The sequence below is a fragment of the Mycobacterium florentinum genome (genome assembly GCF_010730355.1).
GTDB classification, from domain to species: Bacteria; Actinomycetota; Actinomycetes; order Mycobacteriales; family Mycobacteriaceae; genus Mycobacterium; species Mycobacterium florentinum.
In genome coordinates, this window is the sequence record NZ_AP022576.1 from 1546125 (window position 1) to 1603795 (window position 57671).

The 57671-nt window shown below is 66.6% G+C and carries 54 protein-coding genes and 1 pseudogene (2 of these 55 cut by a window edge); 25 read left to right on the forward strand and 30 right to left on the reverse strand.

Annotated features, from left to right (window positions below):
* Both G6N55_RS07285 and G6N55_RS07290 read right to left on the reverse strand, forming a co-directional pair.
* On the reverse strand, positions 1–2201 hold the 5' portion of the coding sequence (locus tag G6N55_RS07285; RefSeq protein WP_085226614.1) for an acetyl-CoA carboxylase family protein. It extends 1027 nt beyond the left edge of the window; the window shows 2201 of its 3228 coding nt (coding positions 1–2201); the start codon lies at positions 2199–2201; the stop codon falls past the left edge of the window.
* Positions 2198–3730, reverse strand: a complete 1533-nt coding sequence (locus G6N55_RS07290; RefSeq protein ID WP_179968127.1) for a class I adenylate-forming enzyme family protein — start codon at positions 3728–3730, stop codon at positions 2198–2200. The genes G6N55_RS07285 and G6N55_RS07290 overlap by 4 nt, the downstream gene beginning before the upstream one ends.
* A 39-nt stretch (positions 3731–3769) precedes the next feature.
* On the opposite strand from G6N55_RS07290, the gene G6N55_RS07295 reads away from it, so the two are divergent.
* The gene (locus G6N55_RS07295) at positions 3770–4603 is read left to right on the forward strand and encodes a thioesterase family protein (RefSeq protein WP_179968128.1); all 834 of its coding nucleotides are present in this window, start codon (positions 3770–3772) and stop codon (positions 4601–4603) included.
* 6 nt (positions 4604–4609) lie between these two features.
* On the opposite strand, the gene G6N55_RS07300 is transcribed toward G6N55_RS07295, so the two are convergent.
* Positions 4610–5512 carry a LysR family transcriptional regulator gene (locus tag G6N55_RS07300; RefSeq protein ID WP_085226610.1) on the reverse strand — a complete coding sequence of 301 codons (903 nt, stop codon included), beginning with the start codon at positions 5510–5512 and terminating at the stop codon, positions 4610–4612.
* A gap of 155 nt (positions 5513–5667) precedes the next feature.
* Between G6N55_RS07300 and G6N55_RS07305 the strand changes: the two genes are divergently transcribed.
* From G6N55_RS07305 to G6N55_RS07325, 5 genes are all read left to right on the forward strand, one after another.
* Positions 5668–6582: a TIGR03619 family F420-dependent LLM class oxidoreductase gene (locus G6N55_RS07305; protein ID WP_085226608.1), complete on the forward strand. Its 915-nt coding sequence runs from the start codon at positions 5668–5670 to the stop codon at positions 6580–6582.
* Positions 6579–7499, forward strand: coding sequence for an alpha/beta hydrolase (locus G6N55_RS07310; RefSeq protein WP_085226606.1), 921 nt, complete (start codon positions 6579–6581; stop codon positions 7497–7499). The genes G6N55_RS07305 and G6N55_RS07310 overlap by 4 nt, the downstream gene beginning before the upstream one ends.
* A 68-nt stretch (positions 7500–7567) precedes the next feature.
* A complete protein-coding gene (locus tag G6N55_RS07315; protein ID WP_085226604.1) occupies positions 7568–8086 on the forward strand; it encodes a nitroreductase/quinone reductase family protein in 519 nt (172 codons plus the stop codon).
* A 1-nt stretch (position 8087) separates the two neighbouring features.
* On the forward strand, positions 8088–8516 hold the full coding sequence (locus tag G6N55_RS07320; protein WP_163667216.1) for a hypothetical protein: 429 nt from the start codon (positions 8088–8090) through the stop codon (positions 8514–8516).
* A 34-nt stretch (positions 8517–8550) separates the two neighbouring features.
* Positions 8551–9492 (forward strand): sigma-70 family RNA polymerase sigma factor, encoded by a 942-nt coding sequence (locus G6N55_RS07325; protein ID WP_163667219.1) that lies wholly within the window; start codon positions 8551–8553, stop codon positions 9490–9492.
* 4 nt (positions 9493–9496) lie between these two features.
* On the opposite strand, the gene G6N55_RS07330 is transcribed toward G6N55_RS07325, so the two are convergent.
* Both G6N55_RS07330 and G6N55_RS07335 read right to left on the reverse strand, forming a co-directional pair.
* A complete protein-coding gene (locus G6N55_RS07330; protein ID WP_085226599.1) occupies positions 9497–10321 on the reverse strand; it encodes an acyl-CoA thioesterase in 825 nt (274 codons plus the stop codon).
* A complete protein-coding gene (locus tag G6N55_RS07335) occupies positions 10318–11352 on the reverse strand; it encodes an alcohol dehydrogenase catalytic domain-containing protein (protein ID WP_085226597.1) in 1035 nt (344 codons plus the stop codon). Before G6N55_RS07335 ends, G6N55_RS07330 begins: the two co-directional genes overlap by 4 nt.
* 193 nt (positions 11353–11545) lie before the next feature.
* Here G6N55_RS07335 and G6N55_RS07340 point away from each other — a divergent pair.
* From G6N55_RS07340 to G6N55_RS07380, 9 genes and pseudogenes are all read left to right on the forward strand, one after another.
* A pseudogene (locus tag G6N55_RS07340) lies at positions 11546–11701 on the forward strand (thioesterase family protein); the annotation flags it as partial.
* 320 nt (positions 11702–12021) lie between these two features.
* Positions 12022–16326 (forward strand): AAA family ATPase, encoded by a 4305-nt coding sequence (locus G6N55_RS07345; RefSeq protein WP_085227116.1) that lies wholly within the window; start codon positions 12022–12024, stop codon positions 16324–16326.
* Positions 16327–16451: 125 nt separating this feature from the next.
* On the forward strand, positions 16452–17198 hold the full coding sequence (locus G6N55_RS07350; RefSeq protein ID WP_232078939.1) for a hypothetical protein: 747 nt from the start codon (positions 16452–16454) through the stop codon (positions 17196–17198).
* Positions 17164–18372: a polyprenyl synthetase family protein gene (locus tag G6N55_RS07355; RefSeq protein WP_085226593.1), complete on the forward strand. Its 1209-nt coding sequence runs from the start codon at positions 17164–17166 to the stop codon at positions 18370–18372. Before G6N55_RS07350 ends, G6N55_RS07355 begins: the two co-directional genes overlap by 35 nt.
* The gene (locus G6N55_RS07360; protein WP_085226591.1) at positions 18369–18827 is read left to right on the forward strand and encodes a hypothetical protein; all 459 of its coding nucleotides are present in this window, start codon (positions 18369–18371) and stop codon (positions 18825–18827) included. The genes G6N55_RS07355 and G6N55_RS07360 overlap by 4 nt, the downstream gene beginning before the upstream one ends.
* The gene (locus G6N55_RS07365; RefSeq protein WP_085226590.1) at positions 18824–19099 is read left to right on the forward strand and encodes a hypothetical protein; all 276 of its coding nucleotides are present in this window, start codon (positions 18824–18826) and stop codon (positions 19097–19099) included. Before G6N55_RS07360 ends, G6N55_RS07365 begins: the two co-directional genes overlap by 4 nt.
* Complete coding sequence (locus G6N55_RS07370; protein ID WP_085226588.1) at positions 19096–20118, forward strand: hypothetical protein; 1023 nt, start codon at positions 19096–19098, stop codon at positions 20116–20118. The genes G6N55_RS07365 and G6N55_RS07370 overlap by 4 nt, the downstream gene beginning before the upstream one ends.
* Positions 20111–20515: an SCP-2 sterol transfer family protein gene (locus tag G6N55_RS07375; protein WP_085226586.1), complete on the forward strand. Its 405-nt coding sequence runs from the start codon at positions 20111–20113 to the stop codon at positions 20513–20515. The genes G6N55_RS07370 and G6N55_RS07375 overlap by 8 nt, the downstream gene beginning before the upstream one ends.
* The gene (locus G6N55_RS07380) at positions 20512–23475 is read left to right on the forward strand and encodes an FAD-dependent oxidoreductase (RefSeq protein WP_085226584.1); all 2964 of its coding nucleotides are present in this window, start codon (positions 20512–20514) and stop codon (positions 23473–23475) included. Before G6N55_RS07375 ends, G6N55_RS07380 begins: the two co-directional genes overlap by 4 nt.
* Positions 23476–23482: 7 nt before the next feature.
* Here the strand turns inward: G6N55_RS07380 and G6N55_RS07385 are convergent, their stop codons facing one another.
* The 5 genes from G6N55_RS07385 to G6N55_RS07405 form a co-directional block, all read right to left on the reverse strand.
* Complete coding sequence (locus tag G6N55_RS07385; RefSeq protein WP_169718523.1) at positions 23483–23884, reverse strand: flavodoxin family protein; 402 nt, start codon at positions 23882–23884, stop codon at positions 23483–23485.
* Between the two features lie 50 nt (positions 23885–23934).
* The gene (locus G6N55_RS07390) at positions 23935–24390 is read right to left on the reverse strand and encodes a tetratricopeptide repeat protein (protein ID WP_085226581.1); all 456 of its coding nucleotides are present in this window, start codon (positions 24388–24390) and stop codon (positions 23935–23937) included.
* A complete protein-coding gene (gene dapB, locus G6N55_RS07395; RefSeq protein WP_085226579.1) occupies positions 24387–25124 on the reverse strand; it encodes a 4-hydroxy-tetrahydrodipicolinate reductase in 738 nt (245 codons plus the stop codon). The genes G6N55_RS07390 and dapB overlap by 4 nt, the downstream gene beginning before the upstream one ends.
* A gap of 218 nt (positions 25125–25342) precedes the next feature.
* Positions 25343–26431, reverse strand: a complete 1089-nt coding sequence (locus tag G6N55_RS07400; RefSeq protein ID WP_085226577.1) for an NAD(P)H-dependent amine dehydrogenase family protein — start codon at positions 26429–26431, stop codon at positions 25343–25345.
* Positions 26432–26436: 5 nt separating this feature from the next.
* Positions 26437–27462, reverse strand: a complete 1026-nt coding sequence (locus tag G6N55_RS07405) for a Rieske 2Fe-2S domain-containing protein (RefSeq protein ID WP_085226575.1) — start codon at positions 27460–27462, stop codon at positions 26437–26439.
* Between the two features lie 176 nt (positions 27463–27638).
* Between G6N55_RS07405 and G6N55_RS07410 the strand changes: the two genes are divergently transcribed.
* Positions 27639–28217 carry a TetR/AcrR family transcriptional regulator gene (locus tag G6N55_RS07410; protein WP_085227114.1) on the forward strand — a complete coding sequence of 193 codons (579 nt, stop codon included), beginning with the start codon at positions 27639–27641 and terminating at the stop codon, positions 28215–28217.
* A gap of 15 nt (positions 28218–28232) precedes the next feature.
* The gene (locus tag G6N55_RS07415; protein WP_232078941.1) at positions 28233–28757 is read left to right on the forward strand and encodes a GNAT family N-acetyltransferase; all 525 of its coding nucleotides are present in this window, start codon (positions 28233–28235) and stop codon (positions 28755–28757) included.
* 6 nt (positions 28758–28763) lie between these two features.
* On the opposite strand, the gene G6N55_RS07420 is transcribed toward G6N55_RS07415, so the two are convergent.
* From G6N55_RS07420 to G6N55_RS07435, 4 genes are all read right to left on the reverse strand, one after another.
* Positions 28764–29846: a PDR/VanB family oxidoreductase gene (locus tag G6N55_RS07420; RefSeq protein ID WP_085226573.1), complete on the reverse strand. Its 1083-nt coding sequence runs from the start codon at positions 29844–29846 to the stop codon at positions 28764–28766.
* 5 nt (positions 29847–29851) lie between these two features.
* On the reverse strand, positions 29852–31618 hold the full coding sequence (locus G6N55_RS07425) for an SDR family oxidoreductase (protein ID WP_085226571.1): 1767 nt from the start codon (positions 31616–31618) through the stop codon (positions 29852–29854).
* A 3-nt stretch (positions 31619–31621) separates the two neighbouring features.
* On the reverse strand, positions 31622–32530 hold the full coding sequence (locus G6N55_RS07430; protein ID WP_085226569.1) for a metal-dependent hydrolase: 909 nt from the start codon (positions 32528–32530) through the stop codon (positions 31622–31624).
* 122 nt (positions 32531–32652) lie between these two features.
* On the reverse strand, positions 32653–33168 hold the full coding sequence (locus G6N55_RS07435; RefSeq protein WP_085226567.1) for an HTH-type transcriptional regulator AldR: 516 nt from the start codon (positions 33166–33168) through the stop codon (positions 32653–32655).
* A 67-nt stretch (positions 33169–33235) separates the two neighbouring features.
* Between G6N55_RS07435 and ald the strand changes: the two genes are divergently transcribed.
* The gene (gene ald, locus G6N55_RS07440; protein ID WP_085226565.1) at positions 33236–34351 is read left to right on the forward strand and encodes an alanine dehydrogenase; all 1116 of its coding nucleotides are present in this window, start codon (positions 33236–33238) and stop codon (positions 34349–34351) included.
* A gap of 3 nt (positions 34352–34354) precedes the next feature.
* On the opposite strand, the gene bla is transcribed toward ald, so the two are convergent.
* The 6 genes from bla to G6N55_RS07470 all read right to left on the reverse strand — a co-directional run bounded on the left by bla (position 34355) and on the right by G6N55_RS07470 (position 41719).
* Positions 34355–35239: a class A beta-lactamase gene (bla, locus tag G6N55_RS07445; protein ID WP_139827075.1), complete on the reverse strand. Its 885-nt coding sequence runs from the start codon at positions 35237–35239 to the stop codon at positions 34355–34357.
* Positions 35240–35245: 6 nt separating this feature from the next.
* On the reverse strand, positions 35246–36274 hold the full coding sequence (locus G6N55_RS07450) for a nitronate monooxygenase (RefSeq protein ID WP_085226563.1): 1029 nt from the start codon (positions 36272–36274) through the stop codon (positions 35246–35248).
* 4 nt (positions 36275–36278) lie between these two features.
* A complete protein-coding gene (locus G6N55_RS07455) occupies positions 36279–37661 on the reverse strand; it encodes a M16 family metallopeptidase (RefSeq protein ID WP_163667222.1) in 1383 nt (460 codons plus the stop codon).
* A complete protein-coding gene (locus G6N55_RS07460; protein ID WP_085226559.1) occupies positions 37639–39897 on the reverse strand; it encodes a polyribonucleotide nucleotidyltransferase in 2259 nt (752 codons plus the stop codon). Before G6N55_RS07460 ends, G6N55_RS07455 begins: the two co-directional genes overlap by 23 nt.
* Positions 39898–40228: 331 nt before the next feature.
* Positions 40229–40498 carry a 30S ribosomal protein S15 gene (rpsO, locus tag G6N55_RS07465; RefSeq protein ID WP_036468159.1) on the reverse strand — a complete coding sequence of 90 codons (270 nt, stop codon included), beginning with the start codon at positions 40496–40498 and terminating at the stop codon, positions 40229–40231.
* A 249-nt stretch (positions 40499–40747) separates the two neighbouring features.
* Positions 40748–41719, reverse strand: a complete 972-nt coding sequence (locus tag G6N55_RS07470) for a bifunctional riboflavin kinase/FAD synthetase (protein WP_085226557.1) — start codon at positions 41717–41719, stop codon at positions 40748–40750.
* Positions 41720–41862: 143 nt separating this feature from the next.
* On the opposite strand from G6N55_RS07470, the gene mntR reads away from it, so the two are divergent.
* Entirely contained in the window at positions 41863–42552 is a 690-nt protein-coding gene (gene mntR / locus G6N55_RS07475) for a manganese-binding transcriptional regulator MntR (RefSeq protein ID WP_085226555.1), read from the forward strand.
* 4 nt (positions 42553–42556) lie between these two features.
* Here the strand turns inward: mntR and G6N55_RS07480 are convergent, their stop codons facing one another.
* The gene (locus tag G6N55_RS07480; RefSeq protein ID WP_139827073.1) at positions 42557–43297 is read right to left on the reverse strand and encodes a TetR/AcrR family transcriptional regulator; all 741 of its coding nucleotides are present in this window, start codon (positions 43295–43297) and stop codon (positions 42557–42559) included.
* A 142-nt stretch (positions 43298–43439) separates the two neighbouring features.
* On the opposite strand from G6N55_RS07480, the gene G6N55_RS07485 reads away from it, so the two are divergent.
* Positions 43440–44603, forward strand: a complete 1164-nt coding sequence (locus G6N55_RS07485; protein ID WP_085226551.1) for a cytochrome P450 — start codon at positions 43440–43442, stop codon at positions 44601–44603.
* On the opposite strand, the gene G6N55_RS07490 is transcribed toward G6N55_RS07485, so the two are convergent.
* The 5 genes from G6N55_RS07490 to G6N55_RS07510 all read right to left on the reverse strand — a co-directional run bounded on the left by G6N55_RS07490 (position 44604) and on the right by G6N55_RS07510 (position 49688).
* The gene (locus tag G6N55_RS07490) at positions 44604–45854 is read right to left on the reverse strand and encodes an acyl-CoA dehydrogenase family protein (RefSeq protein WP_085226549.1); all 1251 of its coding nucleotides are present in this window, start codon (positions 45852–45854) and stop codon (positions 44604–44606) included.
* 25 nt (positions 45855–45879) lie between these two features.
* Entirely contained in the window at positions 45880–47070 is a 1191-nt protein-coding gene (locus G6N55_RS07495) for a lipid-transfer protein (RefSeq protein WP_085227108.1), read from the reverse strand.
* Positions 47071–47161: 91 nt separating this feature from the next.
* Positions 47162–48055 (reverse strand): tRNA pseudouridine(55) synthase TruB, encoded by an 894-nt coding sequence (gene truB / locus G6N55_RS07500; protein WP_085226548.1) that lies wholly within the window; start codon positions 48053–48055, stop codon positions 47162–47164.
* Positions 48052–48726, reverse strand: a complete 675-nt coding sequence (gene pptT / locus G6N55_RS07505; RefSeq protein ID WP_085226546.1) for a 4'-phosphopantetheinyl transferase PptT — start codon at positions 48724–48726, stop codon at positions 48052–48054. The genes truB and pptT overlap by 4 nt, the downstream gene beginning before the upstream one ends.
* Entirely contained in the window at positions 48723–49688 is a 966-nt protein-coding gene (locus tag G6N55_RS07510; RefSeq protein ID WP_139827072.1) for a metallophosphoesterase family protein, read from the reverse strand. The genes pptT and G6N55_RS07510 overlap by 4 nt, the downstream gene beginning before the upstream one ends.
* A 156-nt stretch (positions 49689–49844) precedes the next feature.
* Here G6N55_RS07510 and G6N55_RS07515 point away from each other — a divergent pair, with 156 nt between their 5' ends.
* Together G6N55_RS07515 and G6N55_RS07520 are read left to right on the forward strand one after the other, a co-directional pair.
* Entirely contained in the window at positions 49845–50426 is a 582-nt protein-coding gene (locus tag G6N55_RS07515) for a DUF3558 domain-containing protein (protein ID WP_085226544.1), read from the forward strand.
* Positions 50427–50521: 95 nt separating this feature from the next.
* Positions 50522–52222 (forward strand): CocE/NonD family hydrolase, encoded by a 1701-nt coding sequence (locus tag G6N55_RS07520; RefSeq protein ID WP_085226542.1) that lies wholly within the window; start codon positions 50522–50524, stop codon positions 52220–52222.
* On the opposite strand, the gene G6N55_RS07525 is transcribed toward G6N55_RS07520, so the two are convergent.
* Together G6N55_RS07525 and G6N55_RS07530 are read right to left on the reverse strand one after the other, a co-directional pair.
* Positions 52181–52741: a DUF1802 family protein gene (locus tag G6N55_RS07525; protein ID WP_085226540.1), complete on the reverse strand. Its 561-nt coding sequence runs from the start codon at positions 52739–52741 to the stop codon at positions 52181–52183. The two genes, G6N55_RS07520 and G6N55_RS07525, sit on opposite strands and share 42 nt — an antisense overlap.
* Complete coding sequence (locus tag G6N55_RS07530) at positions 52738–53007, reverse strand: DUF2277 domain-containing protein (protein WP_085226539.1); 270 nt, start codon at positions 53005–53007, stop codon at positions 52738–52740. The genes G6N55_RS07525 and G6N55_RS07530 overlap by 4 nt, the downstream gene beginning before the upstream one ends.
* Before the next feature lie 226 nt (positions 53008–53233).
* Here G6N55_RS07530 and G6N55_RS07535 point away from each other — a divergent pair, with 226 nt between their 5' ends.
* Both G6N55_RS07535 and G6N55_RS07540 read left to right on the forward strand, forming a co-directional pair.
* Positions 53234–54508, forward strand: coding sequence for a PPE family protein (locus G6N55_RS07535; RefSeq protein WP_085226537.1), 1275 nt, complete (start codon positions 53234–53236; stop codon positions 54506–54508).
* Positions 54509–54630: 122 nt separating this feature from the next.
* Entirely contained in the window at positions 54631–55035 is a 405-nt protein-coding gene (locus tag G6N55_RS07540) for a hypothetical protein (protein ID WP_139827071.1), read from the forward strand.
* On the opposite strand, the gene G6N55_RS07545 is transcribed toward G6N55_RS07540, so the two are convergent.
* Positions 55032–55961, reverse strand: coding sequence for a histone deacetylase family protein (locus G6N55_RS07545; protein ID WP_085226533.1), 930 nt, complete (start codon positions 55959–55961; stop codon positions 55032–55034). The genes G6N55_RS07540 and G6N55_RS07545 overlap by 4 nt on opposite strands.
* A gap of 93 nt (positions 55962–56054) precedes the next feature.
* A complete protein-coding gene (locus G6N55_RS07550) occupies positions 56055–57191 on the reverse strand; it encodes a glycerate kinase (protein WP_085226531.1) in 1137 nt (378 codons plus the stop codon).
* Positions 57192–57466: 275 nt separating this feature from the next.
* On the opposite strand from G6N55_RS07550, the gene G6N55_RS07555 reads away from it, so the two are divergent.
* Positions 57467–57671, forward strand: partial view of a hydroxypyruvate isomerase family protein gene (locus G6N55_RS07555; protein WP_085227104.1) — the beginning only. Its footprint extends 656 nt past the window's final position; only the first 205 of its 861 coding nucleotides appear in the window; its start codon is at positions 57467–57469; its stop codon lies beyond the right edge, outside the window.

Genomic DNA, 57671 nt, shown 5'->3' on the forward strand with positions numbered 1-57671 from the left:
AACGTGGGCACGTCCAGGCCGGCCGCACCGCCGACGTCGGTGTCGCCCGGTCGCCCGCCGCCACCCTCGGCAAACAGCACCACCGGCAAGCCTTTTCGGGCGGCCACGTCGAAAACCCGGTCCGTCTTGGCATGGTTGCGCATGCCCTGCGTCCCGGCCAGCACGGTGTAGTCGTAGGACACCACCACCGCTTCGGCGGCCGGCCGCCCGAATCGGTCGGCGCCGATGGTCGCCAGGCCCGCGACCAGGCCGTCGGCCGGGGTATTGGCGATCAGATCCTCGTCGGAGCGCCGGCTGCGTTGCGCCGCAATGGCCAGCGCGCCGTACTCGACGAAGCTGCCGTCATCGATCAGATCGGCGATGTTCTCCCGGGCGGTGCGGCGACCCTGCTGGTGCCGCTTGGTGACTGCCGCCTCACGGCCTTCGTCGAGAGTGAGTAGATGCCGCCGCCGAACTTCGTCGAGGTCGGCGCGGGGCCGATCGAGATCGACTGCGGCGATGGCGGACTCGCCGGCGGCGCCGGCCCCGGTGTTGGCGAAGACCACCAGCGGATCCCCGGTTCCGACAACCTGGCCCGGTGTCACGAGATTGCGCACCGTACGCAGCGCAACCGGCGCGGCAAGCACATGCTGCATTTTCATCGCTTCGAGCACCACCAGTTGATGGCCGGGGTTGACCTCGACTCCCTCGGGTGCGATCTCCACCACGGTGCCGGCCAGCTGGGCGCGCAGCGCTTCCTCACCGGGATACAGCTCGACGGACGCGACCCGGGTGTCGTGCTCGTGGGTCAGCGCCGCGGCGGCCAGCTCGGGCAGCTTCGCGTCGAGGAAGCCCGTGGTCACGATGCCGGACTGAATCTGGCTGTCGGACAACAGTTCTTGCAGAAATTTGATGTTCGTTTGGACACCCTCGACCCCGAATTCAGCCAGCGCGGTGCGCGACTTGCGCAGCGCGGCCGGCAGCGACGATCCGCGCACGTGGGTGATGACCTTGGCCAGCAGCGAGTCGTATCGCGTGCCCAACGCCAGCCCGGTCCGGCCAAAGGTGTCGACGCGCACTCCCGGACCGCTCGGCGGCGCGAACACCGTCAGCGTGCCCGCGGCGGGCGCCACGGTCCCGTCCGCCGTGATGGTTTCCATGTTGACCCGGGCCTGTATCGCGATGCCGCGCCGGGCGGCGGGCTCGCCGATGACTTCGTCACCGTCGGAGGCGATTCCGGATGGCAATCCCAGCTGGTAGTAGGAGGCGCCGCCGGCGATCGCGAGCGCGGCGGCCACCAGGTCCACGCCGGTGGTCTCCTCGGTGATCGTGTGCTCGACCTGAATGCGGGGATTTACCTCGAGAAAGACGAACCTCTCACCGGCGACCAGGAATTCGACGGTGGCCAGACCGCGCAGGCCGGCTCTGCCGCACAGCCGGGCCGCGGCCAGGTGCAACTCGCGCCGCAACGAATCCGAAAGCCCTTGCGCAGGAGCAATTTCGACGATCTTCTGGTAGCGCCGCTGGATGCTGCAGTCACGGTCGCCGAGGGCAAGCGCATGCGTTCGGGGCCCGGCCGGCGCGGCGACGATCTGCACCTCGATATGCCTGGCGTCGTCGAGTAGCGCCTCGGCGAACACCGCCGGATTGCCGAATCCCAGCTGCGCCTCCGCGGCACAGTGGCGGTAGGCGGCCTCGATCTGGTCGGCACCGTCCACCCTGCGCATGCCGCGGCCGCCCCCGCCGGCCAGCGCCTTGATCATGACGGCGCCGTCGTGGGCGGCGAAGAATGCCCGGACATCCTCGACACTGCTCGGCCCCTGGGTGGCCGGCAGCACCGGCAGGCCGGCGGCGATCGCGGCGGCGCGCGCCGCGGATTTGTTGCCGACCGTCTCGAGCACGTCGGCGTCCGGCCCGACAAACGTGTACCCGGCGGCCGCGCAGGCACGAGCGAAATCGGCGTTCTCGGAGAGGAAGCCATACCCGGGATGAATCAGCGTGGCGCCGGCATTTTTCGCCGCCGCCAGTATGGAGGACTGGTCCAGATAGGCGTCGGGGCCGCTACCCGGCAGACCGATCGCTTCGTCGGCCGCGTGCACGTGCGGGCTCTCGGCGTCATCCTCGGAGTAGACCGCGACCGTCTGCATACCCAATTCGGTGGCGGTGCGAATGATCCGAAGCGCGATCTCGCCGCGATTGGCGATCAGCAGCGTCGCGGTCATCGGAGCGGGTCACCCCACTTCACTTCGCCGCGAAGTCTGGCTTTCAGCAGTTTGCCACCGGCGTTGCGCGGCAGCGGTTCTGAGGCTACCGTCACGTATTGCGGAATCTTGTGGTCGGCGAGCTGCCCGCGGCAGTGCTCGAGCACGGCCGACACATCGATCGCCGTCTCACCGGCGAACAGCACGGCTCCGACCTTCTCCCCCATCACCTCGTCGGGCACCGCCAGCACGCAGGCATCCACGACGTTGGGCGCGGCCAACAGCACCGCCTCGACCTCGACGCTGGAGATTTTCTCGCCGCCGCGGTTGATGATGTCCTTGAGCCGGTCGACGATGTGCACCCGGCCCGCGGCGTCGACCCGCACCACGTCGCCGGTGTGCAGCCAGCCGTCCGCGATGGTGGCCTCGGTGGCTTCCGGCCGATTCCAGTATCCGGCAGTCAGATTGGCGCCACGCGCCACCAACTCACCGACGGACGGGTCGTCTCCGCTGGGGATCACGCCGAGGTCCACCGAGGGGACCGCATACCCCACCGAGTCGGCGTGGTCGAACGCCTCGGAGTCGGGCAGCAGGGTCATCAGCGACGCGGACTCGGTCATCCCGTAGCCGTTGAACACCGTGGCTTGTGGAAACGCCTCCTTCACCGAACTCACCAACGAGGGGGCGATCGGCGCACCGCCATAGCCCAACCAACGAACCGCGGAAACGTCGGCGTCGGCGAAATCCGGGTGCCGCAGCATTAACGAGTAGATCGCCGGCACCGTCACCATCGACGAGATCCGTTCGCCGGCCAGTGTGGCGATCAGCTGGTCCAGGTTCAGCGTGGGCATGATCACCGCCGCTCCCCCGAGGCGAGCTGCGGCCAAGAGCTGGGTGTTGCAACCGGTTACGTGGAACAGCGGCACCGATATCAGCGTGCGCAGGCCCGCACCGATGTCCCCGGGCAATCCCGAACACCGGGCCATGTTTTCGGTGTTGGTGATGAAGGCCTCGTGGGTGGTCGGCACGCCCTTGGGATGGCCGGTGGTGCCCGAGGTGTAGAACAGCGCGGCCGTGTCGGCAGGCGCGAGTCCCTCTGCCACATACGGTTGCCCGTCGGGTAGCGGCGCATCCGCGGCCAGATCCACCCGTGCGCCCGCGTCTGACAGCACGAATTCGACTTCGGGCTGCGCGGAGCGCGTATTGACCGCCACCGCAATGCCGCCGGCCATCACCGTGCCCCAGAATGCCAGCACCCAGTTGATTCCCGCGGGATAGCGCACCGCGACCCGGTCACCGGGTCGCACACCGGCCGCCCGCAGTCCGCCCGCCACGCGCGCGGCGCGGTCCCACAGCTGCCGGTAGGTCAATCGCCCCGCACCGAGTTCGACGACGGCCTCGTTGTCGGGGCGCTGCTCGACGTGCCCGGCCAGCATGTCGAGCAGCGTGGCCGGCAGATCGTCGTAACGCGGGATACCGTCGCGGTCGCGGGACACGCCCGTCATCGAAAACGGGTTGTGGTCGCGTGGCAGGTCGATCACTGGAGGCATGCCCGGTCCTTACTAATCCGGTGTCCTATCGTGATAGCGGTGACGATCGAGGATTCCGCCATCATGCCCGAGGCATTCTTCACTGTCGACGGCGACTCCTACGTTCCGGGCCCGCTGACGCACGGGCCGTGGGGCGCGGCGATGGGCGGCCAGATCGTCGGTGGCCTGTTGGGTTGGGGCATAGAACAATCGGGCATCGATCCCGACTTTCAGCCCGCCCGCCTGACCGTTGACCTGTTGCGCCCCGTGCTGATGCGGCCGGTACAGATTCAGACGTCGATACAACGGGAAGGCCGCCGGATCAGGCTGGTCGACGCAGCCCTGATTCAGCGCGACACGATCGTCGCGCGGGCCAGTGCGCTGTTCCTGCGCCGCGGCGAGCATCCCGACGGCCAGGTGTGGTCCTTTCCGGTGCAGATGCCGGCGCTGCCGACCTCCTACGAGGGCTTCCCGGCCGACATGCCGTTTCTCATCTGGGGATACGGCGCCACCTTCGAAGGCAGTCCCGGTATCGCCGCCGGCGAATGGGAGCAGTCCCACGCCCAGAAGTTCGCCTGGGCGCGACTGTTTCGGCCGATGGTGCACGGTCACCCGCTGACACCGTTTACCCGCCTGGCCTTCGCCGGAGATATCACGAGCTCGCTCACGCATTGGGGCACAGGCGGATTGCGCTACATCAACGCCGACTACACCGTGACCGCGAGCCGATTGCCCGACGGCGAATTCATCGGGCTGGCCGCCCAAAGCCACTACGGCACGGCCGGGGTGGCCACCGGCGCGGCCACCCTGTTCGACTGCCACGGCCCCATCGGCACCAGCTCCGCCCTCGCAGTGGCCCAGCCCGCCGACGCATTCAAACCGACCTACACGTAGGAGACGCTAGGCCCGGCCCGGGGCGGTGAGGTGTGCCGTAGCGAGTTCGCGAAAGGCCGCCACCAGACGACTGCGGTCCCCCGCGCGGCTCGCCACAACAACATGGCTGACTTCGACGCCTTCCAACGGAATGGTCGTGATATCGGGACGCAATCGCTCGTAAAAGCCGGTCGTGACGGCGACCGCCTGCCCGGAGGCGATGAGTTCCAACCCGTCCTCGAGGGTGTCCAAGAGTGGGCCGTCGGGCGCCCCGCGCCCGTCGGGCCGAGGATCGATGCGCCAAAAGTCATTCCAGGCAGGGGCGCAGTGTCGAAATTTCGGTATTGGTTCGTCGGCGATGTCATCGACGGTGACCGCCCGCCTGCCCGCGAGGCGATGGTCGACGGCCACGACCAACACCCGGGGCTCGTCGTAGAGGATCGTGACATGCAGCTGGTCGGTGGAAAAGGGCAGCGGGGTCACCACCGCATCCACCCGGTGGTCGAGCAGTGCATCGCGCGGCTCGTTCCAGTCCAGGTGCAGGGTTTCCACAGCGGCATCGGGGTGCTCGCGACGCAGCGCACGCACCACCGGGGTGATGATCAGACTTGTTGTGTAGCCGATGACGATTCGGCCGGGCTGCGCGGCGTCCCGGGCCTGCGCGGTGGCCTGGACTGCCGAGCGTAGTAGGGCCTTCGCCCGGGGCAGGAACACCTCGCCGGCATCGGTGAGCCGGGTGCTTTGCGGAGTGCGGTCAAACAGGCGGACGCCCATCTGCTGCTCCAGGCGGCGGATCTGCCGGCTCAGCGACGGCTGCGCGACGCGCAGCTCGGCCGCGGCGCGGCCAAAGTGCCGGTGTTCGGCCACCGCGACGAAGTATCCGACTAGTCGCAGGTCGAGATCCACCACCCGCGATGCCGAATCAGGCATGAGATCACTGTAGCCCTCCGGGTGCCTCGGCGGGTGGGACAGGAACGATGCCTGATTTGCATCGCGCAATGTGGAACAGGTCTTGGACACGCAACGCAATGCGGCATTGACTCGATGACAACAGCAGGTAGCGATCAGAAGGGCGGGGACAACAGATGAAAATTGGGGTCGCCACCGTCATCACCGATGAGGGTATACGTCCGGACGTACTCGCAAAAGCACTGGAAGATCGAGGATTTGACTCGCTCGTCGTGGCCGAACACTCACACGTCCCGTCAAGTCGAGCCACTCCGTTCCCAGCGGGCGGCGAGTTACCGCGCGAGTACTACCGCTCCTATGACCCTTTCGTCGCGCTGACAGCGGCCGCTGTCGCCACATCCGAACTTCTGATTGGGCCCGGAGTACTTCTTCTGCCGCAACGGGACTCGATTCAAACGGCGAAGGCGATTTCCAGCCTCGATCAGATATCCGCGGGTCGAGTGATGCTGGGCCTGGGCCTGGGCTGGAATCTCGAAGAGGCCGCCGATCACGGCGTTGCAGCCACGATGCGGGGCCAACTGCTCGACGAAAAACTAGCTGCCATGAAAGAACTGTGGGCTAACGACGAAGCCGAATTCCACGGCCGTTATGTCGATTTCGATGCAACCTACTGCTGGCCCAAGCCCGCACAGAAGCCGCATCCAAGGATTTACTTCGGCGGATTCACTGCGGCCACGGTGTCTCGAGCACGGCGGCATCACGGTGGGTGGATGCCCATGGCCGTGCCGGTCGCCGATATGGTCCCCGCGCAGCTGAGCCTTCTCGAGGGCGCGACCGACATTCCAGTCAGCGTCATTGTGCCCGAAAACGTAGAACCCGATGTCCTGGATGCTTACCGCCGGCACGGCGCGGAACGAGCGCTCATCCTGCTTTCCACCAAATCCGAATCGGAAACGCTCCGGCTGCTCGACAGGATTGCGGCACACACCGAAACACAGCTGAACCGCTGCTCGCTAGCAAATGCACTCTGGTGCAGCCATTTTCAAGGTCGATCGCAGCGGGTGATGCAGAACCGAAGGGCAATCCTGTGACGAGCAAGGAGTGCCGGGAGTTCGCGCAGTTCTGCGCTGCTGTGCGTGAGCGATTGTCGATTCACGATCTCAACCTGGCCACCGTTGGGGACATCGTCGAGGCGGCCCACATCGCGGCGAAAGAACCCGAGGGCGTCACCTACGCGAAAGTCGATGCCGGCGGCGTCGAGGCCCTCTGGTGTGTCCCCGCCCGAAGCGACCCACGCTCCGTTCTGCTGCATAACCACATGGGGGGCAGCGTCGTCAGTTCGATGCACGCCGACCGGAAGCCCGCCGCACATATCGCCAAGGCCGCCGGTATGCGGTCGTTGGTAATCAACTACCGGCGCGCGCCGGAGCATACGTTCCCCGCGCAGATCGAAGACGTTGAGAAGGCCTATGATTGGCTGCTCGGCCAGGGTTACCGACCCGAGAACGTCGCGAGTGTCGGGCACTCAATCGGCGGCGCTCTCGCGGTCAGCCTGGCCGTTGGGTTGCGTAACAGGGGGGCCGCGCTGCCCGGCGCGATTCTGTCCATCTCGCCCTGGTGCGACCTGAGGCTCTCAAGCAGGTCCATCGAAACGAATGCGGACGTGGACATGGTGCTGTCGCGCGGGTTGCTGGAGTTTTTCCGGTCCTGCTGGCTCGATAAGACGGGTATCCACTGGCACGATCCGCGGGTGAACCTGCTTGAAGCCGACTTACGCGGCCTTCCGCCGATCGCAATCTTCTACGGCACCGACGAGCTGCTCGCGGACGAGGCGGTGCGGCTCGCACTGCGCGCGAAGGCGGCTGGCAACGATCAACAACTGCGGTCCGTCGACGGCGGCCAGCACTCCTTCATCATGGGCGCCGGCCGGGTTCCCGAGGTCGATGATGCCATCGCGGAAATGGGCAAGTGGTTACGGCGGAAGCTCCTGCTGAGGGCGCCGCCGTGATCGGAAGGCCAGCGCAAAAGACCGAAACCTTTTGCTGTTCAGTAGAAACGAAAGGAGCCTGACGGCCCATGTCCGTTCCCGCCGTGTCTCCCGGTCTCTCGATTGCCCATCGGATCGCAAGTCCGGTCGCGCGGTCGCGGCCCGGTATCAGCTTCCTCCGCAACATCGGCTCTCGAGTCGATCCGACTTTGCTCTGGCACACGCAGGGGCGAATCTCCTCCGTTTGGCCCTTCCCGGCCGTCGTTATGACGCATGTTGGCGCCAAGTCGGGCAGGACCCGCAACAGTGCACTGGTGTACTTCACCGATCGAGGGCGGGTCATTCTCATCGCCTCAAACTTCGGTGAATCCCGAAATCCGGCTTGGTATTACAACGTCAAAGCGAATCCGATCGTGATACTTTACGCCCGCGGCATCTGTGGCCATTTCATGGCCGAGGAAATCTACGGTGCCGAACGCGACCGTCTGTTTCAGCGCGCAAAAGATGCCCCCGGGCCCTACGGCCGTTACGAGCAGGCTGCTGCCGCCGAATCCAGATATCTTCCGGTCCTTGGGTTTACGCCTTGTCACACGAAAGGGCTGCATTGATATGACAAAGCAAAAAGACGCCGACGGTGAGCACTGCGACATGCTCGTCATAGGAAGCCTCTTGGGCGGAAGCGTCGCGGCGCTCGAGTTGACGGAAAAGGGAGATGGCTTACGCATCTCGGCGGTGTGGCGGAAGCGGTCCGACGAAGACTTCGCCGAAACAACCTGGGATATTGAGCGATTCGCATGGCCACCCCGGGGGCTCAAAGGCGTACAGCGCATTTATTTGCTGGCGAAGGTCATGGTCCACGCCGGAGTCGGTATCGGCTCCCGTGTACTCCAGCGGATACGGAATTCTCGGCCGTCAACCAACGGCGCCCGCGCTGCGTCGAAGGACTCCGAATCTGCCGCGACCATCATGCCCACCGCGTCTTCGAGCAACACCATGGCGACGATTTACTCGAACACAGAGCGCGTGCGGCGGAGTTGACCGGCGGCGAAATGACAGCGCGAATGAGATGACAATGAACGATGCCAACGGGTTGGCTCTCTCGTCCTCCCCGCGAGAGGGCGAGAGTGAGGCTGAATGTGCGATGCGCTTCGAGCGCGAGGCGCTGCCATTGCTCGATGCGCTCTACCGGGCTGCGCTGGCGCTGACGGGGGATCGACTAGAAGCAGCGGATCTGCTGGAAGACACGATGATGAACGCCCACCGGCAATTCGGCTCATTGCCCCGGAGCGTCAACCTGAGGGCTTCGTTGTATCGACTCTTGACCAACGCCTACATCGGTAGTCTTCGCGCTCGACACCGTCGGCTGGCCGAAGGTCTGAACGGCGCGACCATCGATTGTCAATTGGCGACGGCTCCAGAGCACCCATCGACACGGCTGAGCTTGGCGGAGGTGGAGGCGCTCGAGGCGTTGCCGGCCGCAGTGATCACAAAAGCCTTGCAGGCGTTGCGGCAAGACACCCGCATGGTGGTGTACTACGCCGACGTGGAGGGCTTCACTTACGCAGAGATCGCCCACATCACCAACCGCTCGGTCAGCGCGGTGATCGCACTGCTCTACCGCGGCCGCCATCAATTGCGGTGCCTGCTGCTCGCTGCTTGCAGTGAGCGGGCAGCATGCCGGTTTCCGGTGCAAGCGCCGGAAGCGGCGGGGGTCCAGGGCGCGACGTCGCAACACGCGACGCTGCATCGGTTGACCGAGAACGCCACTTGCACAGAACAAATGGACTGGTTCGATCGTGACATCGTTCGCTTTGTCCTGTTGTGGGGGCCGCACGGGGAAGGGTGGGACGAGTTTGTCTATCCCACGTTTGGCATGACGGTTGAGCAGTTGGTAGACAGATTCCGCGGGATCATCGAGACTTTCGTACCTCGTCTTGGGTGCCTCGCCAAGTCCGATCGCGAACTCTTGGACAGGGCCCGCCAGCTCCCAACGATCTTCGGGCAAGCGAGGTAAACACTCACCCCTGAGACCGTTGGCCCTTGAAGTAAACGAATTGGTGCGACGTGGCCAGCAGTGCTCGGTTCCGACTCCACAGCTGTGCGCTCTGGTCGAAGTACCCGCCCGAGAATCGGTTGGCGTGGGCGGTTCCTAAGACGAAGTCACCGCCCAGGGCATCAAGCTGCCGCTGATCGGCATGGAAATAGGTCGTCAACGAGATGGTTCCGGACGGGACGAATCCGCCGCGACGCAAGAACACTCGCGGGCAGAAGATGTCGCACAGAGCGGCCAGAGCCGGATAGTCGACAGGGCGTTGTGCGTTGTCGCGCATCCACATGGTGCTCGTCGATACCTCGTTGGGCTGCGCGTGTTCACCCGGAAAGGCGCCCGCAACGAACCGCGCGTCGTAAAGGTGTCCCCAGGCGATGAAGTCACCCGGAACGCCGGGGACGAGCTGTTCTGGCGGCGGCGCGGCCGGCGGGTGCGCTTCGGTACTGGCCCAGGTATCGCGACGGACGCCGAATACCGCGGTCGCGATGGTTGTGACCGCGCCGTCCTGACTGAGTTCGGCGAGCCAGTGTTGATTGGTGCGGTTGGTGCGCGCGGCCCGAAGCGAGATGTCGAAATCACCGTCGGCGGTGGGCGCCGCGAAGTTGACGGTCAGCGCCAGTGGCTCGCCGATGCGGTCCGGGTGCGTCTCAATCGCACGCAGCATGACGGCAGCGGTGATCCCGCCGAACGGGCCGACAAAGTTGGCCCACTCCGGATGGGTACGACCGCGCCTGACGTTTCCGTCGATGGTGTCAAGGTGGATGGCATTGTCGAACGGGTGTGGTGGGGTCATGCAGGTTCCTTGGCTGCCCCCGTGGTGAGTACCACCCGGAAGCGGGCCTGGTTGGCCAGCATTCTCTGATAGCCATCGGCGGCCTTCTCCAATGGCAGGACCTCCACCATCGGCCTAATACCTTGCAGTGCAGCGAAATTGAGAGCGTCCTCGAGGTCGTTCGCGTCGCCGACCGGGTGGCCGCGCACCATGCCCGAGATATTGATCAGCTGCACCGGAGTGACCTGCACCGGGTCGGCCAAGAGTGCCAGCATCAGCAGTTCACCGTGCAGTCCCAGTCCGCCGATCGTGGCGGAGATCGCCTCGGCATTGGTGGCGGTGGCCGCGATGACCCGGGCCCCACCCAGGCTCTGCAGTTCGCCGGCCACATCGCTGGTCAGCGAGTCGATGCAGTAGTGAGCGCCCAGTTCGCGGGCGAGGTGACTTTTCTCGGCGCCGCGCGCGATCGCGACGGTGCGAAAACCCATTTTGACCGCGAACTGAATCCCGAGATGGCCAAGGCCACCAATCCCGAGGATGGCGACCAGATCGCCGGGCCCAGCGCCGGTGCGGCGCAACGAATTAAACATGGTCAGTCCCGCGCATGCGAGCGGCGCGGCCTCAACGGCCGATAGTTCATCGGGAATACGGGCCAGGGCGTTCGCCGGCGCCACGACGTATTCGGCGAATCCGCCGGGAAACGTTGCGCCGGTAACCATACCGGCCTCGCAATGCACCAAGTCGCCGCGCCGGCAGCTGCGGCACTGCTCGCAATAGCCGCCCGACGCCCCGATCGCCACCCGTTCACCCTCGCGCCAACCCCCCACACCCTCGCCGAGCGCGTCGATGTGCCCGGCGATCTCGTGACCCGGCGTGAGCGGGAACTGCAGACCCGGCCACTGGCCGTCGACGAAGTTCGCATCGGAGTGGCAGATGCCACACGCTTCCACCGCGACCCGCACGGTGCCGGGTGCGGGATCGGTCAGAGTTCGATCGACAAGGGCCAGTTGTCCTTGCGGTGAGCTGACTTGCGCCGCGCGAAACGTTGTCATGATGCGCCTTTCCGACTCTTCCTTTGCCGCAACGTCTGCCTACGAGTCTTTGGCAGTCCGCGACGTGTGTCCAAGACCTAATCGGCACCGCGCGATACCGAAACGACATGGGCCGAGGCGGCCGAACACGCGAACACGCCACGGCCGCCATGACGGATACTCGAATCTGCTTGGGGCATCAACGATGCCGTGTCGCCCGGCCTTCGCCGGCGACATCACCAGCTCGCGCACGCATTGGGGCACACGCGGATTGCGCTACATCAATGCCGGCTACACCGTCACCGCGAGCCGCTTACCCGACGGCGAATTCATCGGATTGGTCGCCCAAAGCCACTACGGCGCGACAGGCCCGCCGATGCGTTCAAACCGGCCGATACCTAGTCCATCGGCGGCGCAGCGAGTGGGCCATCACCGTTCGTATGGTCCCGTCCGCCCGTCGGTCTGCTCGACCCTCGAAATCTCGCACTACATGCGGTGTTTGGGCTATGCTGACCCTCCACAAGCCGTAGAGCGGATCTGCGCAGTCCCGCAGCGAGGGGACCGTCACTGCGGTGGGTGGACATTTCCCTTGGAGGGGAGTGCCGTGTACATGCGCCTCAGCCTGCCATTCTCCAGCGTCGCCGTGGAGACGACGCCCAAGACGGTGTGCCCTGCGCCGTGACGACGCCACTGCTCGACATCGACGGCCGGGTGGTCGACCGACGGCAGGAGCTCACCGAACTCCGAACCGCGGTAGAAACGGCCGGACGGGTCAGCGGAGGATGCGTCCTGCTCAGCGGCGCTCCCGGAGTGGGCAAGTCGACGCTCACGCAGGCCTTCGGCGTCGAGGTCTCCGGCCGCAACTGCGTCTTCGCCTACGGCAGGTGCCGAGACGGTGCGCCGGCGCCGTACTCGGCCCTGGCGGACGCACTGAGCTCGGTGGTCCGGACCATGGAGGTCACCGGCCCGGCCGAGCGCGATGGTTGGCGTGCCGACCTGGTCAACGTGATGTCCGGGTTTACCGGCGTTCTCTCCGAACTCGTACCCGAACTGGCGCCGGTGCTGGGCGAATCGTCGGACGACGCCGACCTGGATGCCGCGGATGCGCGCCGTCGCCTGCACCGTGCCGCCATCCGGCTGGTGTCGACCACGGCGTCCTACCGCCCGGTGGTGCTGGCGCTCGATGACCTGCAGTGGGCCGACCGCGACACGCTGCTGCTGTTGTCCGAACTGTTGACGGTGTCGCCGCGCAACGTGTTGGTCGTCGGTGCGCACCGCACGGGTGAGTTCGACCCGAGCGCCGCGGGCTTCAAATCGGAAAGCCTCAACACCATCGAGCTGAAACCGCTGGCTCCCGAAGATGTCGAGGAGCTGCTCGCCGCCGTGTGCGGCCAGAGTGTGGAGCTGGGCGACGTGGCCGCCGAATTCCACCATCGGACCGGCGGCAACCCGCTGCAGGTCCGCCAGCTGCTGTACCGCGCGCAACGCGAAGGCGCGCTGGTCCCGGTCGGCCCCGGCGGCCACCCGAGCTGGGATCTGCGGGTGCTGATGTCGATCGAGGTCTCGGCCACGGCCGCCGAGTTCCTCGGCCGCTATCTCGAGCAACTTCGCCCCGCCGACCGGGAGGTGTTGAGTTCGCTGTCGTGCATCGGCGGCGAGTTCGACCTCGACGACGCCACGGCAGCGGCCGCGCTCTCGCCCGACGTCGTGGCGCATACGCTCTGGGCGTGCCTCGAGCTTCGCTTGCTCGAGGCACTCGACGGCGGCGGCCAGCGGATCACCAACGCGATCAGCCGCGACGCCCGCTACCGGTTCAGCCATGACCGCGTGGCCGAGGCGGCACGCGCGGGGCTGTCCGTCGACGAGATGCGCGCCATTCACCTGCGCATCGGCCGGCGGCTGGTCGCGCTTGGGGACGATCGGGTGTTCGAAGCCGCGCGCCACGTCGGCATCGGTGGCCTGGGGCTGGCCGACGACGTCGAACGCACCCAGTTCGTCGAGGCGGTAAGGCGGGCGGCACGAAAGGCCCGGGCGCAGGCGTCGTTCCCGTTGGCCCTCGGGTACTGCCGGAGCGCGCTGGACCTGCTCGGCGAGCAGCGTTGGGCTTCGCACTTCGAGCTGACCCGGGAGCTGCAGCTCGACGCCGCCGACGCCGCGCTGCTGGTCGGTGACGTGCCGGCGCTCAATGCGCTACTCGACGAGGCCGAGGAGCATCTGCACGAACCTGCGGACCGCGCCCGGCTCGCCTACCTCCGGCTCAAGGGGCGGGTAGCGGAGAACCGTCTCCAAGAGGCACTCGAGATCGGGCTGCAAGCGCTCGACGAGTTGGGCGAAAGGGTGGCGGGCGACGCGGGCAAGCCCCGCATGAACAACGCGATCGTCCGGACGAGATTGACGATGCGCCGCTGGAGCAACGAGCGACTGTTGGGGCTGCCGCACTGCGACGACCAGCGGGTGATCGCGCTGCACCGGATTCTCGCCGAGCTCTGCAACCTGTCGGTCCTCATCCGGCCCAACCTCTTGACGTTGCTGGTACGAAAACAACTCGATCTCACGTTGGCGCACGGCCACACGCCGTCCTCGCCGCTTGTCGTCACCGGGTACGGAATTGTCCTCGTGCTGCTCGGTGACCACGCGGGCAGCCAGCGCTTCGGCGAGGTGGGCATGCTGCTGGCAGAGCGCCCGGAGTTCCGGGAGGCCCGGCCGCAGACGGTGTTCATGCACCTGGACTACATCCGTCTCTGGCGCCACCCGATCCGCGACGGCTTGGGCGAGCTTCGCGATGCCGTCGAGGAAGCTCTCGACCAAGGCGACCAGGAAAACGCCGGATTCCTGGCCGCCGTCCTGCTCTCCCAGTCGTTCTGGGTCGGTCGCCCGCTCGCTGAGATCGACGCCCTCGCGAGCTCGCTGATCCCCCAAATCCGATCCCAGCCCGTGCCCAGCGCGCTTTGCCAGGCGATGCAGCAGCTCTGCCTCAACCTGATGGGCCGCAGCGCCGATCCCTTGCTCTTGGCCGGCGAGAGTGGCTACGACGAGCGAGACGTGCTGCCGGCGGCCCGCCGCGAGGGCGACGAGGTGGCCCTGGGCGTCGCCGCGGCCATGAAGCAGGGGCTGCACTTCTGGTGCGGCGACTACGTCGGCGCGGTGGCCGCCACCCTGGAGGCGATCGAGCACCTCGGCGGTCTGGACGGCACCACACCCGCACAACTCGTCTATCTGCTCGGCGCCCTCAGCATGATCCACACCGCGCCGCGCGAGCGCTCGACGGCCCGCTTCGTGCACCAGACCCTGGCGTCGCACCGCAAGTGGGCCGCGACCGCACCGGACAACTACGCGGCACCGTATGCGCTGATCCAGGGAGCGTGGGCGCACGCACGCGGGCAACACACCAAAGCGGAGCACTACCTTCACCAAGCGATCGAGCTGGCGGAGAAATATCAACTTCCCATCATCAGTGCGCGCGCCCACGAGCAGGCCGCAGCACTCTACGCCGAGACCGGGCGCACGACGCTGCACGAGCACATGCTGCGGTCGGCGTACCAGCGCTACCTGAATCTGGGTTTCGCGGTGCGCACGGACTGGCTCGCGCGAGAGCACCCCTGGCTACTGCGACGCGATCTGACGGGTTCGGCCGGAATCGACCCGGTCGGCGCGCATCAGCTGCTGCACGCGCTATCGGGGGCGCGGACCCCGGACAGCTTGGCCAACATCATTCTGGGCTCGGTTGCGGACACCACCGGTGCGGGCCGCGTCCTGTTCCTGACCGGTGAACCGGAGAACCTGTCGGTCCGCGCCATCAACGACCACGGCGACATTTCGATCGTGGACGGGCCGTGGACCGAGGTGCCCTATGACAGGGATATCGTGCGCCGCGTGGTGGACGGTGGCGCCCCGGTCATCGTTGCCGCCGACGATCAGCCGACTCAGGCATCACGACCGTCCATACTCGGCGCCCCAATAGCGGTTCGGGACAAGATAATTGGCGTGATTTATGCCGAGCGGGACGAGCCCGGCCGAAATTTCGGCGCCGACCACGAGCAGGCCGTCGGCTTCCTGTGCGCCCAGGCCGCCGCGTCCCTGTGGAACTTCCAGCTCGAGGCGCGCCTTCGTGCCGCCGACGAGTACCGACAGTCGCTCATGGACGTGCAATCGAGATTCGTGCCCAACGAACTGCTGCGCATCCTCGACATCGACGACCTTCGCCGCGTCCGCAGTGGCTACCGGGTCGAACGCGAAATGACAGTTCTCATCAGCGATATCCGCGGCTATACGACCATCATCGAGGACATGAACGTCGCCGAGGCGGGCAACTTGGCGATGGGCTTTCTACGGGCCGTGGAGCTTCCGATCATCAGCTACCACGGCATGATCCAAGACGTACGTGGGGACGAGATCGTCGCCGTCTTCGAGTCCGAGGCCGACGCCGTGCGGGCGGGATTGGCGATGCTGCGCTCCCTGCAGGAGCACAACCAGGAACGCAAGGCGCTGGGCTCCGAGGAGCTGCGGGTGGGCATCGGCATCAACACCGGCGCGGTAGCGGTGGGACTCGTCGGCGGCGTGAACCGCATGGTGCTCACCATCATTGGCGACGCGGTGAACCTGGCGGCGCGCATCGAAAGCACCAACAAGCGCTACGGCTCCGCCGTGCTCATCTCCGATCGCACGAAGAAACGGCTCGCCGATTCGGAGCAGTTCGACGTCCGTCGCATGGAACGCGTCATGGTGGTCAACCGACGGCGACCGGTAACGATTTACGAAGTGTACGACGAGGATTCGGCTGCACTTCGCGATGCGAAGCGCGCGGCGCAGCCCGCATTCGACAAGGCCTTCACACTGTTCGACGCGGGCGATGTCGCCGGCGCGCGCGCCGCCTTCGAACGATGCCGCGAGTTGCTGCCCGACGATCCGGTCGCGCCACTGCATCTGGCGCACTGCGACGCGGTGGCGCGCGGTGAGATGACCCCTGGTCAAGATGTGGCGCTGCTGAACAAGTAGTGCACTACTCTACTTGCACAACTTCGGCGATTCACTTGCGCACATGTTGATCGGGTCTGCATGATTTGAGCGACAGCCGGGGGCCGTCCTAGGGAGTGGCAGCCATGTACCTGAGTGCGGAGCGGTTGGCCCTGGCCAATCAATCGGTCAAAGAGACGTTCGAGCAGTGCAGCATCGTTTGGCAGGCCATCCCGAACTGGGATACCGGCGACCCCGGCCAGATCCGGGTGGCGGACGGCAAATACAACACACCGGGCTTTCTCAATCTCGGTGTCGAGGAAGAGGAATTCGAAGTAACGCTCGCGCAGGCGAACGGGCCGACCCCCGATTCACTGCTCACCGAAGTGATGGCGGCGAGCAAGACGCTCGCCAAAAAGGTCGACGACGACATCCTCCCGAAACTCTATGCGGGCGCAGCAACGACTTACCCGACGAAGGCCGGCGCCCAGGAACTACAAGACACGCTGATCAAGGCCCGAGCGGATGTCGAGGATGCCGGCTGTCGGGCGCCGTCCTGCCTGCTCACCAACACGACTGGGCTCGCCAAACTCAGCCAACTGGTCAGTGGGGCCTCGATCCTTCCGGTGCTCGTCACCGCGGCGAACTTCAACGCGCTGCACCGATCCACGCAACTTGATCCTCCCGATTCAGGTCCCCGGATGGTCTTGATCGGGCGACGCCGGCGGATTCCTCAGGGCGCCGCACCCGAGGCGTCGCCCGGTGAAGAGCCGGTGGACGTCGCCGTCAGCCTCGCACCCAGCCTGGAGATCGACGGCGAAACCGGCACGGGCGCAATCAAGCTGACCGTGCGGATCCGCTACGCATTGAGGATCACGGATGCCACCGGTCTCGTCGCTATCCACAACCCCTAAGCCACGTCACGGTGGTGTGAGCCCGACGGCGCCCAACCCGCTCGAGGACTATCTGGCGCTGTGCAAGCAAGCCTGCGACGGCGAGATCGACCGGCTGTACGGCCCCGGTGAGCGCGGATCCAACGCGCTCTACGACCTGATCCTCGACTACCCGCTGCGCGGCGGGAAAGCGTTGCGGCCGGCACTGAGCATCGCGACCTGCCTGGGGCTCGGTGGCCACCTCGAGGCAATTCTTCCGACCGCCGCGACGCTGGAGCTCTACCACAACGCGTTTCTCATCCACGACGACATCGAGGACGAATCATGGTGGCGGCGTGGCAAACCCACGCTGCACATCGACCACGGCGTGCCGATCGCGGTCAACGTCGGCGACGCCATGCTGTCACTCTCGCTACAACCGCTGCTGGACAACGTCGAACGCGTCGGGCTCGGGGCCGCCCTGCGCATCCTGCGGGCCGTCGCCAAGATGACCCGGATGACCGTTGACGGCCAGGCGCTGGAGCTCGAGTGGGTCCGGTCCAACACCTGGAAGCTCGACGACGCCGACTACCTCGAGATGGTGGAGCTCAAGACCAGCTGGTACACGTTCATCACGCCGCTACAGGCCGGCGCGATCGCGGCCGGCGCCGCGCCCGAGCGGATGGCTGCGCTGGAGTCGCTCGGCCGCCACCTCGGCGCGGCGTTCCAGATCACCGACGACCTGCTGAACTTGCGGGCCGATCCCGAGGAGTACGGCAAGGAGATCGGCGGCGACCTGTGGGAGGGCAAGCGAACCCTGATGCTGTTGCACACCCTGCGGTGCGCCGAACCGGACGACCAGGAGCGCGCCGTGGCGATTCTGGCCAAACGCCGCCCGAGCGCGGACGGTGAGCTCGGGCTGACCGAACTGCTCGATCGGCTGGCCGCCCGAGGCGAACTGTCCCAGACCGGCCGGGCCGAAATCGAGGAACGGCTGCAGGGGCATCATTCTTCGGAATGTAAGAGCCTCGACGACATTCAGTGGCTCTACGAATTGATGCACCGGGTAGGCTCGCTGCAGCACGCCCGGAATATCGCCGCGGGACACGCTCAGAAGGCGGGCGCCCTACTCGCCGGTCTCGACTGGTTCCCACGCAGCCGCCACCACGACGTGCTGGCCGACCTGGTGGACTACGTACACGGGCGGACCCGATGAACCCCGAGGCCCTGATCGCCATGCTGGCGGAGCTCGAGCGGATCCGCGAGGTCACTCTCGACCTCATCGAGCGGGAGAGCCCGTCGTTGCACCCGGCCCCGCCGGATGAGGCGTGCGGGACGGAGCGAACCGTGTTCGACCTACTCGTCGGCGCGCGCCGCGCGGTCCTGGGTAACCCCGCGGCCGCCCGAGGCGTGCACGACCTACTCCTGACCGAAGGCCGCCGCTACGCCAACACCCCGCGCGGGGCGCGGCTGCGCGACGGGCTGATCGCCTCCGAGGCGGTGGAGAACCTGCGACGCGTCTGGGAAATGGTGAGCCTCAACGTCCTCGGCGGTCCCGCCGCGCCCAACGGGTCCCCCGACGCCTGGGCCGACCTGCTGGCCGACGCTGTCATCGGACAAGGCCTAGACGATTCCGTCCTGGATCGCTTGCGGCCCGAGGGGTTCGCATGACGCTGACCGATCCTCGCGAAGCGCTCGCCGACCAGAGCGATTTCATCGGCTACCTGGTTGGCCTCGCCGCTCTGGCCCGGGTGGTCCACACCCTGGCCGCCGACAGCAACCGCCGAGTCGAGGCACCCCGCGACGCAGATGACTTCGTGCACGTCCTGCTCGGACTTGCCAGCCTCGGTGTGGCGATCGAACGCGTCGCGGGTTCGGCTATAGCGCAACAGATTACGGGTGCCGAGCCGCCCACGCCACCGGATAGGCGGTGGCTGCGATGAGCATGCTGCTGGCCCGCAACGACTTCCTGCGCGCCCCGCTGCTGGCCGCCGCCCGGCCGGCGGATTTCAAGGAATGGCACCACTTCGTGGTCCAGCGGCCGGGCTTGCGGCTCTTGATCAACTTCAGCATCAACAACGAGGTGTTCGGCGCGAATGCAGTCCGGCTAGCGCCGCGCGTCATCGTGATCGCTCACGACGAGAACTGGACCGGCGCCATCGAGCGGTTCGACGAGTGCGCCCTGGACGTCTCGGCCGATTTGGGCGAACTGACCATCGGCGCAAACCGGATGACCGTGTTGCCCGACGGCTACCACGTATCAATCGACCTGCCCGACAAGGGTATTCGGGGCGAAATGCACTTCACCTCGGTGAGCCGGCCATTCCTGGTGCGCAACGAACCCGCGGGTGAAGGCAGGATCAGCTGGCTTTTCGTTCCGAGGCTGCGCGCGCGGGGATGGCTGCACATCGGCGGCTGGGAGCACCGCATGGAAGACGACCTCGCCTATCACGACCACAACTGGGGCCGGTTCCGGTGGGGCGACGACTTCGGCTGGACGTGGGGCACCATTTTGCCCAGCGGACCCGGGGATCCGTGGTCGATGGTGTTCGCGGAGATCACCGACCGCAGCCGGTTGCGCTGTGTGTCCCGCTCCCTCTACGTGTGGCACCACGACGAGCCCGCCGCGATATTCCGGCACGCGGCGATACAGACGCGCTCGGACGGCAGGCTCGCCCGCCCGGCCGACTGCACCTTGCCGCCCCCGATGCGACTGCTGCTGGACGGTGAGGTGCCGGGTGTGCCGGAACGGATCGACATCACCGCGACGCGGGCGAGCGACAGCATGCGTGCGGAGTTCCGTTCGCGGTCCTATGCCCGTCTGGCGCAGCCGAGCGAGGTATACCTCGACCGATCGACGGTGCTCTGCGAAGCAGACGGTACCGTGCACGCAAGCGGCACGATCAAGGGCGAGGACTTCGACTTCGCCGGCACTGGTGTATTCGAGTTCCTTTATGGTTGAACAGATTTCATCGCTGCTGCGGCGCTCTGTCGAGCACCTGGAGGACGAGGTGCCCGACAGTTACCGCCGGCTGGTCGCAGAGTTCGGCCCGATGGTGGTCGAACTCGACGTCGACGGCGAGGTGTTTTCGGTTCGCGGCGGCGACCGACTTCAGGTGTCCGACGGTGCGGCACAGCCGGCCGGTGTCCGGATCGCCACCTCGCGCGTGACCATCCTCGATCTGCTCGACGCCGGGGTTGGGCTTGGCGAGGCCGTGGAGGCGGGCCGGATATCGGTACGCGGTTCGCTCGACGACGTTCAGCGTGCCCACGACTCGCTGCGAGCATACGTTGACGCCGCGGTCCGGGCGTCCACACAACCCGCACTGCTGACCGAACTGCGGGCGGGGACAACATGACCCAGCCCATCACGACGCCGGCATCCTGCGAACGACGCCCCACGGTAGCGGTGCTCGGGGCCGGCATCGCCGGGCTGACCGCCGCTCACGAACTCGCCGAACGCGGCTTCGTGGTCACCGTGTACGAGGCACGAGAAGACGAACGCAACGGGCTGGGGGCCGAGCCGGCAGGGACCTACCCGCCCGTCAAGCTCGGCGGCCTTGCGGCATCACAGTATTCGACGGTGGGCACGCACGACGGGAGCCAAGCCGAGCTGCGTCCCTTCCCGGGCCGGCGGGGCCGGCCGCGTCCCCCCGAGCGAGCGGTGGCGGGTGAACATGGCTTTCGCTTCTTCCCGGCCTATTACCTACACATCTGGGACCTGTTCCAGCGCATCCCGGTCTATCAGCACTTGCAATCGACCGGCTGGACACCAACCTCACGCACGATTTATGACAATGTCCGGCGAGTAATCACCCAGGGCGCCACTGCGAACGGCGAGCCGTCCCTCGTCTTTCCCCGCGAACTCCCACGCAACCCCGTCGAGTTTCTCGGAATCTTCGGTCAACTCCAGACATTGGGCTTCACCCCAGGCGACATCTCAACCTTCCAAAACAGGATGCAGCGCTACCTCGTCACCAGTCCCCTGCGCCGCACGCTGGAACTGCAGAACCTGTCCGCGTACGACTTCTTTGTCGGACACGACCGCAAGACCGGAACCAATCAGTTCTCGTACACGCCGCATTGCGATCTGCTGCTGCGCCAAATGCCAAGGGTCCTGGTCGCTCTCGACTCGAAATGGGGGGACGCGCGCACCAACATCAGCACCAATCTCCAGCTGTACCTGAGTATGGAACGCCGCGACAACAAGGCCGACGGGGTGCTCAACGGTCCTACCACCGAGGCGTGGTTCGACCACTGGTACCGCCATCTCGTGGCACTGGGCGTCCGCTTCGTCCGCAACGCGGCGACACGCCTCGACCCTCCCGCCTTCGACCGCGCGCTGCCGCCCCATCTGCGACCCCGCGCGCAGATCACGTTGGCCGACGGCACCCGGGTGACCCCGGAGTACACGGTCGTCGCCGTCGACGCCCCGGTTGCCGAAAACATCACCACCGCGCTGCGCGCGGCGGGCACCGGCGGCACCGTGGCCAGGCTGGACGGTTTCACCACCATCCCTCCCCCGCCCGACGGTCCCCTGCAGCCCGGTATGACGCGCCCCGAGCGACGCCGCGATCCCTACTCGATGGATGAGCTGGGCCGGGTGCCGTGGGATCGGTTCCAAACGCTGTGCGGCATCCAGTACTACTTCGACACGGAATTTCAACTGGTCCGCGGACACATGTTGTACGTCGGCACGGAGTGGGGGCTGTCGTCGATCAACCAGACCGGGTTGTGGGAGAAGCGGCCGGTTCTGGACCGCGACGGCCACGTCTCGGTGCTGTCGGTCGACATCGGGGATTTCAATACTCCTTCCAGTCATCTGGTCGACGAGTTCGGCCGGGGCAAGGCGGCCCGCGACTGCACTGCCGACGAAATCGCGGCCGAGGTGTGGCGCCAGATCGTCGCCGCGCTCGCCAGCAGCGCCGAATCCGTTGAGAGTGAGGTCATGCCGTGGCCCGCGTGGTACGCGCTCGATCGCGGCCTGGTCATGGCCGGCGGACCCGGTCAGGGCCACGGCCGCGTTGTTCGCAACGAGACACCGTATCTCGTTCCCATCGTGGGAGATTGGGACAATCGACCCGGCAGCGACCCGTGGAACCCGCACGGAACATCCTGGACGAGTACACCGAACGAGGACGGGTGGCTCGAAGACCTCGAACAATCGAACGTCTGGCAGGCCCGCCATGGCGGCTATCAGGTGCACAACAATTCGGTAGTGTTCGCGGGGACCTGGAACAAGACGTTCACTCGGTTGACGTCGATGGAGGCCGCGTGCGAGTCGGGACGCCATGCCGTCAACGCCATTCTCGACCACTACATCTGGGTTGGCTCAGGCGGTTTCGATCGCCGGGACAAGACCACGCCACTGAGCTGGGAGTTCCCCTACGGCTTCCTCGATCAAGGTCTGTCGAGTCCGATTCGGATGCCGACGCCGGCCGGTGACTACTGCTACGTGTTCGACATGGAAAACCGCGAGCCGGCCGAGACTCGTCCGCTACGCGTACTCGACTCGAAATACTGCCAGCAGTCGCTGCCGCATCCGTTGGACGCGCCGATCCCAGTCAGCGTTCCGCCGTTCCCCAACCCCACACTTGCTGGAGGTCAGCAAATGTCCATGCCTGCAATGGATTACAACCAGCAGTTGCTAGCCAGTCTCCAGAGTTGGCGACAGCTTCTCGAGCAGTGGACGGCCATGGCGCCCGGGTCGCCATTCCCGACCGCGCCGCCCGCGCCAGGGCCGTTCGCGCCCCCCGCGCCGCCGTTCGTGCCGCCCATGCCGTTCACCCCCCCGATGGCTGCGGCGGCGCCGGCGCCACCCGCGCCGGCTGACTACAGCCAGCAACTGCTCAGCTACCTTCAGGCGTGGCGGCAGTACCTCGAGGAGGCGACGGCCACGGTGCCGGCATCGCAGCGGACATCGACCACGGCTACCCCCAAGAACGGCGGTAAAGCCAGTCCTGACCGCGGGCCGGATGTGCTGATACCACCCGGCAACGACGCCGGGAGCAAAGGCATGCCGCAGAGTGGCGATGGTAAGAAATCGCCACCCAACTGGTCACCGGTCTATCGAGAGCCCAGCACTGATTCCGGGGCGCAATTCGCCCCGACCCGCGTCGACCCGGCCGCATCGGCGGCTCGGCCCGAAGCCTCGCGGCCGGTAGCCGAAACGCCCCGCGAGGCGGTGGGTTCGCCCTTCCTCAGCGTGATGAATCGCGTCGACCCCGCTGCGTCGCCGCAGGTCGCACCGAAATCGCTGTTCTCCCGGCCCGGCAGTTCGGCAGTTCTTCGGGAAGGCAGCGAAACGGGTTCGTCCTGAGCGGAATTCAGTCCATCAGCTGCGCGGCGATTGTCGCTCCGAGGTTCCAGCATGCCTCGACGTCGTCCTTGCTGGGTTTGCCCGAAACGACCACGGTGTCAGCGGCTTTCACCCAACCCAGGCCCGTCGTGATCCCGTCGACCGCGCGCTGCGCACCCTCGGTGCCCTCGTTGCCGTGCAGATACAAGCCGAACGGCCGTCCCTGCGTCGAATCGAGCAATTGGTAATAGGAACAGTCGAATGCATGCTTGAGAGCACCGCTGATGTAGCCGAGATTGGCCGGCGTGCCGAGCAGATATCCGTCGGCTTCCAGCATCTCGACGGGCGAGACCGTCAACGCCGGCCGTCTGATGACCTCGACGCCTTCGATCTCGGGGTCGGTCGCCCCGGCCACCACCGCCTCGAACATCTCCTGGCAGTGCGGCGACGGCGTGTGGTGCACGATCAGCAGCGTCTTGCTCACGGGCGCCCCTCCAACTCGACCGCCGTCTTCATGGCTTCGCGCGCGCGGCGGCGATCCCCCGCGTAGTCGTAGGCCCGGGCCAGCCGATACCAATGCCGCCAATCGTCGGGGTGGGCTTCCACTTCGGTGCGCACGGTGGCGAACAGCTCGTCGGCCGCATCGCGCCGGATGCGACCCGACGGCCGCCGCGGCAACGTGCTGGCATCGAGTTCCATCCCGTCCTCGGCGATCAGGCGGGCCAGCTTCTGGTGCGCGAATCCGGCCCGCAGCGTGGTGATCATCGCCCACAGCCCGATTAACGGCATGATCAACACCGCCAGCCCGAGGCCGACGGCGGCGGCCGGGCCCGAGGCGATCATCGCGATGGCCAACCGCCCCAGCAGCACGAAATACAGCACCATCGCCGCGCACAGGAACGCGATCAGCAATTGCGTGCGCAGCAACCTGCTCATTGCAGGTTGAGCAGGGGCTCCAGCCCCACCGTCAGCCCGGGGCGCTCTGTTACTCGGCGCACCGCCAGCAGCACGCCCGGCACGAACGACGTGCGGTCCAGGCTGTCGTGGCGGATGGTCAGCGTCTCCCCCTCGGTGCCGAACAGCACCTCCTGGTGAGCGACCAGCCCGGCCAGCCGCACCGAGTGCACCGGGATTCCGTCGACGTCGGCGCCGCGCGCACCGGGCAGGCCGGTGCTGGTGGCATCGGGGTTGGCCGGCAAGCCTTTTCGCGATTCGGCGATCAGCTTGGCGGTTCGGGTCGCGGTGCCCGACGGGGCGTCGGCCTTGTGCGGGTGATGCAGCTCGACGACCTCGGCGGAGTCGAAGAACGGCGCGGCCTGCTTCGCGAAATGCATGGACAGCACGGCGCCGATCGCGAAGTTCGGCGCGATCAGCACCGAGGTTTTCGGGCTGTCGGCGAGCCAGGTCTCGACCTGTTGCAGCCGCTCGGCGGTGAAACCGGTGGTACCGACCACGGCGTGAATTCCGTTGCCGATCAGGAACTCCAAGTTGCCCATCACCACATCGGGGTGGGTGAAGTCGATCACGACCTCGGTGTCGGACTCGGTCAGCAGACTCATCGGATCGCCGGCGTCCACTTCGGCGGACAATGTCAGATCCTCGGCGGCCCGCACACCGGCCACCATCGCCGACCCGACCTTGCCCTTGGCTCCCAGCACTCCTACCCGCATGGCCTTCACCCTAGACGGGCGATTCCGCGGGGTTTGTCCACAGTTGGTCCTTTGTCCACAAGCGGCGCCTTTGCCGTGGCTGGGGGCGATTTTGGCGAACAAGGAAATCGGCGAACGGGCTCACCGAGTGGATCCCGCCGCCGCAGTTCGACCTCGGCGAGCACCAACGACTACCACCACCTGCAACGGCTCCCGGGTGACGACGATGCCGGCCGAGGCTAGAGCTTGAACCGCCCGGCGAATCCGCGCAGCGGCAGGTCCGCACTGGTGATGAGCCCCGGGGGCGCCGCCACCACCGACCTGATCGAGGCGAGGGCGGGCATGCCGGTCACGGTCATGCCGATCGAGGCGAAGTTGTCCGGGTTGCTCAGGTCGACGCCGGGCTTGGGGAAGATCATGTGCTTGTTGTAGACGCAGGGGTCGCCCTTGATCGCAGTGATGTAGCAGCCCTTGATATCCCAGTGCGGGTCGGTGTGCGGGGTCATCTGCCATTCCAAATGCGTCTCCACCCGGGGCACCCCGTCGACCATGCCCTGGTACCTGATGTAGTTGCCGCCCAGGGAACCCTTGGGCAGGATGTACCAGCCCAGGTCGACGTCCTTGGTGCAGGCACCCAACTCGTAGCTGAACTTGACCTCGTCGAGTTCGACGTCGAAGCAATCGGCCATCATCAACACGCTGTCGGCGAACACGCGGGTGTATTTCTCCAGCTTGGCCGGGATCGACGGATCATCCACGGGCAGGCCGTAACCCACCTCGATCCAGGTGTCCTTGGAGTGGTGACACGACACGTCGACGGACTCGATCGTGGTGACGTTTTCGATGTCGGCGACGTCGGCCGAGCACACCACGCCGAGGATCTGGTTGAGCCCCGGGTTCATCCCGGTGCCATAGAATGTCGTGCCGCCCTTCTCACACGCCTCGGCCAGCAGCCGGCTCACCGGCTTGCCGGACGGGTGCGGATGGTTCGTGTCGCGATGCCACCCGGTGATCCAGTCGGCGGTGGTGACGATATCGACGCCCGCCTCGAGCACCTGTACGTAGAGATCCTCGTCGGGGAACACGCCGTGGAACGTCAGCACGTCCGGCTTGGCGGCGATGATCTCCTCGATGGTCCCGGTGAACTTCACCCCATTGGGCCCCACGCCGGCGAACTCGCCCGTGTCCTTGCCGACCTTATCCGACGAATACGCATGCACGCCAACGAGTTCCAGATCGGGCTGGGTCGCGATCCGCCTGATCATCTCCGAGCCGACGTTTCCACTTCCGACCTGGAAGACGCGGATCGGTCCAGCGGGTGCATTCATTGCATTCAGCCTTTCTGGGATGCTGCGGACACTTCGGCGGCGCTGCCACCGATGCCGTCGGGATAGAACTGCTTGGCCCACTGGCGAATTGCCGTGAACCCTTCGTACTCGTCGGTGGCCAGCGCGGGCGGATCCGAATACCGCTGGTGCTGCCAGATTTCGATGTCCTGCTCGAACTGCCGGATGACCTCTCGGCCGAACTCCTGTGCCTTGGTCTCGGCGCGGACCGGATCCTTGTGCGGCGCGCGGCCGATGTAGACCATGAACCGGACGTCGGAGGTGCACTCGTCGACCGGCGTGACCGCGGAGATGGTGCGGTTGTCGATCATGCCCCAACTCTTGGTCACCGCGATTCCCAGCCCGCCGTTGACGGCCTCGACGCCGCTGTTCACGTCCTCGATCCGCTGCCCGTCGTCGCCTTCGAACGTGATGGTGAAATCCACGAAGGACACGGGCTCGGCGAAGTCGTGGCGGGTGAAGACCGGCACGATCGGCGTGTTGTGCACGTATTTGAAGTGCGCGAAGTCCACCCCGTTTTCCAGCACGTACTGCGGATGCAGCTCCAGGCCGGCGCGGTACAACCGCTGCTGCGGGTAGTAGCCGTCGGCGCTGCTGCCGTCACCGAATGCGGCGAAAACGTCCGGGGCTTCGAAGAAAGGCTCGCGACGCTCGACGTCATGCCAGATGTAGACCGACTCGTTGCGCTCCACCACGGGATAGGTGCGCACCCGGCGCCCCCGGTTGGGGCGGTCCTGATACGGAATGCGCACGTTGCGGCCCTCGTTGCTCCACTGCCAGCCGTGGAACGGGCACTGCAACACCTCGCCGACGACCTTGCCGCCGTATCCCAGATGCGCACCCAGGTGTTCGCAATAGGCGTTCATGACGGTGAGCTGGCCGGACTCGGCCCGCCAGGCCACCATTTCCTGGTCGAAGTACTTCATCTTGTGGACGTCCCCGATGCTGATCTCCTCGGACCAGGCGACCTGGAACCATCCCGTCGGTTTCATCGACAACGGCGGCTTGGCCATCAGAGCTGTCCTCCAACAATCACAGTACCTTCTATGAAAAAGTTAGTCTGCTCGGCCGCCGCATGCAAGCCATCGATTAGGATCGGCCGATGGCGCAGCGGGCTACCAGGCACGTTTCGGAGGCCGGCATCGTGGGCCGCCGGCCGAACCGGCGCGGCAGCGCGACCCGCGAGAACATGCTCGAGGCCGCGTTGCGATCACTGGGCTCGGGCGAACCGGGCTCGGTGTCGGCCAATCGCATCGCCAAGGAGATCGGCGCCACCTGGGGTGCGGTGCAGTATCAGTTCGGCGATACCGACGGGTTCTGGGCGGCGGTGTTGCACCGCACCGCGGAGCGGCGCGAGTCGACGTTCTCGACCCTGTCGACACCGATCCGGCCGAACGCACCCCTGCGCGAGCGCGTCAGCGCCATCATCGAAACGCTGTACCGCGGTCTGGCGTCGCCGGATTCACGCGCGATCGAAAATCTGCGCGCCGCCCTCCCCCGAGACCCCGACGAGCTGGAGCGCCTCTACCCGCGCACCGCCGCGGAATTGTTCTCCTGGGGCAAGAGCTGGCTGGAGACCTGCCAGAACGCGTTCGCCGGGCTCGACGTCGATCCGGACCGGGTCCGCGAGGTGGCCGCGCTGATCCCGGGTGCGATGCGCGGCCTGGTGTCGGAGCGTCAATTGGGTTCGTACGCCGACCTGGACATGGCCCGGCGAGGTCTGATCAACGCCCTGGTCGCCTATCTCGAGCACTCCCGGGCCGACTGACCTTACAGTGGCCCTGTGAAATCCAGGGACGTCAAGATCCGCAGGGCCGGGCCAGGCGATTTCGAGAAGGTCGCGGCGATGCACTACCCGGTGTGGCGGCAGTCCCTGGCCGGAATCCTGGAGGATCACGTGCTCGACGTGATCTCGACGCCGAAATTGTGGGCCACCGTGAAATACCCGGAAGCGTTGATGCAGCCGGGCTGGGGCATGTGGGTTGCCGAGGCCCGCGGCAAGCTACTGGGCATGACGGTCTTCGGGCCCGACGCCGCCAATCCCAATGACGTGAAGATCGACGCTCTCTACACCGCGGCGGACGCAAAGGGGCTAGGCGTCGGTGTGCGCCTGCTCAACAAGGCCGTGAATTCGAATCCGTCGGGTGATGTGGTCTTGTGGTGCGCCGAGGTAAGCGCCGAAGCACGACAGTTCTACGAAGACAATGACTTTCAGCTTGAAGACCGGACTCTGGTTTGGGAGCCGCTGCCCGGCGTGAGTGTGTCCCACGTGGGCTATCGACGTCGCAAATCGGCGCCCGAAGGCTGAGCGCGCTCACGCGTCGATGACCAGGCGCGCGGCCTTGGCCCGCGACATGCAGACCAGCATCTCATCGTCGCCCACCACCGTGCGCCCGCGGTGATCAACCTGTCCGGCAAGCACTTTGACCTTGCACGTCCCGCAGAAGCCCTGCTGGCAGGAGTACGGGGTGGTCGGATCGTGATCGCGCATCACGTCCAGCGCCGAGCGGTTGGCGGGAACGTGCAGCACCCGGTGCGACCGCGCCAGCTCCAGCTCGAACGGTGTGCCGTCGACGACGGGCGCCGGGCTGAATCGCTCGTAATGCAATGGCGCCTCGGCGTGTTCGTTGCGGGCCAGGCGGACCACCTCGAGCATCGGGCCCGGGCCGCACACGTAGACGGCCGTCGCCGGCCCGGCACCGGCGAGCAGATCGTCGACGGCAGCACACCGGCCGTTTTCGTCGTCGGCCCACACCGTCACCCGGTCCGGCGCCACCGCCACCACTTCGTCGAGCAACGGCATGTACTCCCGGCTGCGCCCGGCATAGATTGCCCGCCAATTGATTCCGCGCTGCTGGGCCACCTGGATCATCGGCAGAATGGGCGTCACGCCGATGCCGCCGATCACGAATAACACGTCACGCTCGGCCGCGCCGAGATAGAAGGCGTTGCGCGGGCCTTCGAACACCAGCGTGTCGCCCACACCGAACGCCTCGTGCATTTCGATCGAACCGCCTCCGCCGTCGGCGATCCGGCGCACGGCGATGCGGTAGTCGGTGCGCCGCCCGGGCGGACCGCACAGCGAGTATTGACGTCGCCGCCCCGACGGCAGCACCACATCGATGTGCCCGCCGGGTGTCCAGGGCGGAAGCAACCCGCCGCCCGGGTCGGCCAGCGTCAACGCGACCACATCGGGTCCGACGAGTTCGCGTTTTGTGACGACGGCGGATTGGGTACGCCGCACCGGCTTGATCCGCGAGGGCTCCCACCTCGACACCGAACTGAGCCCGTCGAACAACACCCGGATCCCCCACAGCACCGTGCCGAGGCGGTCGCGGTCGCGCCGGCCATAGAGGTCGGCGGGCCTACTCGTCCAGATGCTTTCCCGCACAGGCAAATCCCCTACGTCGGCCGAATGTCCAACCGCGCCAGCAGCCGGATCGCCGACGGGCTGATCCGGCGCATCGCGTAGCCGATCCTGGATTCCGCGGCGACCGGCAACACCGCGGGGCCGGTCTTGATGGCCTTGACGATCGCCCGGGCCACGGCCTCCGGGGTGTAGTTGCGGCGCCGGTAGGCCACGTCGGCCTTGTCCCGGGCGCGTTCCTGCTCGTCGTCCGACATCCCGGCGTAGACGGTATTTTTGGCGATATCGGTGTTGACGAATCCGGGACACACCGCGGTGACGGTGATGCCCTCGTCGGCGAAGTCGGCCCGCAGCGATTCGCTGAACCCCAGCACCGCCGCCTTCGTGGTGCTGTAGGCGACCATGGACTTCGACGGCAGGTACGCCGACGCGGAAGCCACGTTGATGATCGCGCCGCCCTCGCCACGCTCGACCATCTGCGCGCCGAACGCCCGGCTGCCGGAGATCACACCGCGCAGGTTGACCCCGATGATGTCCTCCCAGTTACCCGGGCTGGTCTCCAGGAACCGGCCCGCCATCCCGATCCCGGCATTGTTCACCAGGATGTCGACCACACCGTGGTCGTTGAGTACCTGTGCGGCAAGGTCGTTCATCGCCTTTTCGTCGCTGACGTCGGCCTGGTACACCACGGCCTCGGCGCACGCGGCGCGAACGGCGTCCGCGGTTTCGTTGGCCGCGTACAGGTTTCGATCGACGATGATCACCTTGCGGGCACCGTGACGGGCCAGTTCCACGGCGGTGGCCCGGCCGATTCCGGCACCCGCGCCGGTGATCAACGCGAGCTTGCCCCCTATCTCGTGCGGGCCGCCCCGTACCGAGGGCTCACCGGCGGTGAGGGTGCCGGCGACGGTGCGGTCGATCCACTCACTGGTCAGCCGGGCCACGACGTCGGGACGCGACGTCACCACCCAGTGACCGCCCTCGATCGAAACCACCCTTCCCCCAGCGGGAATGGCGCCGGTGAAGCGCTGCAGAGCGGGCGTCACGAAGAGGTCCATGCGCGGCACGAGCACCTGGACCGCGACGTTGGTCTTGGGTAGTTCGCGTCCCGGCATCAGCATCGGCGAGGGCATGTTGGCCCGATACAGGTTCAACCCGTTGACATAGTCGGCGATCGACCGCGGCGTCACGCGACGCTGGCTACGCGTGCTCGATCGCCCGATACGTTCCACGGCTTCAACGACTTTCACGCCGATGCCGGAATGGAAAGCCGCTTCGGGCACGCCCGGGCACAGGAAGAAGCCGATGTAGGTCGACGCCATCAGCTGCCCCGCCACCTGGGCCAGCGACCGCGGGTTGCGCGCCGACCGCAAGAACCTGCCCGCGTACTGCAGATGCGGGCCCGAGATCGAGGTGAACGAGGCGATCTTGTCCATCACCGATTCGTCGGTGATGGCCGCCCAGGCCTGAATCGAGCCCCAGTCGTGGGCCAGCAGGTGGACCCGCTCGACCCCGAGGCTGTCGATCACCGCGCCGAGATCGGACACCAGATGCTCGAACGCATACCCGGATTGCTTTGCCGGACGCGATGATTCGCCCGCCCCGCGTACATCGTAGGCGACGAAGTTGTAGCGGCCGGCGTAGTTCTGCGCGAACTCCTCGGCGACCGGATCCCAGACGTGGTGGTTGTCGGGCCAGCCGTGGATGGCCAGGATGGTCGGTCGCGCCGGGTCGATTTCGGTGTAGCGATGGACGGCCAGGGCCACACCGTTGGATGCGGTGAATCCGAAGTTGATGGTCATGGATCAGTGCGATGCCCTTGCTGCAGGAGAGACGGCCAGATAGTCGACCGCTCGCCCAAGCCCGCCCAGTTGCGAGGGGTGGAAGCCCGGCCGGTAGTAATCGGCGATACCACGCAGGAATCGTAGCGGGCCGGGCAGCAGCCCCCGGCGGGCCGCTTTGACGTAGTCGCGCCAGCGCGGCTTGGTGCCCGGCGGCAACAGCGGGTCCACCGAATACAGGTAGCGCACACCGCGAATCCACAGCAGCAACATCGCCGGCGAGACCACCAGCTGTGCGCGCACCCGCCGCCAATACCCGGCCCGCAGATGCTTCATGGTGTCGAAGGCCACCGCCTTGTGCTCGACTTCTTCGGCACCGTGCCAGCGCAGCATGTCCAGCATCACCGGGTCGGTGCCGATCGCGTCGTGCGCCGGAGTGTTCAGAATCCACTCGCCCAAGATCGCGGTGTAGTGCTCGATCGCGGAGACGAACGAGACCTGCTCGGCCAGCCAACTATCCTGGCGCCGCTTGCTCCACCCCGGCCGCGATCCCAGCACCTTCTCGAACATCCACCTGACCTGGCCGGTGTAGGGCGTCACGTCGATGCCCCGCGCGTCGAACCGGGCGAGCACGCCCGCGTGCGCCCGCGAATGCACCGCCTCCTGGCCGATGAATCCCTGCACGTCGAGGCGCAGCTGGTCGTCCTGGATCAACGGCAGTGCTCGCTTGAACACCTCGACGAAGAACTCCTCACCCGCGGGCAGCAGCAGGTGCAGGACGTCGAGCATGTGCGTGGTGAACGGCTCGCCGGGCACGTAGTGCACCGGCAGCTTCGCCCAGTCGAATGCCACATCACGCGCCTCGAGCACGAGACGCTCATGGTCGAGCGACGTGTCGTGCGGACCCGCGGCCTGGTCGTCGACGGTGAACATATGGCCCCCTACCTGCGCGTTTACTCCGACAAAAGTCGTCTCGGTGAACATCGGGCATCGCAAGTATAAGTTTGCGACACGAATATGCGAAACCGCCGGTACTGGGTTTCTTGCGGACCCTGCTAGATCGGGGCTGCTCCACGGAGATGTTCGAAGATCAAGGAGGTCTGAGTTCCGGCGACATCGGCGTCGGCGTTGAGGTTCTCCACCACGAACGAACGCAGGTCTTCGGTGTCGCGGGCGGCGACGTGCAGGATGAAATCGTCTGCGCCGGCGAGGAAATAGACATCCATCACCTGTCGCCGGCCGCGGATCTGGTGGATGAAGCTGCGGATCTTGCCGCGCGCGTTGGATTGCAGGGTCACCGAGATCATCGCCTGCAGCGGCATTCCCGCCGCCACCGGGTTGATGTCGGTGTAGAAGCCCCGGATCACGCCGAGGTCCACCAGCCGCCGTACCCGCCCGTGACACGTCGACGCCGCGATTCCGACCGCCTCGGCCAGCGCGTTGTTGGTGATGCGTGCGTCGGCGTGCAGCAGGCTCAGAATCTTGCGGTCCACGGCGTCAAGGTCGGCGGGCCGAACATCCTTCGGCACATCAGCCAGTCCGCCTGCCATATCCGTTGACTTATCGGTCATAAGCCGATGTTATGAAATTAACATCAGCCTGTTTGCCACTTCGCCGAAACTTCTTCACAATTGGGGCATGCGAGTCGGTATTCCAACCGAGACCAAAAACAACGAATTCAGGGTGGCCATCACCCCGGCCGGCGTCGCAGAACTGACGCACCGCGGCCACGAGGTGCTGGTCCAGGCCGGCGCCGGAGACGGTTCGGCAATCACCGACATGGAGTTCAAGGCGGCGGGCGCGCAGCTGCTCAGCTCCGCCGAGCAAGTGTGGGCCGATGCCGACCTGCTGCTCAAGGTCAAGGAGCCGATGCCCGCGGAGTACGCCTTGCTGCGTTCCGGGCAGGTCCTGTTCACCTATCTGCACCTGGCCGCGTCGCGTGCCTGCACCGACGCGTTATTGACTTCCGGCACAACCTCGATCGCTTACGAGACGGTGCAGACCCCCGATGGGGCGCTGCCGTTACTGGCCCCGATGAGCGAGGTCGCCGGCCGGCTGTCCGCTCAGGTCGGCGCCTATCACCTGATGCGGACCCAGGGTGGCCGCGGCGTGCTGATGGGCGGGGTGCCGGGCGTCAAGCCCGCCGACGTCGTGGTCATCGGCGCCGGCACCGCCGGTTACAACGCGGCCCGCATCGCCGGCGGCATGGGGGCCAGCGTGATGGTGCTGGACCTCAACATCGACAAGCTGCGCCTGCTCGACGCCGAGTTCACCGGGCGCATCCAGACTCGCCACTCGTCGGTCTACGAGCTCGAGGGTGCCGTCAAACGCGCCGACCTGGTGATCGGGGCCGTGCTGGTGCCCGGCGCCAAGGCGCCGAAACTGATCACGAATTCACTTGTCGCACAGATGAAACCGGGCGCGGTGCTGGTGGATATCTCGATCGACCAGGGCGGGTGCTTCGAGGATTCGCGGCCCACCACCCACGACGACCCGACGTTCGCGGTGCACGACGCGCTGTTCTACTGCGTGGCCAACATGCCCAGCGCGGTCCCGAAGACCTCGACCTACGCGCTGACCAACGCGACCATGCCGTATGTGCTCCGGCTCGCCGACCACGGCTGGCGAGACGCCTGCCGGTCGGATCCGGCCCTGGCGAAGGGCCTCTCGACGCACCAGGGCGCGCTGTTGTCGCAGCGGGTCGCCGCCGACATCGGCTTGCCGTTCACCGAGCCGTCCGGCGTGCTGGCCTGACGCTCAGCCCGGCCCGGTCAGCCATCCGAACACCGACTTCGTCACCTCGGCGATGAGTGGCCGCAGCGCGTCGGCGTCCCGATTGGCCGACTGCGAGCGCGTCATCAACGACAGCAGCACGCGCTGCCCGGCCGGCCCGTAGACCATGCCGATGTCGTTGGTGCTGCCGTAGTCCCCGCTGCCGGTCTTGTCGGCGGTGGTCCACCCCGGCGGCAGACCGGCCCGCATGCTCGAGGTCACATTGCCGCGCATCCACTGTTCCAACTGGCTGCGCTGCGCGTCGCCGAGAACCGTTCCCGTGAACAGGTTTTGGATACCGATGCCCAGGGCTCGCGGGGTGCTGGTATCGCGCGGGTCGCCGGGGATCGCGGTGTTCAATTCGATCTCCCACCGGTCGAGCCGCGTGCGCTCGTCGCCGATCGAGCGGGCGAAGTCCGTGATCGCCGGCGGTCCGCCGATCTGCGCCAACAGCAGGTTGGCGGCGACGTTGTCGCTGCGCTGCAACGCGGCCGCGCACAGCTGCGCGAGTGCCATGGTGTTACCGGCCTGCGGCGCGGTCACCGGGGAGTTGGGCAGCAGCGCGGCGGGATCGATGAAAACCCGTTGCTGCAAATCCAATTCGCCGCGCTGCACCTTCTGCAGCACCCGCGCCGCGGCGTAGGCCTTGAACGTCGAGCACATCGCGAACGGGTCGTCGTCGCGATGTGCCACGGTGCGTCCCGACCCGAGATCCGTCGCGAGAAGCGCGATGTACGCGTCGTATTGACGCTCCAGCTCGGCCAGGCGGTCGTCGACCTGCGCCGGGTCGGCGTGCAGGGTCGCGCAGGCGGCCAGCGCCGGAATCGTCATGGCGGCCAGCAACATCCGCCGGCGGGTGAGCTCGGGCACGGCGCGTTAGTCGTTGGGTGTGAGACTCGCGACGATATCGGCCACCGGACCCGGCTGTGCGTTGCGGAACGACGTCCCCGCCCAGAGGTTCATGCCCTGCGGATCTTCGCGCTCGGCCGCGGCCTCGCGGATCGGCAACGTCATCTGGTTGACCTCGGGATAGCCCAGCGGCGCCACGTTGTCGAACAGACGAATGAATTCGTTCTCCAGACTGCGCGCATACCGGCCCGAGAACGCGCGCGTGACGATGGTCTTGGCGAAGAGTTGGTTCTTCATCGCGACGCGCTGCCCGGTGGTGGTGCCGGCTTCGTCGGTGAGCAGTAACGCGGTTCCCACCTGAGCGGCCACCGCTCCCCTGCGCAGCACACCCGCGACATCCTCGGCGGTGCCGAGCCCGCCCGCGGCGATGATCGGGATGTCGCGATGCGCGCGATGGATGCGGTCGATCAGCTGATGCAGTGTTTCGCTGCCGGGGTCCATGTCGGGCGCGAAGGTGGCGCGGTTTCCCCCGGCATTGGGGCCCTGGACCACCAGGCTGTCCGCACCGGCGGCGACGGCCACCCCGGCCTCGTAAAGCGATGTCACCGTGACCATCACCAACAGCCCGAGCGCTCCCAGCCGCCGGATCACATCGGGCGACGGCACTCCGTAGGTGAAGGACACCAGCTCCGGGCGCAGGTCGGCGACGACTTCGAGCTTGCGCGCCCAGTCGTCGTCGTGACCGAATTCGGGCCGGCCCACGTAAACCTGGTAGTGCTCGGCGATCGATTCGAGCGCTTCCGCGTAGTAGTCCAGTGCGACCCAGTCGGCGACACTGGGTTGCGGCACAAGCAGGTTCACCCCGAGCGGACCGGTGGTGGCGGCGCGCGCCGCGGCCACGTCCTGCGCAAACTGATCCGCGCTCACGTACCCGGCGGGGACGAAACCGAGTCCGCCCGCGTTGGACACCGCGGCCGCCAATGCCGGGCTGCCGGGTCCGCCCGACATCGGGGCGCCCACGATCGGCACCGCGATATCCCAAAAACCCAGTACCATCCGGCTAATTTACCATCGCCCGAAGTTGTTGCGGCAGAGATCGTTTCGAAGCATACGGCCCGAGGACCGCGGCACCATAGCGCTTGGTCAGCAACTGGCTGGCCACCGCGTTGACCTGATCGACGGTGACGTCGTCGATCTTCCGCAGGGTGTGCTCGATGCTGCGGTGCTTGCCATAGTTCAATTCGCTACGACCGATGCGACTCATACGAGAACTGGAGTCTTCCAGGCCCAGGACCATCCCGCCACGCATAGAACCCTTGGCGATGCGGCATTCCGCCTCGGTGATGCCGTCGCGGGCCACCGATTCGAGCACCTCGCTGGTCACCCGCATCACGTCGGCGAACCGCTCGGGCAGGCACGCCGCGTAGACCGACAGCGCGCCGCTGTCGGAGAACATGTCGACCGAGGAGTAGACCGAGTAGGCCAGCCCGCGCAGCTCGCGAACCTCTTGGAACAGCCGCGAGCTCAACCCGCCACCCAGCGCGGTGTGCAGCACCGACAACGCCCAGCGATGTTCCCAGCTGCGTCCGGGGGTGCGCACGCCCAGCAACACGTGGGTCTGCTCGGCGTCCCTCTTGGCCACCGACAATCCGGGTTGGCCGTTGACTCGTCCGGTGCCCTTGCGCGGCGAAATGGGCTGGCGCCCACGCACCAGACGCGATCCGAAGTGTTCGCGCACCAAGCCGACCACCTCGTCGTGGTCGACGTTGCCGGCCACCGCGACGACCATCCGTTCCGGCGTGTAGCGCCGCATGTGGAAGGAGTGCAGCTGCGACCGCGTCATCGCCGAAACCGATTGCGCGGTACCGATCACGGGGCGCCCGACCGGATGATCGCCGAAGAGCGCCGAGAGGAACATGTCCCCCAGCGCGTCCTCCGGGTCGTCATCGCGCATCGCGATCTCCTCGAGGACGACGTCGCGTTCGAGCTCGACGTCCTCGACGGCGCAGCGGCCGTTGAGGACCACGTCGGCGACGAGGTCGACGGCCAGTTCGAGATCGCTGTCGAGCACGTGCGCGTAGTAGCAGGTGTGCTCCTTGGCGGTGAACGCGTTCAGCTCGCCGCCGACGGCGTCCATCGCCTGGGCGATGTCGACCGCGGTACGGGTCGGCGTCGACTTGAACAGCAGATGCTCGAGGAAGTGCGCCGCACCGGCAACGGTCGCGCCTTCGTCGCGCGATCCGACACCGACCCACACCCCGACGGACGCGGAGCGCACCGCGGGCAGGTACTCGCTGACCACCCGCAGGCCGCCCGGCAAGGTGGTGCGGCGCAAGGTGGCCTGCGGCGCAGCTTGCGCCTCGGCGGCTTGCTTACCCCGCCGCAGGGCACCCGCTCGGCCGGGGCGCGCCCCGGGTAAGTCAGCTGCTGGCTGTCGCGGCATCGGCTGGCGCGGTCTCCTGAGGGGCATCGGCGGGTGCTGCGCCGTCTTCCTCGACCAGGACCAGCGAGATCTTGCCCCGCTTGTCGATGTCGGCGATCTCCACGCGCAGCTTGTCGCCGACGTTCACCACGTCCTCGACCTTGGCGATGCGCTTGCCCTTACCGAGCTTGGAGATGTGCACCAGACCGTCGCGGCCGGGCAACAGCGAAACGAAGGCACCGAAATCCGTTGTCTTGACCACGGTTCCGAGGAATCGCTCGCCCACCGTGGGCAGCTGCGGGTTGGCGATGGCGTTGATCCGGTCGATCGCGGCCTGCGCCGAAGGACCGTCGGTGGCGCCGACGAACACGGTGCCGTCGTCCTCGATGGAGATCTGTGCGCCGGTCTCCTCGGTGATGGCGTTGATGACCTTGCCCTTGGGCCCGATGACCTCCCCGATCTTGTCGACCGGCACCTTGATGGTGGTCACCCGCGGCGCGTAGGGGCTCATCTCGTCGGGGGCGTCGATGGCCTCGGCCATCACCTCGAGAATGGTCAGTCGCGCGTCCTTGGCCTGCGCCAGCGCGCCCGCGAGCACCTGCGACGGGATGCCGTCGAGCTTGGTGTCCAGCTGCAGCGCGGTGACGTAGTCCTTGGTACCGGCGCACTTGAAGTCCATGTCGCCGAACGCATCCTCGGCACCGAGGATGTCGGTCAGGGTGACGAAACGGCGTTCGGTCTTCCCGTCGACCTCGACGTCGTCAGAGACCAGGCCCATCGCGATACCGGCCACCGGCGCCTTGAGCGGAACGCCCGCGTTCAGCAGCGCCAGCGTGGACGCGCAGACCGATCCCATCGACGTCGAACCGTTGGAGCCCAACGCTTCCGACACCTGACGGATCGCGTAGGGGAATTCCTCGACGCTGGGCAGCACCGGAATCAGCGCCCGCTCGGCGAGCGCGCCGTGCCCGATCTCACGCCGCTTCGGCGAACCGACGCGGCCGGTCTCGCCGGTGGAGAACGGCGGGAAGTTGTAGTGGTGCATGTACCGCTTGGAGGTCTCCGGCCCGAGCGAGTCGATCTGCTGGGCCATCTTGACCATGTCCAGCGTGGTGACACCCAGGATCTGGGTCTCGCCACGCTCGAACAGCGCGCTGCCGTGCGCCCGCGGCACGACGGCGACCTCGGCCGACAACGCGCGGATGTCGGTGATGCCGCGGCCGTCGATGCGGAAGTGGTCGGTCAGGATGCGCTGGCGGACCAGCTTCTTGGTCAGCGCGCGGAACGCGGCACTGACCTCTTTTTCCCGGCCCTCGTAGGTCTCGGCGAGCCGCTCGGCCACCTCGGCCTTGAGCTCGTCGGTGCGCGCGTCGCGCTCGGCCTTGCCGCCGATGGTCAGCGCCTTGGCCAGCTCGTCGGTGGCCACCGAGGCGACCGAGTAGTAGACGTCTTCCTGGTAGTCCGGGAACGTCGGGTACTCACCGACCGGCTTGGCGGCCGCGTCGGCCAGCTCCTGCTGAGCGGTGCACAGCGCGGCGATGAACGGCTTGGCGGCCTCCAGGCCTTCGGCCACAACGGTTTCCGTCGGCGCCTGCGCGCCGCCCTCGACGAGCTCGATGACCTTTTCGGTGGCCTCGGCCTCGACCATCATGATCGCGACGTCACCCTCGACCTTGCGGCCCGCGACGACCATGTCGAACACGGCCCGCTCGAGCTGCTCGACGGTCGGGAACGCGACCCACTGGCCGTCGATCAGCGCGACCCGCACGCCCCCGATCGGACCGGAGAACGGCAACCCGCTGATCTGAGTGGACGCCGACGCGGCGTTGATCGCCAGCACGTCGTACAGGTCGTTGGGGTCCAGGCTCAGGATCGTCACGACGACCTGAATCTCGTTGCGCAGCCCGGAGATGAACGACGGCCGCAGCGGGCGGTCGATCAGCCGGCAGGTCAGGATCGCGTCAGTGGAGGGCCGGCCCTCGCGACGGAAGAACGAACCGGGGATACGCCCGGCGGCGTACATCCGCTCCTCGACGTCCACCGTCAACGGGAAGAAGTCGAAGTGTTCCTTGGGCGCCTTGCTGGCGGTGGTCGCCGACAGCAGCATGTTCTCGTCGTCGAGGTAGGCGACGACGGCACCGGCGGCCTGCTGGGCCAGCCGGCCGGTCTCGAAACGGATGGTGCGGGTACCAAAGGTCCCGTTGTCGATTGTGGCGGTCGATTCGTACACGCCTTCATCAATTTGAGCTACAGACATAGGTGTCCGTACAGCCTCTCTGAGTTATTCAGCTTTTTCGCGTGGTCACACGCAACCCGCAGAGGGTTCGGAGCTTCCCTGAATAACTAGAGTCTGAATGCGGCTACGGCCATCGATCGAAGCGGCCGACCTGCCCCAGATCCGGAGAGCCCGGCTGCCACTACCGAAGACCGCCCGATACAGACCGGGTTGCTTCCGTCGTGACACGCTGGAACGGAACACACGGATCTGCGCGCACCGCACCAGTTGTTCGGGCCAAACAGGCCCAGAACGCTCTCACTCTACACTGGCGAACTTGGCCGGCCAGGAAGGCGTGGGAGCGGGCCAGGCGTCAGCGACGCAGGCCCAGCCGGTCGATCAGCGAGCGGTAGCGCTCGACGTCGATCTGCGAGATGTACTTGATCAGGCGGCGCCGGCGACCCACCAGCAGCAGCAGGCCGCGCCGCGAGTGGTGGTCGTGCTTGTGCACCTTGAGGTGCTCGGTGAGATCGGCGATCCGCTTGGTCAGCAGCGCGATCTGCGCCTCCGGCGATCCGGTGTCGGTGTCATGCAGGCCGTATTGGCCCAGAATTTCTTTTTTCTGCTCGGCAGTAAGCGCCACGAAATAGCTCCATCAATAGGTCCGCGAAGGTTCAATGTCCAGGCGCGGCCGCCGCGAACCGCAGCACACGCCGATATCGCCCGGAAGTTTAGCAGCCAACCCGCACCCGCCCCGAATCGTGGGATGCGCGGTCAAACCAGCACGCTTCCACAGCGATCGCTTACCAAACGATCTCAAGTGCTTGAGCAGCACAAGTGAGCACTTGTTTACCTCAGCTGAAGGCGCCGGCGACAACCGCCCGAAGTCCGTTCAGTCGGAGAGCAGGGTGCGGGTCCGCTCGGTGTCGACGCCGATCTCGGCGACCAGCTCCTTCACCGAATCGAACTTCTGCTGTCCGCGGATGCGGGCGACGAAGTCCAGCGCGACAAGCTGTCCGTACAGGTCGGCGGTGGTATCGAGGACGAACGCTTCGACGGTGCGGGTGCGTCCGGAAAAGGTCGGGTTGGTGCCGACCGAGACGGCCGCCTGGTAGCGCTCCCCCGGGATCACGGTGCCGGTGGCCGGGCCGTGTCCGAGCACGGTGAACCACGCGGCATACACGCCGTCGGCCGGGATGGCCGAGTACATCGGCGGCGCCACATTGGCTGTGGGGTAACCCAATTCGACGCCGCGCCCGTGACCGCGGACCACGACGCCCTCCACGCGGTGCGGACGGCCCAGCGCCTCGGTGGCCGCCACCATGTCACCGGCGTCCACGCAGGATCGGATGTAGGTGGACGAGAACGTCACGTTCTCGTTGCTGTGATGCTCGGAGAGCAGCGACATCGACTCCACCGCGAATCCGAACCGGTCACCGGCTTTGCGCAGCGTGTCGACGGTGCCCAGCGCCTTCTTGCCGAAGGTGAAGTTCTCCCCCACCACGACCTCGACCACGTGTAGGTGCTCCACCAGCAGCTCGTGAACGTAGCGCTCCGGCGTCAGCTTCATGAAGTCCGTGGTGAACGGCATCACCAGGAACACGTCGACACCCAAATCCTCGACGAGCTCGGCACGTCGGGTCAGGGTGGTCAGCTGCGCCGGGTGACTGCCCGGATAGACCACTTCCATCGGGTGGGGATCGAACGTCATCAGCACGGTCGGCACGTTGCGTGCCCGTCCGGCTTTCACCGCGTGCGCAATCAATTCGGCATGACCGCGGTGCACGCCGTCGAACACCCCGATCGTGAGCACGCATCGGCCCCAGTCAGTGGGAATCTCATCTTGGCCGCGCCACCGCTGCACGATCGCAAGCCTACGGTGCACTCTGGCCCGACGCGCCGTAGGATCCCGATTCCGCGGCACCGGCGTGGGCATTTCGCGATATCAACGCCGACTGTGCCGGTCAGCACGCCACATGAGACCTAGATTGCCTAAACTTTGCGGTTGTGAGGGCTGACGAAGAGGCTGGCGGTCTCACCGCGGTCGGCCAGGACTATCTCAAGGTCATCTGGAATGCCCAGGAGTGGTCCGTGGAAAAGGTCAGCACCAAGATGCTGGCCGACCGGATCGGGGTGTCGGCCAGCACCGCGTCGGAGTCGATCCGCAAACTCGCCGAGCAGGGACTGGTCCACCACGCGAAGTACGGGGCGGTAACCCTGACCGATGCGGGACGGCGCGCGGCGCTGGGGGTGGTGCGCCGGCACCGGCTGCTGGAGACCTTCCTGGTCAACGAGCTCGGCTACGGCTGGGACGAGGTGCACGACGAGGCCGAGGTGCTCGAGCACGCCGTATCGGATCGGCTGGTGAACCGGATCGACGCCAAACTCGGATTCCCGCAGCGCGACCCGCACGGCGACCCGATCCCGGCGTCCGACGGCCAGGTGCCCACCCCCCCGGCGCGCGAGCTGTGGGCGTGCGAAGAGGGCGAAACCGCGACGGTGGCCCGCATCTCCGACAAGGACCCCGAGATGCTGCGGTACTTCGACAGCGTCGGGATCAACCTCGACTCGCGACTGCGGGTGGTGACCAGGCGCGAATTCGCCGGCATGATCTCCGTCGCGATCGAATCCGACGACGCCGAGACCACCGTCGACCTGGGCAGTCCCGCCGCGCGGGCAATCTGGGTCGTGGCCTAGCTGCCTAGCGCGTGGCAGTGACCGCGGGCCGGGCGGCCTGCTGCAATGCGGACAGCGCCGCACGGGCCTGCTCGAGTGCGGAGTCCAGGCTTTCGACGCGTGAGCGGATGCTGCCGGAGAACTGGTCGGTCCGATGAGCGCTGAGCGCCGGCGCCAGGTAAGTGCGAACTCGGTTGATGACGGCGTCGGGGCTTCGGTCGGTCTGCATTACGGCGAAGTAGAGCTGCTCGACGGTCCAGTGCACGATTTCGTCGACAGGCACATCGTCGCGTACCTCTCCGGCGGCGCGGCCGGCCTCGATCGCGGGACCCAGCGTGGCGTTGGCGATTGCGTCCGCTTCGGGACCGAAGTCGCCCGCCGGCTTGAGCGCGAAGAACTCACGGACGATCGGGTCGTTGGGCAATTCGCGCACCAGATAGAGAAACGCCGCCTCGAGCTTGGCGAAGGTGCCTACCTGGCGGGCCATTTCCGTCGTGCATTCGCGCGTGAAGCGATCCGAACGCGCCAGCGCAACCGCGACGACGAGCTGATCGCGGCCGCCGAGCTTGCGGAAGGCGGTGGCGCGCGAAACGCGGGCGGCCGCGGCAATCGCCTCGATGGACAGTTGATCGACGCCGTGGTGACGCAGCCAAACGTCGGCCGCCCGAATCAGCCGGGCCCGCAGGGCATCCGGCCGCGCCGCGGTGTCCGGGCCACCGCTGATGTCAGCCGCGGGACTCAGGCGCGGCATATCGCTGGATGACATGAACGGCACGAACTAACGACTCGGACCGGAAACGAAAAAAGTGACATAGACCACACCCCCAATGGTACTGTAGCTGAGCTTCGTCTCAAGAGGGAGATTTTTTACCCAGAGAGTCGCACGTTGCTCAACTCGAGGAGTGACCATGCAGATCGGCTGCCCCGCACTGCCAAAGCTCGAATCGTTGCCTTTCGCCACTGACCGCAATGCGGCGTGGAGTGCGCTGCTGGCGGCCGGAAAGGTCGCGGTGTCCGATACCGGTGTCTACTTTCTGAGCAGCGCCGACGCCGTCGAACTGGCGGCGACCTCCCCCGAGCTGTTCTCTTCGCAAGGGGCCTTCGGATTCGCCGGAATGCCCTTCCCCTTGGTACCGATCCAGTCCGATCCGCCCGAGCACACCCGTTACCGCAAGACGCTGGACAAGTTCTTCGGGCCCCGGCGAATGGCCGAGCGGGCCCCGCAATTGCGGAATCAGGTAGCTGACCTCATCGATGCGATCAAGGCGTCCGGGGATACCTGCGACGTCATGGGCGCGCTCGCCATTCCCTTTCCCTCTCAAGTGTTTTTGACACTGTTCGGCCTGCCGCTGGCCGACCTGGACAAGCTGCTCGCCTGGAAGGACACCCTGCTCAACTTCTCGACAGAGGACAGCGTGCCGTCACCCGAGACCATGGCACTGGGCATCGAGATGACGACCTATCTGACCGAGCGCATCGCCGAACGACGCGCGGCTCCCGGAGACGACGATCTGTTCACCTTGCTGGTGACCGACACCGGCGAAGGTGCACTCACCGACCCCGAGATCATCGGGCTGTGCTTCCTGTTCATCGCCGCCGGTCTGGACACCGTGACCGCGGCCGCCGGGTTCGCACTCCACGAACTGGCGCGCAACCCGTCGCTGCGCGCGAAGCTCGCCGCCGATGAGAGCGCGGTTCCGAACTTCATCGAAGAGCTCCTGCGTGTCGACGGCCCGGTACCCCATGTGCCACGGATAACCACGGCGGACGTCGAAGTGGGAGGAGTGCTGATCCCCGCCGGCTCACAGTGCTGGCTCGGAGTCGGGACCGCCAACCACGATCCCGAGCGATACCCGGACACCGACGTCATCCACGACACCCGCGTCAACCACTTCGCGTTCGGTCGTGGACCGCACCGCTGCCTGGGTTCACATCTCGCCCGCTTGGAACTGCGCCTCATCATCGAGGAATGGAACCGGCGGATCCCCGAGTGTTCGGTGCTGCGCGAACCCACGGTGGGGTGGCCGCGCGGAATCCTGCACTTCGACGAACTACATCTCAAGATCGGCTAGTCAGCCGGCCAGCAGGCCCTTGGCGATGTGGGTGACCTGGACCTCGTTGCTGCCGGCGTAAATCATCAGCGACTTCGCGTCACGGGCCAGCTGCTCTACGCGGTACTCGGCCATGTAGCCGTTGCCGCCGAACAACTGCACGGCCTCCATCGCGACCTCGGTGGCCGTCTCCGAGGAGTACAGCTTGACGGCCGAGGCCTCGGCCAGCGTCAGCGGCTTACCGGCCTGCTGACGCTCGATCGTCATGAAGACCATGTTCTGCACGTTCATCCGGGCGATCTCCATTTTCGCCAGCTTGAGCTGGATCAGCTGGAACTGCCCGATGTTGCGGCCCCACAGCGTGCGGTTCTTCGCGTAATCCACGCAGAGCCGGTGACATTCGTCGATGATGCCCAGCGCCATCATCGCGATCCCGATCCGTTCGGCGGCGAAATTGTCGCGGGCGCTTTCGCGGCCGTCACCGCTGGCATGCTGTTCGCTCTCGCCGAGCAGCCGGTCCCGGCTCAGCCGCACGTTGTCGAAGAACAATTCGCCGGTCGGCGAGGACATCATGCCCATCTTCTTGAACGGCTTGCCCTGCGTCAGGCCTTCCATCCCCGCGTCGAGCACGAACACCAGCACCGGACGGTTCCGCTTGTCCACGGAAGCGTCGCCCTCGTCGAGTTTCGCGTAGACGACCAGCACGTCGGCGTAGGGCCCGTTGGTGATGAATGTCTTCTGCCCGTTGAGGATGTAGTCCTCGCCGTCGCGCTTGACGTAGGTCTTCATGCCGCCGAACGCGTCCGAGCCGGAGTCCGGCTCGGTAATCGCCCACGCCGCAATCTTTTCCAGCGTCATCAGCTCCGGCAGCCAGCGCTCCTTCTGGGCCAGCGTGCCGCGGCTCATGATGGTCGCCGCGCCCAGGCCGAGGCTGACCGACGCGGTGCTCAGCAATCCGATGCTGACCCGCGCGATTTCGGAGACCAGCACCGCGACCATCGACTGCTGGCCTAGGCCGCCGGAATCATCTGCGCTGTCCGGCTTTTCGCCCTTGGGTTCACCGTTGGCCTTGGCGCGCTCGCGGTCCAGCATCTTCTTGACCGACTCGGCGGCCATGGCGTCGAGGCCGAACTGGCTGAAGAACTTACGCGCGATCGGATACGGCGACAGCGCACCGGTTTCCAGTTCGTCCAGATGCGGGCGGATTTCCTTGTCCACGAACTGACGAACGGCATCGCGCATCATCAGGTCGGTGTCGGACCATTCGATCACAGTGTTCCCCCCGGCCGTTTGGTGCTCAGCGCTCGGCCCGTTGGTACGCGGTGACGACCGCTGCCCCGCCCAGCCCGATGTTGTGTTGCAGTGCGGCACTGACGTTGTCGACCTGACGCTTGTCGGCCTGGCCGCGCAGCTGCCAGTTGAGCTCGGCGCACTGCGCCAGCCCGGTCGCGCCCAGCGGGTGGCCCTTGGAGATCAGGCCGCCGGACGGGTTGACCACCCAGCGCCCGCCGTAAGTGGTGTCGCCGTTGTCGATCAGCTTGGCCGCCTCCCCCTCGCCGCACAAACCGAGGGCTTCATAGAGCAGCAGCTCGTTGGCCGAGAAGCAGTCGTGCAGCTCGATCACCTGGAAGTCCTCCGGGCCCAGACCGGACTGGTCGTAAACCCGTTGCGCTGCTTGCACATTCATGTCGTGGCCGATGAGCCCCTTGGCACTGCCGTCGAAGGTGGACTTGAAGTCGGTCGTCATGGCCTGCCCGACGATCTCCACCGCCTGCTCGGCCAGTCCATGCCGGTCGACAAATCCCTCCGAGGCCAGGATCGCCGCACCCGAACCGTCCGACGTCGGCGAGCACTGCAGCTTGGTCAGCGGGTCGTAGATCATCTTCGCCGCGAGGATGTCGTCGAGGGTGTACTCGTCCTGGAACTGTGCGAACGGGTTGTTCACCGAATGCTTGTGGTTCTTGTAGCCGATCTTGGCGAAGTGCTCGGCGGTGCTGCCGAACTTCTTCATGTGCTCGCGCCCCGCCGCGCCGAACATCCACGGCGCCGCCGGAAAGGCGAACTCGCTGATCTCGGCCATCGCCTGGACGTGCTTGTCCATCGGGTTGGTGCGATCTTCGTAGGTCGTGGCCAGCGATCCGGGCTTCATCTTCTCGAACCCCAGCGCGATCGTGCAGTCGGCCAATCCGCCGCGAATCGCCTGCGCGGCCAGGAACAGCGCGGTGGAGCCGGTCGAACAGTTGTTGTTGACGTTGACGATCGGGATGCCGGTCAGGCCGAGTTCGTAGAGGGCACGCTGCCCCGCCGTCGACTCGCCGTAGACGTAGCCGACGTAGCCCTGCTCGATTTCGCTGTAGTCGATGCCCGCATCGGTCAGCGCGTTGGTCCCCGACTCGCGCGCCATATCCGGGTAGTCCCACCCCTCGCGGCGGCCCGGCTTCTCGAACTTCGTCATGCCGACGCCGATGACATAAACCTTGTTGGACATCTTGCTGGACATTCCTGCCCCTTCCGAACGGTAGGCCGCCTAGTCATCCCAGTGTGCAACGCGGCCCAACCAACCGCTCGGCCGGGACCCGCTAGAGCGTGGCGGGACGAATCACCACGACGGACTTGGTCCGCGAACCCTCGTCGCGCAGCAGCGCGATCACCCGGCCGTCATCGTCGCTGGCGGCGTACACACCGTCGATTCCGGCCGGCGACAAGGACCGGCCGTGGCTGGTCGCCTCGACCTCGTCGGGGGTCAGGACGCGGCGCGGGAACACCAGCAGGCACGCGTCGTCCAGTGTCCAGCTCAGCCGCGGCTGCTCGGCGAGTTCGTCGAGCGTGCGCGCCTGGTCCAGCTCGAAGCGCCCGACGCGGGTGCGCCGCAACGACGTCAGATGCCCACCCACCCCCAGCGCGGACCCGAGATCGCGGGCCAGCGCGCGAATGTAGGTACCCGACGAGCAGTCGACGTCGACGTCGACGTCGATCACCGGGCCGGACCGCCGGGTCGCCGACACCTCGAACCGGTCGATGCGCACCGGGCGGGCCTTGAGCTCGACGGCCTCGCCCTCACGAACCAACTGATAGGCGCGCCTGCCCCCGACCTTGATCGCGCTGACCGCCGACGGCACCTGTTCGATATCGCCGCGCAGCCCGGCCATCGCAGCCTCGATCGCCTCGTCCGCCACGCGCTCGGCCGAGATGCTCTGCAGCAGTTCACCTTCGGCATCCTCGGTGGAGGTGGTCTGGCCCAGCCGGATAGTGGCCGCGTACGACTTCGAGGATGCCGTCAACAGGCCGAGGATCTTGGTGGCGCGGTCGATGCCTACCACCAGCACGCCGGTGGCCATCGGGTCCAGCGTGCCCGCGTGGCCCACCCGCCGGGTGGAAAAGATGCGCCGGCAGCGCCCGACCACGTCGTGGCTGGTCATTCCGGACGGCTTGTCGACGACGAGAATGCCCGGGCCGGTGGGGCTTTCGGTCATAGCACGATCGCGGTGAGCACGAGTTCGCGGTCGACCGACCAGCGGCCCCGCAGCGCGGTCAGCGGCGGACCCGACAGTGCCTCCGGATCGATCAGGATCTGCGAGACGAACGTGCCGCCAGCCGGGCCGTCGGCCTCGAAACGGATGTGGGCGTCTTCGAACCCCAGCCACCGCTTGGTCAGCGGATACCACGCTTTGTAGGTTGCCTCCTTGGCGCAGAACAGGATTCGATCCCAATGCAGACCGTCCGGCATCGCCAGCGGAATCTCGGTGCGCTCGGCCGGCAGGCTGATCGCGTCCAGCACGCCGTTGGGCAACACGTCGTGCGGTTCGGCATCGATGCCCACCGAGCGCACCGCGGCACTGCGCCCCACCACCGCCCCGCGATACCCGGCGCAATGAGTGAGGCTGCCGACGACGCCGTCGGGCCAGCAGGGTTCTCCCTTGTCGCCCTTGAGGATTGGCACCGGCGGCAGGCCCAGCTCGCCCAGCGCGATCCGGGCGCAGTACCGAACGGTGATGAACTCGTTGCGCCGCTTGGCAACCGACTTGGCGATCAACGGCTCTTCTTCGGGCAACGGGTCCAGACCGGGCGGGTCGGAGTACACCTCCGAATACGCCACCTCGGAGGTCGCCGGCAACACCGACGACACCAGCATGTCCGCGGTCATTTCGATTGCCGCTGCCGCAATTTCTCCCGGAACTGCTCGGCCTGCGCCTTCATCTCGGGAGTGATCACGAAGTGCCCGCCGAAGTCGTTGAGGTAGCCCGGCGCGTACTGCGGATCCGGCAGCACCTGGCGCAGCCAGCTGTGCGGCTTGCGGCGCTTCCACTCGCGCGGGTAGCCGACCGAGACTTCTTCGAATCGCACGTCGTCGTACCAGGTGGTCCGCGGGATGTGCAGGTGTCCGTAGACCGAGCAGACGGCGTTGTAGCGGGTGTGCCAGTCGGCGGTCTTGGTGGTGCCGCACCACAGCGAGAACTCCGGGTAGAACAGCGCATCGCAGGGGTCGCGCACCAGCGGGAAGTGGTTCACCAGGACGGTCGGCGTCATCCAGTCGAGCTGTTCAAGGCGCGCCCGGGTGATGTCCACCCGTTCGCGGCACCAGGCGTCGCGGGTGGGATACGGCTCGCAGGACAGCAGGAATTCGTCGGTCGCCATCACGTTTTGCCGGCGCGCGATTTCCAGGCCTTCGGCTTTGCTCCGCGCCCCCTCGGGCAAGAAGGTGTAGTCGTAAAGCAGGAACATCGGCACGATCGTGGCCGGGCCGCCGCGTTCGGTCCACACCGGGAAGGGATGTTCCGGCGTGATCACGCCCATCTCGTCGCAGATGTTGACCAGGTAGTCGTAGCGCGCCTTGCCGAACACCTGCATCGGGTCTCGATTGGTGGTCCACAGCTCGTGGTTGCCCGGCACCCAGATCACCTTGGCGAACCGGCGTCGCAGCAGGTCAAGGGCCCAACGAATCTCGTCGGTGCGCTCGGCGACGTCGCCGGCGACGATCAGCCAGTCGTCCGGCGACGTCGGATGCAGCGATTCGGTGACCGGCTTATTGCCCATGTGACCCGTGTGCAGGTCGGACACCGCCCACAGCGTCGGCTGTGCCCCGTTCGTCGAGTCCCGAGTAACCACAAGTAACCAGCCTAACGATCCGGCGCGGCTACGCCGGTTCCGCTGCGGCTTTTCGGCGTTTGCGGGCTGTCGGTTAGAACAAGTTCAGGTTTGGCTGTGACCCCGCGCACGTGACTTGTAAACTCCCGGCAAGGGACGGCCGAGGCAGGGGGAATCATGTTTTCCAAGGTGCGCCTGCTCGCGGCGCTCGGTGCGGTGATGACGGCGGTCATAGCGGGCACCGTGGGCTGGCAGGGCGCACCGCCGGTCGGCTCGGGCAAAACCGTCGATCTGCGGTCGACGGCGCAGCCGATGGAAACCACGATGAAAAGTCCGATCATCGCGACCACCGACCCGAGCCCGTTCGATCCGTGCCGGGACATCCCGTTCGACGCCCTGCAGCGGCTCGGGCTGGCGTTCACCCCGCCCGAGCCTCAGGACGGGCTGCGCTGCCAGTTCGACGCGGGCAACTACCAGCTGGCCGTCGAGCCCATCATCTGGCGCACCTACGAACAGTCCCTGCCGCCGGACGCCCTGGAGACCACGATCCAGGGGCACCGCGCCGCAACGTACTGGGTGCTCAAGCCGACCTACCACAACAGCTACTGGTTCTTCTCCTGCATGGTGGCGTTCAAGACCAGCTACGGCCTGCTGCAGCAAGCGCTGTTCTACTCGACGGTGTACTCCAACCCCGAGGTCGACTGCCCTTCCACAAACCTGCAACGGGCCAACGACCTCACGCCGTATTACAAGTTCTAGCCCCGTCGCGACACCGGTCAGCGCGAACCTTTGTTGCTGAAATGAATTCCCGTCGGCGTAAATTTCCTTTGCCGGTCGGCCTTAACCTGGTTGACGTGAGCATGACATCGACTCGACCCGCCGAGCCCGCGCTGCACGGCCTGACCCAGGCCGCCGTCAACGCCGCGGGCCGGCTACTGGGTCTGCGGCCGGCCACCACCGGCTACCGCGTGAACCGAGTCGAGGTCCCGATGCGCGACGGGGTGCGGCTGGTGGCCGATCACTACGCACCGGCCACCTCCAGCCCGGCCGGCACCGTGCTGGTGCGCGGACCCTACGGGCGTGGGTTTCCGTTCTCGCTGGTGTTCGCCCGGCCGTATGCCGCCAGGGGCTACCACGTCGTGGTGCAGAGCGTGCGCGGCACGTTCGGGTCCGCGGGTGTGTTCGAGCCGATGGTCAACGAAGCCGCCGACGGCGCCGACACCGCCGCATGGCTGGTCCAGCAACCCTGGTTCACCGGTAGCTTCGCCACCATCGGCCTGTCGTATCTGGGTTTCACGCAGTGGGCGTTGTTGCAGGACCCGCCGCCGGAACTGGCCGCGGCCGTCGTCTCGGTGGGCCCACACGATTTCCATGCCGCGGTGTGGGACACCGGCTCGTTCACCACCGACTTTCTCGGGTGGAGCGACATGATGTCCCACCAGGAGGACGCCAGCCGGCTGCGGGCCGGAATCCGCCAGCTGCTGGCTCCCCGCAAGGTGGCGCAGGCGGCCGCCGGCGTCCCGTTCGGCGAGTCGGCACGCGCACTGCTCGGCACCGGCGCGCCGTGGTTCGAATCCTGGGTGGAGCACCGCGATCAGGACGATGCGTTCTGGGAGCCGATGCGATGCGCCGCCGCGCTGGACCGCGTGCAGGTACCGGTCTTGCTGATGGGCGGCTGGCAGGACATCTTCCTGGGCCAGACGCTGCAGCAGTACGCCCACCTGCGCCGCCGCGGCGCGGACGTCGCGCTCACGGTCGGCCCCTGGACCCACCCCCAGATGCTCAGCAAGGGGCTGGCCACCAACGCGCGCGAGACCTTGGACTGGCTGGACACCCATCTGGCAGGCACGTCGACGAGCCGGCCCAGCAGAGTTCGCGTCTGCGTCACCGGCCAGGGCTGGCGCAACCTGCCCGACTGGCCGCCGGTGACCTCGCAGCGCGCCCTGTACCTGCGGCCCGGCCGCTACCTGGACGACACGTCGCCCACCGACCTGCCGAAGCTGCCGCCGGCGACGTTCCGCTACGACCCCGCCGACCCGACCCCGACCACCGGCGGCCCGCTGCTGTCGCCGCTCGGCGGTTACCGCGACGACAGCCGCCTCGCGTTGCGCGACGACGTGCTGACCTTCAACAGCGCGACGCTGCTGCACGATCTGTGCGTGTACGGAAACCCGGTCGTCGAGCTGGCGCACCACGCCGACAATCCGCACGTCGACCTGTTCGTCCGGGTCAGCGAGGTCGACGCGAAGGGCCGGTCGCGCAATGTCAGCGACGGCTACCGGCGGCTGAGCGCGCCCGCGAGGACGGTCAAGATCGAACTCGACCCGATCGCGCACCGCTTCCGCGCCGGCTCGCGCATCCGGCTGCTCATCGCCGGCAGCTGGGTTCCCCGTTACACGCCCAACCCGGGCACCGACGAACCGATGCTGACGGCCCGGGAGTCGAAGCCGGCCACCCACACCGTCGCCTACGGGCGCTCCCGGCTGCTGCTTCCGGTCGGCCCACTCGACCTGTCAGCCAACGGCGTCGCGAACCCGGGCGGCGACGCCGGCTAGCGCGGCATCGTCGTGGATCGGCTCCGCCAGCGCCGGCCGTGCGGGCAGCTGCACCCAGCTGGTGCAGCCTCCGTACTCGGGCGTGCGGGTCAGGCGGATCGGCTCGACCAGCGGACTCACCGACACCACCAGCGCGGCGAGTTTGTGTTTAGGCCGGAAATCGAGTCGGTCGGCCCGCACCGACTCGTCGGTCCAGATGTGCAAGTCCTCGATCTCCGCGAGCCGCTCGGGCCGGTTAACCGGAAGCGCGGCAACCACTTTCGCCGACGCACGAATCACCAGCCGGTCCTCGGTGCTGTCGGCCGCCGCCGCGGCCAGCAGGTCGTGATGCTCGGGACGGACCCGCGCGGCGTGGCTGTGCGCGACCGTCGGGAACAACAGGAACTCACCGGCCGCGACTTCGAACCGCTTCTCCCCGATGCCGCCCTTGCGCAGCAGCACATACTGGCGCCCCTGCAGCAGTGCATGCACGGCCGCGCTCCACTCCTTGAGCGCGGGCGTCGTTGCGGTGAGCGTCATTTCGTCGCGGCGAGGCGGGCGACAACCTCGGGGCGGCGCAACGGCGGCACGGTCTGGGGCGGCTGACGGCGCGGTGGCAGGGATTCCAGCAGGCGCGTCGTCGTCTGCGTGACCTCGGCGACCGCGGCCTCGAACGCGTCGACGTTGGCCGCCGACGGGCGCGTGATGCCACTGACTTTGCGCACATACTGCCGCGCCGCCGCGGCGATCTCCTCAGCGGTGGCCGACGGCTGCAAACCGCGCAGTTCGGTGATGTTTCGGCACATCCCTCCACGATAGGCGGCGTTCGGCGGCTCGGCGCGAGCAATCGGTTCGATGTTCGCCTCGAGTCGAGGGCCGGCCCGGTCAGCAACACAGGAATTTTGAATTCGTCGGCACCAGAGCTACCGCAATCTGCTGAATACTGTATACAGTAGTCACTTCGAGAGCTTCGCACACCGGCTGCACCATCGGCGACACACGGCACCGGGCCAAGGGCAGAACGAGGGACCAATGGATTTTGGGGCGTTGTCACCCGAAGTGAATTCCGGCCGAATGTATTCGGGCCCCGGGCCGGCGACCCTGCTGGCCGCCTCGGCGGAATGGGAGGAGTTGGCCGCGGAGATGCACCTCGCCGCCAGTAGATGCGAGTCGGTGGTCGCTGCACTGATCGGTGAATCGTGGCGCGGCTCGTCTTCGACGGCGATGACGGAGGCGGTTTTGCCGTACGCCAGCTGGGTCAGGAGCACCGCCGCGCGATGCGAGGACGTCGCCATCAAGGCGACCTTGGCAGCGTCCGCGTACGAAGCCGCCTACTCGATGATGGTGCCACCGCCGGTGATCGTGGCCAACCGGGCTCGCCTTGCGGCGTTGACCGCCAGCAACCTCGTCGGGCAGAACACGCCCGCCATCATGGTTGCTGAGGCCGAATACAGCGAAATGTGGGCCCAGGACGCGGCGGCGATGTACACCTACGCGGCCAATTCTGCTGGTGTGTCCGGGCTTTCATCCTTTGCGCCGCCGCCACGCACGACTGATCCCGGCGCGGGGGCCTCGACCAAATTGTTGAATTCGGCCGCAATGACGCTGCAAGGACTCGCGAGCCCCGGAAATGGCTCATCGATAGCGGGTGCTGGAGCACCGCTGGCGGCGTCGGGAATTTCCTCCTCGCTGACGATGCTGTCGCGGCTGGCCAAAACCTCCGCCAAAAGCGCAGGCAAGACCACAACTGCCGGAACGCAGGCTGCCGCGCAACTCGCCTCCACCGCGATGGCCACCCTGCTCGACATCCCCGGCAGCACCGCACCCGAGATCGGTTCCAGCGCACTGGGCTTCGGCTCGGACGGCTTCGGCTTGAGCACCGACATCAGCGGGTTCGCTCTGGACCTGGCCGGTTCCGGCCTCGAATTGGTCGGCGGCGATTCGCTTTTGGGCGCCGAGGAGGCGGTGCCCGCTGAGCTCGGTGCGCTCGGGCCGCTGGACGTGCTGAACCCGTTCGCCGACCCCTGGTCGGCGGGATCGAGCGGCGAACCCTCGGCGGACCTCGGTCATGCGTCCCAACTGGGAACCTTGTCGGTACCGCCCGGTTGGGCCGATGCGCTCTCGAAAGACGCGGGCAACCCGGGAATGCACACCTCGGCGGGCCACCACGGCCCCGCGGCAGGGGCGGCACATCGCCACGCCGCCAAGCTTCCCATGGGCGGCATGGTGGGCCACGAATCTTCAGGTGCGGCTCGCCGAGTGGGCGTGCAAACCTCCCTCATCCCACGCTCACCGATCGGAGGCTAGCCGAGCGCCATCCGCCAAAGTGATGACCCACTTCACTTTTCGTCATAGCGAGCGGCCCCGCGACCCATGACAATGGGTACGTTGGGCGAGCCCGACCCGGTGACCCGACGGGAGGAGATCCGTTGATCCGACCATCATTTGGTGACGCGTTGCGCGAATTGCTGTTCTGCGCGCACCGCAGCGTCGATGACGTCATGAACGCATTCTTCGATCAGGGCTACCAGCATCGCGACTGCGGAGGGGCTTACACGCGAGACGAGTTCGCCGTTCTCGCCGCGACCGCTCGCGCGGATATCGCACGCGGGAACGTGTTCACGCTCGAAGAATTCCGCTTCTGGAATCGCTACGCCGCACGATTTGTCCTCGAGATCGCCAAAACTGACGGTTCAGCCGAGCATGTCGAGGTCTACGTCATCGGTCAGTACTCGATCGACGGCAGATTCCTGAAGTTGAACCAGGCTCGTCACTCGGTTCCCAGTGTGGAATGCGTTGTGGGAGACAGGCTCAGAGCCCAACCGGTTGCCTAACCCTTGATCAGCTCACCGACGTGGGACGCGACGGAATCCGCCAGTCCCTGAAGGTCGTAGCCTCCCTCCAGCACCGCCACCAGCCGGCCGTCACAAAGCCTTTCGGCCGAGTTCATCAGCTCGCGGGTTACCCAGCCGAAGTCGTCGGCGGTCATCGTCAGCGAGCCAAGGGGGTCGCGCTCGTGTGCATCGAATCCCGCGGACACCAAGATCAACTCCGGAGCGAACCTGTCGAGCGCGGGCAGTATTCGTTGCTGAAAGGCCTCGCGCAGCTCGGCCCCGCCGTCGCCGGGCTTCAGCGGCGAGTTGAAGATGTTGCCGACCCCGGTTTCTGCCGCGGCACCCGTGCCGGGAAACAGTGGCATCTGATGGGTGGACGCATACAGCACATCGGAATCGGAGTAGAAAATCTGCTGCGTGCCGTTGCCATGGTGAACGTCGAAATCGACGATCGCGACCCGCATCAGTCCGTACTTCTGCTGCGCATGCCGCGCCCCGATGCTGATGTTGTTGAACAGGCAAAAGCCCATCGCCCGTTCCGTTTCGGCGTGGTGGCCCGGCGGCCGGCAGGCCACGAAGGCATTCTGGACCCGCCCGGTCAGCACGCCGTCGATCGCCTGCAGCGTGCCGCCCACTGCGCGCAAGACCACTTCCCACGTCGATGGCTCCATCATCGTGTCGCCGCCGTCGAGGTACACATAACCCTGTTCTGGACGGGCGGCTTCCAGGCCGTCGACGTAGCGGTTCGAATGCGCATTGCGGGCCGTCCCGAGGTCGGCCAGCTCGGCTTGCTCGCGCAGCAACGTGTCGAATTGCGGCTGGCTGAGGACGGCTTCCACCACGCGGTAGCGGTCCGGCCGCTCCGGATGCCCGGCTGCGGTCTTGTGGTTGGCGAAACTGGGATGGTGCAGCAGCAGGGTGGACATGGCGGCGAACCTCTTTCCAGGGTCGTGGACTTCCAGACCGAAGGATGATCTTCTGCCTGAATACCGTAGGCGAGTGCTGATCGATTTTCGCTATCAGCCCAGCGAGGATCGGGTGCTTTCGCGGATCAACCGTTCGGTGACCACGGTCAGTAGTTGGGCGGCGTACTTCGTGCAGCGCGAAAGATCGGGCTCGAGTTCGTTGAGGGTGCGCACCGCGCCGAAGCCGGCGGTTTGGGCTTGAGCGCTCGTCAACGTCGATACTCCGGCGATGGCGAAAGTGGGTATGCCATGCGGGCGGGCGCATCGTGAGACCCCCACCGGGGCTTTGCCGCGCAATGATTGGCCGTCCAGGGATCCTTCACCGGTGACGACCATCCTGGCGCCCAACAGCTTTCGATCGAGGTCGACGAGATCGAGGATCATTTCGATGCCCGGCCTCATTCTTGCGTGCAAGACGGCGAGCGCGGCGAATCCCACCCCTCCCGCGGCACCGGCCCCGCGTGCGTCACGGTAGTCGGCTCCCACGGCTCCGGCCACCAGGTCCGCCCATCTGGACAGGCTGTCGTCCACTTCTTCGACCTGGTCGCCGAGCACCCCTTTTTGCGGTCCGTAGACCGCGGCCGCACCAAGTGGCCCGCACAGCGGGCTGTCCACATCGGCGGCCAGCGTGACCGTGGCCGCGGCGAGGCCCGGGTGCAGCCCGCTCAGATCGAGGTGGGCAGCATCGGCCAAGCCCCGAGCGCCGAGTGCGATCGGGCGACCGCGGCGATCGAGTATCTCGGCACCCAGCGCCATCAGCATCCCGGCGCCGCCGTCGGTGCTGGCGCTTCCGCCGACACCGATGACGATGTCCCGGCAGCCGTCGTCGAGCGCCCGGCCGATAACGCTGCCCAGCCCATAGCTCGTCGCCGTCACCGGCGCCGGTGACGGCGACGGAAGTCGTTGCAGGCCACAGACATCAGCCAACTCGACGACCGCACGGTTACCCTTGCGGGCATACCCGGTGTGTACCAGCGCGCCGGTCGGCCCGCACGCATCGGCGCGCACCGGTTCGAATCCGGCCGCCAACACGGCGTCCAGGGTGCCCTCTCCCCCGTCAGCGACGGGGCAGACGATCGGGGTGATCATCGGGTCTGCCCGGCACACCCCCTGCGCCATTGCCCGCGCGGCCTGCTCGGCTGTCAACGAGCCCTTGAACTTATCCGGCGCCAACACGATGCTGCCCCTCACGAGCAGGCCCTCCCATCAGAAATCAGGCAATGGGCCGGCATTCCGATGCGCGGAATTCCGCTTCCATCCCAGCAACCTCACACGCGTGGCGTGCGGCTGTCAAAGGCAGAGCGCACCACAGGTGGCGCAGTCATCGAAACTGCTTATCAAATCTGACAATTGAGGTTGTACGAATCCCGCCGAACCTTGACAGCCACAGCAGGTATCGCATTGACTCATTTCGTATCTCGATGCGGCAATTCCGCGATACGGAAATCAGATCCGGAAGGAAACCGATGGCTGGCGCGACGTATACGGTGAACTGCTCGATCCTCTTCACCGATCTGCCCGTACTGGACCGGCCGGCCGCGGCGCGAGCGGCGGGCTTTGAGGCGGTGGAGTTCTGGTGGCCGTTCATCGAAGCGACACCCCCTGAGCCGGACGTCAAGGCCTTCGTCCGCGCCATCGAACAGGCCGATGTGCGGTTGTCCGGACTGAACT

Coding starts and splice junctions, on each gene's coding strand:
- G6N55_RS07325 (WP_163667219.1), top strand. CDS start 8,551: ATGAACGATGCCAACGGGTTGGCTCTCTCGTCCTCCCCGCGAGAGGGC.
- G6N55_RS07355 (WP_085226593.1), top strand. CDS start 17,164: ATGCCACCGGTCTCGTCGCTATCCACAACCCCTAAGCCACGTCACGGT.
- G6N55_RS07320 (WP_163667216.1), top strand. CDS start 8,088: ATGACAAAGCAAAAAGACGCCGACGGTGAGCACTGCGACATGCTCGTC.
- ald (WP_085226565.1), top strand. CDS start 33,236: ATGCGAGTCGGTATTCCAACCGAGACCAAAAACAACGAATTCAGGGTG.
- G6N55_RS07515 (WP_085226544.1), top strand. CDS start 49,845: ATGTTTTCCAAGGTGCGCCTGCTCGCGGCGCTCGGTGCGGTGATGACG.
- pptT (WP_085226546.1), bottom strand. CDS start 48,726: ATGACCGCGGACATGCTGGTGTCGTCGGTGTTGCCGGCGACCTCCGAG.
- G6N55_RS07455 (WP_163667222.1), bottom strand. CDS start 37,661: ATGCCGCGACAGCCAGCAGCTGACTTACCCGGGGCGCGCCCCGGCCGA.
- G6N55_RS07375 (WP_085226586.1), top strand. CDS start 20,111: ATGGTTGAACAGATTTCATCGCTGCTGCGGCGCTCTGTCGAGCACCTG.
- dapB (WP_085226579.1), bottom strand. CDS start 25,124: ATGCGGGTAGGAGTGCTGGGAGCCAAGGGCAAGGTCGGGTCGGCGATG.
- G6N55_RS07430 (WP_085226569.1), bottom strand. CDS start 32,530: ATGTTCACCGTCGACGACCAGGCCGCGGGTCCGCACGACACGTCGCTC.
- G6N55_RS07305 (WP_085226608.1), top strand. CDS start 5,668: ATGAAAATTGGGGTCGCCACCGTCATCACCGATGAGGGTATACGTCCG.
- G6N55_RS07405 (WP_085226575.1), bottom strand. CDS start 27,462: ATGGCCAAGCCGCCGTTGTCGATGAAACCGACGGGATGGTTCCAGGTC.
- G6N55_RS07330 (WP_085226599.1), bottom strand. CDS start 10,321: ATGACCCCACCACACCCGTTCGACAATGCCATCCACCTTGACACCATC.
- G6N55_RS07390 (WP_085226581.1), bottom strand. CDS start 24,390: ATGAGCAGGTTGCTGCGCACGCAATTGCTGATCGCGTTCCTGTGCGCG.
- G6N55_RS07365 (WP_085226590.1), top strand. CDS start 18,824: ATGACGCTGACCGATCCTCGCGAAGCGCTCGCCGACCAGAGCGATTTC.
- G6N55_RS07535 (WP_085226537.1), top strand. CDS start 53,234: ATGGATTTTGGGGCGTTGTCACCCGAAGTGAATTCCGGCCGAATGTAT.
- G6N55_RS07435 (WP_085226567.1), bottom strand. CDS start 33,168: ATGACCGATAAGTCAACGGATATGGCAGGCGGACTGGCTGATGTGCCG.
- truB (WP_085226548.1), bottom strand. CDS start 48,055: ATGACCGAAAGCCCCACCGGCCCGGGCATTCTCGTCGTCGACAAGCCG.
- G6N55_RS07370 (WP_085226588.1), top strand. CDS start 19,096: ATGAGCATGCTGCTGGCCCGCAACGACTTCCTGCGCGCCCCGCTGCTG.
- G6N55_RS07380 (WP_085226584.1), top strand. CDS start 20,512: ATGACCCAGCCCATCACGACGCCGGCATCCTGCGAACGACGCCCCACG.
- G6N55_RS07525 (WP_085226540.1), bottom strand. CDS start 52,741: ATGACGCTCACCGCAACGACGCCCGCGCTCAAGGAGTGGAGCGCGGCC.
- G6N55_RS07315 (WP_085226604.1), top strand. CDS start 7,568: ATGTCCGTTCCCGCCGTGTCTCCCGGTCTCTCGATTGCCCATCGGATC.
- G6N55_RS07530 (WP_085226539.1), bottom strand. CDS start 53,007: ATGTGCCGAAACATCACCGAACTGCGCGGTTTGCAGCCGTCGGCCACC.
- G6N55_RS07335 (WP_085226597.1), bottom strand. CDS start 11,352: ATGACAACGTTTCGCGCGGCGCAAGTCAGCTCACCGCAAGGACAACTG.
- G6N55_RS07450 (WP_085226563.1), bottom strand. CDS start 36,274: ATGGTACTGGGTTTTTGGGATATCGCGGTGCCGATCGTGGGCGCCCCG.
- G6N55_RS07290 (WP_179968127.1), bottom strand. CDS start 3,730: ATGCCTCCAGTGATCGACCTGCCACGCGACCACAACCCGTTTTCGATG.
- G6N55_RS07400 (WP_085226577.1), bottom strand. CDS start 26,431: ATGAATGCACCCGCTGGACCGATCCGCGTCTTCCAGGTCGGAAGTGGA.
- G6N55_RS07360 (WP_085226591.1), top strand. CDS start 18,369: ATGAACCCCGAGGCCCTGATCGCCATGCTGGCGGAGCTCGAGCGGATC.
- G6N55_RS07385 (WP_169718523.1), bottom strand. CDS start 23,884: ATGTTCGAGGCGGTGGTGGCCGGGGCGACCGACCCCGAGATCGAAGGC.
- G6N55_RS07410 (WP_085227114.1), top strand. CDS start 27,639: ATGCTCGAGGCCGCGTTGCGATCACTGGGCTCGGGCGAACCGGGCTCG.
- G6N55_RS07480 (WP_139827073.1), bottom strand. CDS start 43,297: ATGTCATCCAGCGATATGCCGCGCCTGAGTCCCGCGGCTGACATCAGC.
- G6N55_RS07545 (WP_085226533.1), bottom strand. CDS start 55,961: ATGTCCACCCTGCTGCTGCACCATCCCAGTTTCGCCAACCACAAGACC.
- G6N55_RS07485 (WP_085226551.1), top strand. CDS start 43,440: ATGCAGATCGGCTGCCCCGCACTGCCAAAGCTCGAATCGTTGCCTTTC.
- G6N55_RS07300 (WP_085226610.1), bottom strand. CDS start 5,512: ATGCCTGATTCGGCATCGCGGGTGGTGGATCTCGACCTGCGACTAGTC.
- G6N55_RS07425 (WP_085226571.1), bottom strand. CDS start 31,618: ATGACCATCAACTTCGGATTCACCGCATCCAACGGTGTGGCCCTGGCC.
- G6N55_RS07460 (WP_085226559.1), bottom strand. CDS start 39,897: ATGTCTGTAGCTCAAATTGATGAAGGCGTGTACGAATCGACCGCCACA.
- G6N55_RS07495 (WP_085227108.1), bottom strand. CDS start 47,070: ATGTCCAACAAGGTTTATGTCATCGGCGTCGGCATGACGAAGTTCGAG.